At 56.1% G+C, this 57,671-nt stretch carries 38 protein-coding genes (2 of these 38 cut by a window edge); 8 read left to right on the top strand and 30 right to left on the bottom strand.

Translation table 11 applies throughout. The features are described from left to right. The 3 genes from AC6ROY_RS18800 to queF form a co-directional block, all read left to right on the top strand. A protein-coding gene (locus AC6ROY_RS18800; RefSeq protein WP_500102130.1) for a 6-pyruvoyl trahydropterin synthase family protein crosses the window boundary here: on the top strand, window positions 1-434 show its 3' portion. Its footprint begins 10 nt before the window's first position; the window shows 434 of its 444 coding nt (coding positions 11-444); its start codon lies off the left edge, out of view; it ends in the stop codon at window positions 432-434. After that, entirely contained in the window at window positions 427-1,167 is a 741-nt protein-coding gene (gene queE, locus AC6ROY_RS18805) for a 7-carboxy-7-deazaguanine synthase QueE (RefSeq protein ID WP_500102131.1), read from the top strand. The genes AC6ROY_RS18800 and queE overlap by 8 nt, the downstream gene beginning before the upstream one ends. Before the next feature lie 155 nt (window positions 1,168-1,322). Further along, on the top strand, window positions 1,323-1,820 hold the full coding sequence (gene queF, locus AC6ROY_RS18810) for a preQ(1) synthase (protein ID WP_500102132.1): 498 nt from the start codon (window positions 1,323-1,325) through the stop codon (window positions 1,818-1,820). Between the two features lie 246 nt (window positions 1,821-2,066). On the opposite strand, the gene AC6ROY_RS18815 is transcribed toward queF, so the two are convergent. The 8 genes from AC6ROY_RS18815 to AC6ROY_RS18850 form a co-directional block, all read right to left on the bottom strand. Beyond that, a complete protein-coding gene (locus AC6ROY_RS18815; RefSeq protein ID WP_500102133.1) occupies window positions 2,067-3,440 on the bottom strand; it encodes a DEAD/DEAH box helicase in 1,374 nt (457 codons plus the stop codon). Window positions 3,441-3,736: 296 nt separating this feature from the next. Continuing rightward, on the bottom strand, window positions 3,737-5,227 hold the full coding sequence (locus AC6ROY_RS18820) for a tagaturonate epimerase family protein (protein ID WP_500102134.1): 1,491 nt from the start codon (window positions 5,225-5,227) through the stop codon (window positions 3,737-3,739). A 39-nt stretch (window positions 5,228-5,266) separates the two neighbouring features. Beyond that, the gene (uxaC, locus tag AC6ROY_RS18825; protein WP_500102135.1) at window positions 5,267-6,676 is read right to left on the bottom strand and encodes a glucuronate isomerase; all 1,410 of its coding nucleotides are present in this window, start codon (window positions 6,674-6,676) and stop codon (window positions 5,267-5,269) included. Window positions 6,677-6,788: 112 nt separating this feature from the next. Continuing rightward, window positions 6,789-8,240, bottom strand: coding sequence for a glycoside hydrolase family 28 protein (locus AC6ROY_RS18830; protein ID WP_500102136.1), 1,452 nt, complete (start codon window positions 8,238-8,240; stop codon window positions 6,789-6,791). 358 nt (window positions 8,241-8,598) lie between these two features. Next, a complete protein-coding gene (locus tag AC6ROY_RS18835) occupies window positions 8,599-9,474 on the bottom strand; it encodes a carbohydrate ABC transporter permease (protein ID WP_500102137.1) in 876 nt (291 codons plus the stop codon). A gap of 135 nt (window positions 9,475-9,609) precedes the next feature. After that, window positions 9,610-10,560: an ABC transporter permease gene (locus AC6ROY_RS18840; protein WP_500102138.1), complete on the bottom strand. Its 951-nt coding sequence runs from the start codon at window positions 10,558-10,560 to the stop codon at window positions 9,610-9,612. An 87-nt stretch (window positions 10,561-10,647) separates the two neighbouring features. Then, window positions 10,648-12,171 (bottom strand): extracellular solute-binding protein, encoded by a 1,524-nt coding sequence (locus AC6ROY_RS18845; RefSeq protein ID WP_500102139.1) that lies wholly within the window; start codon window positions 12,169-12,171, stop codon window positions 10,648-10,650. Between the two features lie 395 nt (window positions 12,172-12,566). Next, entirely contained in the window at window positions 12,567-14,096 is a 1,530-nt protein-coding gene (locus tag AC6ROY_RS18850) for an extracellular solute-binding protein (protein WP_500102140.1), read from the bottom strand. A gap of 201 nt (window positions 14,097-14,297) precedes the next feature. On the opposite strand from AC6ROY_RS18850, the gene AC6ROY_RS18855 reads away from it, so the two are divergent. Both AC6ROY_RS18855 and AC6ROY_RS18860 read left to right on the top strand, forming a co-directional pair. After that, window positions 14,298-16,583, top strand: coding sequence for a helix-turn-helix domain-containing protein (locus AC6ROY_RS18855; RefSeq protein WP_500102172.1), 2,286 nt, complete (start codon window positions 14,298-14,300; stop codon window positions 16,581-16,583). A 177-nt stretch (window positions 16,584-16,760) separates the two neighbouring features. Continuing rightward, a complete protein-coding gene (locus AC6ROY_RS18860) occupies window positions 16,761-16,940 on the top strand; it encodes a hypothetical protein (RefSeq protein ID WP_500102141.1) in 180 nt (59 codons plus the stop codon). Window positions 16,941-17,253: 313 nt separating this feature from the next. On the opposite strand, the gene AC6ROY_RS18865 is transcribed toward AC6ROY_RS18860, so the two are convergent. From AC6ROY_RS18865 to AC6ROY_RS18890, 6 genes are all read right to left on the bottom strand, one after another. Next, window positions 17,254-18,420 (bottom strand): sn-glycerol-1-phosphate dehydrogenase, encoded by a 1,167-nt coding sequence (locus AC6ROY_RS18865; protein ID WP_500102142.1) that lies wholly within the window; start codon window positions 18,418-18,420, stop codon window positions 17,254-17,256. Beyond that, on the bottom strand, window positions 18,413-18,562 hold the full coding sequence (locus AC6ROY_RS18870; protein WP_500102143.1) for a hypothetical protein: 150 nt from the start codon (window positions 18,560-18,562) through the stop codon (window positions 18,413-18,415). The genes AC6ROY_RS18865 and AC6ROY_RS18870 overlap by 8 nt, the downstream gene beginning before the upstream one ends. A gap of 82 nt (window positions 18,563-18,644) precedes the next feature. Further along, on the bottom strand, window positions 18,645-20,129 hold the full coding sequence (gene araA / locus AC6ROY_RS18875) for an L-arabinose isomerase (protein ID WP_500102144.1): 1,485 nt from the start codon (window positions 20,127-20,129) through the stop codon (window positions 18,645-18,647). Window positions 20,130-20,193: 64 nt separating this feature from the next. Continuing rightward, a complete protein-coding gene (locus AC6ROY_RS18880; protein ID WP_500102145.1) occupies window positions 20,194-21,867 on the bottom strand; it encodes a ribulokinase in 1,674 nt (557 codons plus the stop codon). Window positions 21,868-21,907: 40 nt separating this feature from the next. After that, window positions 21,908-22,597 (bottom strand): L-ribulose-5-phosphate 4-epimerase, encoded by a 690-nt coding sequence (araD, locus tag AC6ROY_RS18885; protein ID WP_500102146.1) that lies wholly within the window; start codon window positions 22,595-22,597, stop codon window positions 21,908-21,910. 263 nt (window positions 22,598-22,860) lie between these two features. Beyond that, a complete protein-coding gene (locus AC6ROY_RS18890; protein WP_500102147.1) occupies window positions 22,861-24,024 on the bottom strand; it encodes a GntR family transcriptional regulator in 1,164 nt (387 codons plus the stop codon). A gap of 385 nt (window positions 24,025-24,409) precedes the next feature. Between AC6ROY_RS18890 and AC6ROY_RS18895 the strand changes: the two genes are divergently transcribed. Then, the gene (locus AC6ROY_RS18895; protein WP_500102148.1) at window positions 24,410-25,231 is read left to right on the top strand and encodes a helix-turn-helix domain-containing protein; all 822 of its coding nucleotides are present in this window, start codon (window positions 24,410-24,412) and stop codon (window positions 25,229-25,231) included. 137 nt (window positions 25,232-25,368) lie between these two features. After that, a complete protein-coding gene (arfA, locus tag AC6ROY_RS18900; protein ID WP_500102149.1) occupies window positions 25,369-26,889 on the top strand; it encodes an arabinosylfuranosidase ArfA in 1,521 nt (506 codons plus the stop codon). 204 nt (window positions 26,890-27,093) lie between these two features. On the opposite strand, the gene AC6ROY_RS18905 is transcribed toward arfA, so the two are convergent. The 12 genes from AC6ROY_RS18905 to rpoD form a co-directional block, all read right to left on the bottom strand. Further along, window positions 27,094-27,834 carry a MerR family transcriptional regulator gene (locus tag AC6ROY_RS18905; RefSeq protein ID WP_500102150.1) on the bottom strand — a complete coding sequence of 247 codons (741 nt, stop codon included), beginning with the start codon at window positions 27,832-27,834 and terminating at the stop codon, window positions 27,094-27,096. A 249-nt stretch (window positions 27,835-28,083) separates the two neighbouring features. Beyond that, on the bottom strand, window positions 28,084-29,124 hold the full coding sequence (locus AC6ROY_RS18910; protein WP_500102151.1) for an NADH:flavin oxidoreductase: 1,041 nt from the start codon (window positions 29,122-29,124) through the stop codon (window positions 28,084-28,086). A 40-nt stretch (window positions 29,125-29,164) separates the two neighbouring features. Next, entirely contained in the window at window positions 29,165-29,746 is a 582-nt protein-coding gene (locus tag AC6ROY_RS18915) for a TetR/AcrR family transcriptional regulator (protein WP_500102152.1), read from the bottom strand. A gap of 152 nt (window positions 29,747-29,898) precedes the next feature. Next, complete coding sequence (locus tag AC6ROY_RS18920) at window positions 29,899-31,983, bottom strand: beta-galactosidase (protein WP_500102153.1); 2,085 nt, start codon at window positions 31,981-31,983, stop codon at window positions 29,899-29,901. A 114-nt stretch (window positions 31,984-32,097) separates the two neighbouring features. After that, the gene (locus AC6ROY_RS18925) at window positions 32,098-33,210 is read right to left on the bottom strand and encodes a rhamnogalacturonan acetylesterase (protein ID WP_500102154.1); all 1,113 of its coding nucleotides are present in this window, start codon (window positions 33,208-33,210) and stop codon (window positions 32,098-32,100) included. A gap of 22 nt (window positions 33,211-33,232) precedes the next feature. Beyond that, a complete protein-coding gene (locus AC6ROY_RS18930) occupies window positions 33,233-34,258 on the bottom strand; it encodes a glycoside hydrolase family 88/105 protein (RefSeq protein ID WP_500102155.1) in 1,026 nt (341 codons plus the stop codon). Between the two features lie 50 nt (window positions 34,259-34,308). Beyond that, a complete protein-coding gene (locus AC6ROY_RS18935; protein ID WP_500102173.1) occupies window positions 34,309-35,136 on the bottom strand; it encodes a carbohydrate ABC transporter permease in 828 nt (275 codons plus the stop codon). A 64-nt stretch (window positions 35,137-35,200) separates the two neighbouring features. Then, entirely contained in the window at window positions 35,201-36,106 is a 906-nt protein-coding gene (locus AC6ROY_RS18940) for a carbohydrate ABC transporter permease (RefSeq protein ID WP_500102156.1), read from the bottom strand. A 182-nt stretch (window positions 36,107-36,288) separates the two neighbouring features. Beyond that, complete coding sequence (locus AC6ROY_RS18945; RefSeq protein WP_500102157.1) at window positions 36,289-37,617, bottom strand: ABC transporter substrate-binding protein; 1,329 nt, start codon at window positions 37,615-37,617, stop codon at window positions 36,289-36,291. 154 nt (window positions 37,618-37,771) lie between these two features. Further along, the gene (locus tag AC6ROY_RS18950; protein WP_500102158.1) at window positions 37,772-39,319 is read right to left on the bottom strand and encodes a response regulator transcription factor; all 1,548 of its coding nucleotides are present in this window, start codon (window positions 39,317-39,319) and stop codon (window positions 37,772-37,774) included. Beyond that, on the bottom strand, window positions 39,312-41,081 hold the full coding sequence (locus AC6ROY_RS18955; protein ID WP_500102159.1) for a cache domain-containing sensor histidine kinase: 1,770 nt from the start codon (window positions 41,079-41,081) through the stop codon (window positions 39,312-39,314). The genes AC6ROY_RS18950 and AC6ROY_RS18955 overlap by 8 nt, the downstream gene beginning before the upstream one ends. 116 nt (window positions 41,082-41,197) lie before the next feature. Then, window positions 41,198-42,316 (bottom strand): RNA polymerase sigma factor RpoD, encoded by a 1,119-nt coding sequence (gene rpoD, locus AC6ROY_RS18960; protein WP_500102160.1) that lies wholly within the window; start codon window positions 42,314-42,316, stop codon window positions 41,198-41,200. A gap of 317 nt (window positions 42,317-42,633) precedes the next feature. Between rpoD and AC6ROY_RS18965 the strand changes: the two genes are divergently transcribed. Next, on the top strand, window positions 42,634-43,491 hold the full coding sequence (locus AC6ROY_RS18965) for a sugar phosphate isomerase/epimerase family protein (RefSeq protein WP_500102161.1): 858 nt from the start codon (window positions 42,634-42,636) through the stop codon (window positions 43,489-43,491). 84 nt (window positions 43,492-43,575) lie between these two features. Here the strand turns inward: AC6ROY_RS18965 and AC6ROY_RS18970 are convergent, their stop codons facing one another. The 4 genes from AC6ROY_RS18970 to AC6ROY_RS18985 form a co-directional block, all read right to left on the bottom strand. Next, window positions 43,576-44,055, bottom strand: coding sequence for an Rrf2 family transcriptional regulator (locus tag AC6ROY_RS18970; protein ID WP_500102162.1), 480 nt, complete (start codon window positions 44,053-44,055; stop codon window positions 43,576-43,578). Window positions 44,056-44,303: 248 nt separating this feature from the next. Continuing rightward, entirely contained in the window at window positions 44,304-44,993 is a 690-nt protein-coding gene (locus AC6ROY_RS18975; RefSeq protein ID WP_500102163.1) for a S1 family peptidase, read from the bottom strand. 36 nt (window positions 44,994-45,029) lie between these two features. After that, window positions 45,030-54,572: a chitobiase/beta-hexosaminidase C-terminal domain-containing protein gene (locus AC6ROY_RS18980; protein WP_500102164.1), complete on the bottom strand. Its 9,543-nt coding sequence runs from the start codon at window positions 54,570-54,572 to the stop codon at window positions 45,030-45,032. 90 nt (window positions 54,573-54,662) lie between these two features. Next, a protein-coding gene (locus tag AC6ROY_RS18985) for an S-layer homology domain-containing protein (protein WP_500102165.1) crosses the window boundary here: on the bottom strand, window positions 54,663-57,671 show its end. 4,710 nt of this gene lie beyond the right edge of the window; only the last 3,009 of its 7,719 coding nucleotides appear in the window; its start codon lies beyond the right edge, outside the window; the stop codon is at window positions 54,663-54,665.

Consider the following 57,671-nt stretch of genomic DNA (forward strand, 5'->3'; position numbering starts at 1 on the left):
AAATCTACCCTTCCGTCCCCCATACTTATAGTTATGAGCTGAATAAGGACCTGCAATTTGCCGCAGCGCACCGCGTGCCGTCCGAGCTGGCCGGACGCTGCCAGCAGCTGCACGGCCACACGTACTTTGCCAATATCACGGTGGCGGGCGACACGCTGGACGAATGCGGCTTCCTCGTTAATTTCTCCGCACTCAAGCAGCTTATTCACGGACGGTTCGATCATACGGTGCTTAACGACGACACCGACAGCTTCAGCGAGCAGCAGCCGGACCGGTTTCCGACGACCGAGGTCGTCGCCCGGACGATCGCCGAGCTGGTGCAGCGTTATCTGGATCAGACGGTCAACCGCCCGCGTTGTCTGCAGGTGTATGTCCGTGAAACGCCGACCAGCTATTGCATTTACCGGCCCAAGGCAGGTGGCGCGGATGCTTGATCCGAAGCGCGAAACGCGGATTCCGGTGCTGGAAATATTTGGACCGACCGTCCAAGGCGAAGGCCGCGTCATCGGCCGGAAGACGATGTTTGTCCGGACAGCCGGTTGCGATTACAGCTGTGCGTGGTGCGATTCCGCCTTTACATGGGACGGCAGCGGCAAAGCTGACATCCGCTGGCTGACGGCGGCGGACATCGTCGCCGAGCTGCAGGCCATCGGCGGAGACACGTTCGCCCATGTGACCTTATCCGGCGGCAATCCGGCACTCCTCCCGCAGCTCGGCTCGCTCGTCGAGCTGCTGCATGCGCAGGGCGTCGCCGTTGCGCTGGAGACGCAGGGCAGCCGCTGGCAGGACTGGTTTCTGCACATCGACGACCTGACCTTGTCGCCGAAGCCGCCCAGCTCCGGTATGACCCCCAACTGGCCGATGCTGGATGACATCGTCGCACGGCTGCTGGACTCCGGACGGGAGCTCAGTCTCAAGGTCGTCGTTTTCGACGAAACCGATCTGCAATTTGCCGCGGAGGTGCATGAACGGTATCCGCAGGTTCCATTTTACGTGCAAGCGGGCAACGCACAGCTGCAGGAGACGGCGAGCGAGCGGCTGCTGCCTTACTTGCTGCAACGGTACCAGTGGCTGATCGACCAGGTGATGTCCCACCGCCAGCTAAAGCAGGTTCATGTGCTGCCCCAATTGCACACCTGGGTATGGGGCAACAAAAAAGGCGTCTGAGCCATATCGCAAACCATGGACAGGTCGGCAGCATGCACAGGCTATCGGCGGCAGACCGTATTTTCTGTGCAAAGCTGCAGGCCTGTTGCCTGTTGATCCCCGCAAGCGACGCCTTGCGCTGCTGCTGACAACGATGACAAGGAGCAATGACGACCATGACAGGAAGAACCGAACAAGAACTGCACGGCATTACCCAGCTCGGCAGTCAAGGAACCGATTACCGGTTTCAATATGCGCCAGACATTCTGGAAGCGTTCGACAACAAACACCCGAACCGCGACTATTTCGTCAAATTTAATTGTCCCGAATTTACCAGCCTGTGCCCGATGACCGGACAGCCGGATTTTGCCACGCTTTATATTTCCTATATTCCGGACCGGCGCATGGTCGAAAGCAAATCGCTAAAGCTGTATTTATTCAGCTTCCGCAACCACGGCGATTTTCATGAAGACTGTATGAACATTATTATGAATGATTTGATCGCCTTGATGCAGCCGCGATATATTGAGGTTTGGGGCAAATTTACGCCGCGCGGCGGCATCTCGATTGATCCATACTGCAATTGGGGCGCGCCCGGCACGAAATACGAACAAATGGCCGACTACCGGCTTATGAATCATGATCTATATCCCGAGCGTGTAGATAACCGTTAACCACTAAGCCAGTCAGTTCCAGCTTCACGCCCAGCAGAAAAAGCCGCAAAGACCAACGGTCCTTGCGGCTTTTTCGCCTTGCCTGCGCTTGCTAGGCTTTGTGCCTTGCCTGTGCTTGCTCAGGCTTGTGCTTTGCCTACGCTTGCTAGGCTCTTTGCGCTTGTCCAAGGCTGGAACGTTACTACGCGCCATCCTCAGCCTGTAAGTTGAATGTACGACGCTTGGACCAGTCGCCTGCCCGGCCGCTTACGACTTGCCTCTGGCCTTGGGCCGGTTCGCCGCAAATGAAGACCCCGCGCCGCCCGGCGTACCTGTCCGGCTTCCCTGCCTGCTGCCGGGCTTACCCGTACTGCCGGCTTTAGCGCCAACTGCCGCCTGATGACGTCCCTGACCGCCGGACGCTCCTTGTCTTGGCTTCCCCTGCCCTTGTCGCGGGGACTGTCGGCCTGCAGGCGCCGCCGCTTCAGGCGGCTTCGTTGTGACCAGCATCGGATACGGATGCTCGCGTACGACCGGGACCGTTTTGCCGATGACCTTCTCGATGTCCTTGAGATAAGCCTTTTCTTCAAAGTCGCAAAACGAAATCGCTGTACCGCTGAGTCCCGCCCGCCCGGTGCGGCCGATCCGGTGAACGTACGTTTCCGGAATATTCGGCAGATTAAAGTTAATCACATGCGCCAGCTCGTCGATGTCGATACCTCGCGCTGCAATATCCGTTGCGACAAGCACGCGGGTCGTACCGTTTTTGAAATTGCCAAGCGCGGCTTGTCTTGCGTTTTGCGATTTATTGCCGTGAATCGCCTGCGCGCTGATGCCCGCCCGCGCCAGATCACGCACAACCCGGTCAGCGCCATGCTTCGTACGCGTAAAGACAAGCACCGAGGAAATCGACTTGTCCTCCAGCAGATGAATCAGCAGCTTCTGCTTGTTGTCCTTGTCCACAAAATAAACGGACTGGGCAATTTTTTCCACCGTTGAGGACACAGGCGTAATTTCCACCTTGACCGGATCGACCAAAATCGTCTTGACCATCTGGGCAATTTCAGGCGGCATCGTCGCGGAAAACAGCAGCGTCTGTTTTTTGCTCGGGATTTTCGCTACGATCCGTTTGACATCGTGAATAAAGCCCATATCCAGCATCCGATCGGCTTCATCCAGCACGAAAATCTGCAAATGCTGCAAATCAACGAAGCCTTGATTCATCAAATCAATAAGCCGTCCCGGCGTCGCCACCAAAATGTCGACGCCCTGTTTAAGCACCGTCTCCTGCGGCTTCTGCGACACACCGCCGAAGATGACGTTGCTGCGCAGCGAGGTATGGCGGCCGTATGCCTGCAAGTTATCGTAAATTTGAATCGCCAGCTCGCGCGTCGGCGTCAAAATCAAGGAACGGATGTGGCGTTTACCCGGCTTTGCCCCCTGCTTTTGGCTGAGCAGCTGCAAAATCGGCACGGCAAACGCCGCCGTCTTGCCCGTTCCCGTCTGGGCACAGCCGAGCAAGTCGCGACCGGCCAGCACCGGCGGAATCGCCTGCTCCTGAATCGGTGTCGGCTTCGTATAGTTTTCCTGCTCCAGTGCTTTCAAAATCGGCGGTATAATGTTCAAGTCCTTAAAATTCATGTGATCTCCCTTATTCGTCCCATTCCAACCTTCACGCAGCCAAAGCCTTGCGAAAAGTCGCTGCCTCCTATCATATACGAAAGCTCGACAGAAGTACATGGGCGACCGCTGCGCTCATCCATTATTCTGCGGTTCCTCCAACCGTCCTGCGCTCCTTTCACATCTGAGCCAGGCTTCTGCTTCGGCCGTTGATCCATTGGAGCGTCATGCAAAAAGCTGCCCCCCACGCAACAGGTGCGTGAAGAACAGCTTGTAGATGGAAAGGATGAATCATAGGCTCTTGATCCAAGTAATGCTTATTTACCCAGCAGGGACAAATGCTTGCCGATATGCACGCCCAAACCCTCAGCGTATTGCTCTTCATATTCGGTCAGCGTAGCAAAGAACTCGTCGGCGAACAGCTTGCCGCCGTTTTCGTCCTTCGCTTGCAGCAAAATGCCGTACGTGATGTGCAGCAGCTGACGTGCGTTGTTTTCGTTCATGTACTCAGGCAGCTCAGCGTCGCTCGTTTCAGCCAGCGGACGAATCGCGCTGATATCTGTCGTTACATGGTAGTAAGCCGTTGCCTCTTCGAAATGATCCAGCGCATGCTGGTGCATCCGGCGGTACAGGGAAGGCGCAACCTTGGCAATGACGCGAACGGCTTCCAGCCAGTTCGTACCAGCTGTTTTAACATGGAAGCGGCCCTTCGTGTACTTGCCGACCAGTTGGAACACGCTGAACTTGTCGCTGCCGGAGTGAATGCTCAGCTTGTAGCCGAAATGGTCAGCAATCGCGGCATGAGCCTGCAGCTCGCGCTCGAATTGCGCGATGTCGCCGATGTAGTCGATTCCTTTTTGGAACTCGCCGCAGAAACGCGGCGCCATGCTGAACATTTTGATGCCGCGCAGGTACAACTCGTTTGCAACGAGGAAGTGCGCTTCCGGCGATGTCGGCGTTTCGGTTTCGTCGATCGAAATTTCGAAGTCAACTGCACCGTTCAGCTGTTCGATATATTTGCGGTAGATGCGCTCCATGAAGTTAATCGCCTCATGGTAAATCAGTACGTCGCGGACAAGCTCCTCACGCGTAAAGTTCAACGCTGCGCCTTCAATTTGCGGAGAGTTCGACAAGTACCGCGCTTCGTAGCCTTGACGAACATCTTCTGGAAGCTTCGCGAAGCGCTCTTCCAGCTCGGCTGCCGACAATGGAGCGATCGTGTTGTCAATGTTTTCGGAGCAATCCAGCGTCAGCATCGTGAAGCCGAGACGCAGCGCATATTCAATATCTTCTTCTTTTTTCAAGTGGTCGCCGTCGGCGCCGAAGCCGTCGCGGTAGCCTTCCTGGAACGCCGCGTAGCAAGCTGCATCCAGCACGTCTTCGTACGTGCGGCCCGTCAGCGCAAGCTCACGGATACTTTGCTGCGCCAGAATCGGACGCACATCTTTGCCAAGCACGGTACGGATATGTCCAGGGCTGGCGATGCCGAGACGATCACCCAGACCAAAGGTCGAAATTTGCGTACCAAACGCTTGCGGAGCCGTGTACGGCAAGTAGCGGTTCAGGACCAAACGGTTAGCGTGCGTCAGCGGGGCCAGCTTGCCGCCTTCAGTCGGCTCTCCGTCCAGCTCGCCCACAATCGGGCCGTCGCCGATTGCAAGCAGGCGTTTGCCTGCTTCAGTACGAACCATCAGCAATGTCGCGCCGTCCAGCTCTGTCAATGATTTTGGATACACCTTCACAAATGGGGAAGCCTCAACCGCTTGTCCTGCTTTAACCTGCTCGATTACGGATTGATAAGTTAACATTTAAATTCCATCCCTTCCTGTTCGGAAACTAATCGTCGCTTAAAAGTTGAAATAGCCGTCTGCGTTGTTATACGAAATGTTGCGCACCATATCGCCGAGCAGCTCCAAATCATGCGGAGCTTCGCCCTGAACGACCCATTCGCCGATCAAGTTGCACAAAATACGGCGGAAATATTCATGACGCGTGTAGGACAGGAAGCTGCGCGAATCGGTCAGCATGCCGACAAAGCGGCCGAGCAGGCCAAGATTTGCGAGTGCATTCATCTGCCACAGCATGCCTTCCTTCGTATCGAGGAACCACCAGGCAGAGCCAAGCTGGATTTTGCCCGGAATGCCTCCGCCCTGGAAGCAGCCGATCAGCGTGCCCAGCACATAGTTGTCCTTAGGATTAAGCGAGTACAAGATCGTACGCGGCAGCGAATCGTCGGAATCCAGCGCGTCAAGCAGCTTCGTAAGCGGATAAGCGAGATCGCTGTCATTGATCGAGTCAAAGCCCGTGTCAGGACCGAGCGTACGGAACATACGGGAGCTGTTGTTGCGGGCTGCGTTGATATGAAGCTGCATTGCCCAGCCAAGCTTCGCATAAGCACGGCCCAGGAACAGCAGGGTATACGTTTTGTACTGCTTTTCTTCTTCTAAGCTAACAGGCTCTCCGGCCAGCGCTTTGGCGTAAATCGCCGCCGCCTGATCTTTGGACACGTGTGCATAAGGCACATAGTCAAGAGCATGGTCAGACACGCGACCGCCCGCTTCATGGAAAAATGTAATGCGTGAATCAAGCGCCTGCAGGAACTGATCGTAGTTGTCGACTGGCAAACCGGACACTTCACCCAGCTTTTTCACCCATGGCAGATACGTTTCCCGGTTGATCTCCAGCCCTTTATCAGGACGGAACGAAGGCAGCACCTTCACATCGAAATCAGACAGCTCACGGATTTTCACATGATATTCCAACGAATCTGTCGGATCATCCGTCGTGCAGATAACCTTGACGTTGGACTTGACGATCAGATCGCGTGCGGAAAAACCTCCGGCTTCCAGTTGAGCGTTAACCTTCTCCCAGATGATTGGCGCATTTTGCTCGTTGATCAGCTCGTGTACGCCGAAGAAACGCTGCAGCTCCAGGTGCGACCAGTGGTACAGCGGATTGCCGAGCGTCTGCGGGACGGTTTTCGCGAATGCGAGGAAACGATCATAGTCGCTTACATCCGGACCGCCGGTTACAAACTCCTCAGGCACGCCATTCGAGCGCATCGCTCTCCATTTGTAATGGTCGCCATACAGCCAGGCTTCCGTCAACGTCTTGAACGATTTGTTTTCATAAATTTCTTGCGGGCTCAAGTGACAATGGTAATCAATAATCGGCATGTCCTTGGCGTAGTCATGGTACAAACGTACAGCCACTTCATTGGTTAACAAGAAGTTATCATCTAAAAATGGTTTGGACATTGTTTAGCCACCTCGTTTCGATCATGAACATAGTATACCGCAATATTGATGTGATTTCTTTTCATTTCATGCTGAAATTTCGTTTTTTTACGCATATTTTGCACGAATTTTCTTATTCACCGCTCCAAGTGGTCGCTTGTTCGACCAGCAGCGGCGTATCAGCATGCTTATGCCGACGTGTCAGCCCGTCCACAACGGCGTCCTCAACCTGCTCCAGCCGCAGCGCCGGACCTTGACGCGTCTCAATCCGTACCCGGTGCAGCTCCAGTCCTCGCACATGTTTGCACAGCATTCCTTCGCCAGCCATGACCAGCTCCTCGGCCACCATGTCCGGCTCGCCGCCCAGCTCGCTTGGGTCCGACGTCATTTCGATCGTTATATGGCTGAGCACCACATCCTCAATCGGCTGCTCCGGCAAGCCGTAAATGAATGCAGCAGCTGCGCGGGCATTAAGCGCCGTCACATCGCTGATGTGCAAGCCGCGGACAACCGGCGTTCCGTCTGTAACCGGCACCTTGTCAGGGCTTGTCATCAACGGATTGCTTTCATCCACGCCATGCTTGTAGAAGGCGTTAACCGCCAGCGGGCACAACACATCTTTCATAAAAATGTTGTTAATTCTCACATTTTCCACGCCGCCGCCGCGCGCCCGGTTTGTTTTCACCCGAATGCCGCGATCCGTGCCGATGAACACGCAGTTCGAAATCGTCACATCGCGGATGCCGCCAGCCGTCTCGCTGCCCAGAACTACGCCGCCATGCCCGTGCAGCATCGTGCAGTTCGTTACCGTGACGTGCTCCGTCGGGCGTCCGACCCGCCGTCCATCCTCGTCGATGCCGGATTTCAGACACAGGCAATCGTCGCCAACATCGAAGTGGCAATCGGAGATGTGAACGCTGGAGCATGAGTCCACATCGAATCCGTCGCCATTCGGCGTGTTGGACGGGTTGCGGAAGGTTACACCGCGCACGTTCACCTCATCGCAGTAGACGAGATGCGTGTTCCAGAACGGTGAGTTTTGCAGCGTGATGCCTTCAAGCACGACAAATCGGCAATCCAGCAGCTGCAGAAGCGGCGGCCGTAAAAATTGGGAATCCCACTCTACAATATTGCTTTTAGTCGTTTCGGTCAACTTGCGATTTCGCTCAACCAGCTCCAGGCGATGAACGGACTCCGGCAACCGCCCCTGCTTCAGTTCCCGATAGGCGTTCCACCATGCCTGACCTTGCCCGTCAATGACGCCTTCTCCCTTAATCGAAACCCGCTCCAGCTTATAACCATAGATCAGCGGCGCGTAGCCGTAGCACTCGTACCCCGACCAGCGGGTGAACGCCGGCGCGTAGTCATCGAATCGGTCGGAGAACCGCAGCGTTGCGCCTGCCTCCAGATAAAGCGTCATAAAGCTTTGCAGCTGGATCGGCCCGGTAATATAAGTACCTGCCGGTACGTAAACAGTGCCGCCCCCCGCGCTCGCGCATGCCTCAATCGCTGCTGCAATCGCAGCCGTGTTGTCAGTCACGCCGTCGCCGACTGCGCCGTGAGCCGTAATGTGATGAATTGCCATTTGATTTGTCTGTCTCCTTTCATCCGCCGTCAAGTCGAACGAGGTTGCATCGTAAACCCAAGGCGATGACAAAACCTCGGTGTCATGCAAAATCCATTCGCTATTCGGACGGGTTACCTAATTATGATAGTCGTTTGCCAATCTATTTTGCAAATCTACTTTGCAAATCTTTGGTAAGTCCATGCTCGCATGAGAGCACGCCTGTCAGCCGTCCTCCAGCAGCTTTTAGCGTAACGGCGCACAGACAGTGCCGCCTGCTTGGAGGCAGGCGGCACTGTCTGTGCGTGCAGGTTGCAGCCGCGTAGCAAGCGCAGCCTGTCCAATTGGTCCAGGCTTGCTGGCACGCGTCCATGTTTGATCAGCCTTTGATCGAGCCAAGCATCGCGCCTTTGGCAAAATGCTTCTGCAGGAACGGATACACGATAATGATCGGCAGCGTAGCAACCACGATAACCGCCATTTTAACCGATTGCTCGGGTGGAGGAACCGAATTGTCCAAGGACGTGTCATAGTCCATACCGCTTGCAAGGACAACGATTTGACGCAGCAGCACTTGAATTGGCCACATCGCGCTTTCATTCAGATACAAAATAGCGCTCATGTAAGTGTTCCAATACGTAACCGCATAGAACAGCGAGATCGTTGCAATCGCGGGCATCGACAGCGGCAGCACGATCCGGAACAAAATCCCCCAATCGTTGCAGCCGTCAATTTTAGCGGACTCCTCAAGCCCTTCCGGCACGTTCTGAAAAAAGTTTTTCAGGATGATCAAGTTAAACGCGCTGATCGCCGTCGGCAAAATCAAGGACGCGTACGTGTCAATCAATCCAAGCTCCTTCACCACAAGGAAGGTCGGAATAAGCCCGCCGCTGAACAGCATCGTAAAGACGACGAGAAACATGACAACATTCCGCCCGTCCAGATCCTTACGCGATAGCGCATATGCCATCAGCGCGGTTACGAACATACTGAAGCAGGTACCGACAAGGGTAACGCCAATCGACACACCCATTGCCTTGAAGATCGTATTGGTCGAGAAAATAAACTTGTACGCCTCCAGACTCCAGTCAGTCGGAATGAGCACGAACTTCCGAACCGCAAGCTCTGCGCTTGTCGTAAATGAACCCGCGACAACGTGAACAAACGGCAGCACCGTCACAAGACCGATAATCGCCAGCAGCACGATGTTGATTCCGTTAAACAATCGCCCGCCTAATGTTCTGTCTTCTACCATGATGGTTTGACTCCTCCCAGGCTTTCCATTCGGAAGGCCACTTCGTAAGCGTATTCTCCAGGCTTTTCGCAGAAAAGCCACTTCGTAAGCATATTCTCAGCTTTTTACTCAAAAGCAGATTCAAGCGGCTGGCAATTAGTAAACGCCGTCTTCGCCCATTTTTTTGGCGAGCCGGTTGGCGGCCATGACCAGAATCAGACCAATCAACGATTTGAAGAAACCAATCGCGGCGCTGTAGCTGAATTGACCTTGTCTCAGACCTGCCGTATATACGTACGTATCAATGATCTCGGCCACATTGCGGTTCATGGAATTCAAGAGCAAGTACACATGCTCGAACCCAAGCTCAAGAACATCGCCAATTTTCAATATCAGCAAGACAATAATAACGCTGCGAATCGCAGGCAACGTAATATGCCAAACCTGTCTCAGGCGTCCTGCGCCGTCCATACGGGCCGCTTCATACAACTGCGGGTCGATTGAAGCAATCGCCGCCAAATAAATGATTGTTCCCCAGCCCGCTTCTCTCCAGATGACTTGGAGAATGTAAGTCGGTCGGAACCATTCCGGGCTTAACAAAAAGTTTACTTCCGAAAAGCCGAAAAACTTCAGCAATTCATTGATAATACCGCCATCCATCGTCAGCATGACGAAGCTGATGGACACGATGATGACCCACGACATAAAGTGAGGCAAATACACGAGCGTCTGCACCGTTTTCTTGAACAATTCAATCCGGACTTCATTGAGCATCAGCGCAAGAATAATCGGAATCGGGAAATAAAACAGCAGGTTCATCCCGAACAAAATCAACGTATTGCCCAAAATATTCAGAAAATCAGGCTCGGTGAACAACCGTTCAAAATGCTTGAGGCCGACCCATTCGCTGCCAGTCATCCCCTTAAACGGCTTATAGTCCTGAAAGGAAATAATGAGCCCGTACATCGGGATATATTTGAAAATCAGAAAGTACAGCACTCCCGGCAACAACATGACGTAAATCCATTTGTTTTTCCACAGGCGTCTGTTCAGCTCGCTGCCCCGACGCGCCGTTGTCGATCTGGGCTGCACATGCGCTTCTTGCATCTCATATCTTCCTTTCCGGGAGGTAGTTGTTCGGGAAGGGCCGCCGCACAAGGACGGCGCCCTTTCCCGGAGTGAGACTACAACCGGTTATTTTTTGTAAACAGCGTTGAATTCTTCGATGATTTGGTTTCCTCCACGGCTTTTCCAGTTCTCAACAGCTTTCTCGAAGCCGGCTTTGTCCAGCTTGCCGTAGATGTACTGGTATGTCGCATCCTTGATCAGCTCTTGCAGCTGCACGCCTTTTTCCAAGTTCGTTTTGGATTCCAGAGCAGCGGTCGGATCGTTAACCGCATACTTTTGGTTTTCAAGCTTCAGCTCATCGGCTTTAACCCGGCCTGGCAGCGTGGACAATCCAACATAACGGCCAGTCGTGTCGTCGTCGCCGATCGCGCCGTCTGTGAACGGCTTCACTTCGCGCTCAATCAGCTCTTTGTTGTCTACTTTTTTCGCTTTATTGTTTTCGACAGTGTAGTGAACATCCTTGATGCCCCAGAAAGCAACGTTAGCTACTTCCGGCGTCATCATCTTGTCATAGAAAGCAAGGATAGATCTCAGCTTTGCCTCGTCCTTGATAGCTGACTTGGAGAACAGCACAACGTTTGCGTAGCCAGGCAGCGCCCATGCCGCATATTTGCCAGTTGGGCCTTTCACCATGCTGTGAACATCAATAACGGCCGTCGGTACGTTTTTGATGACATCCTTATGCAGCGTTTCGACATCGGTCATCGCGCCGATATACATACCCGCTGTGCCGTTCGTGAACAGCTTGACCTGATCCGTTTTGCTTGTAGCCGCGAAATCTTTATTGATCAAGCCTTCATCGCGCAGCTTCTTGAAGTAGTCCATCGTAGCGATGTATTCAGGGAAGGCGAACTCAGGCTGCAGCTTGCCGTCCTTCACGCCCCAGTTGTTAGGTACGCCCAGCCAAGCTCCGACTGTTTTGAACGCGCCATAGACGAGATCGTTACGGTCAGCGACGCCGATTGTATCGTTTTTGCCGTTGCCGTCAGGGTCCTTCTCAGCAAATGCTTTCATCATTGCATACAAATCTTCTGTCGTTTCCGGCGCCTTCAAGCCCAGCTTGTCAGCCCAGTCCTTCCGGTAAATAATGCCTTGGCGAGTCAAGTCAACGCCGCGATACAGCGAGTACAGCTTGCCGTCTACCTTGGTGTTGTTCAACACATCCGGCTTCATCTTGCTCAGATTCGGATAATCCTTCAGAAAAGGGCCGATTTCCCAGAACTGGCCGTCGCGGATCGCCGACTTCATCGTAATGAACGTCGCCTGGTTTTTCAGGTATACGACTTCCGGCAGCGCGCCTGTCGCCAATGTGGCGTTCAGCTTTTCTTCGTAGGTGTCAGCCGGGAAAAATTGATACTTGAGCTTCGTATTCGTCAGACGCTCCAGCTCTTTCTTAACCGTGTCTGTCGGCGACTCCGCTGTATTTAACGGAGACATAATTGTGAACTCAGCCGGCTTGGCGGCTTCATTCGGGCTTGCGGCGTCCCCTCCGGCCGCAGGCGCCTTATCTGCGCCGCCTCCACACGCGGCCAATGTCAAACTTGAAGCGAGCAAAACGCTCAGAGAAGCGAACATCTTTTTCTTTGTCATTGAAATCTCGACCTCCACAATTGATTTGCTGCAAGCTTTGTTACACGATTTTCTTTGGACAATGCGTCCGCTTGGCACAGGTGCTTCAATCACTTCATGCAAGCTGGAGCTGCGCATTGTGTCACGACGGCTCATCTACAGACGCTTTGGCTTAGCGTACCTCACGCTTTTAGCCGTTTGCCAAGCTTCGACATGCTGCACTGCGGCTTGATTATGTTTGCCTGCCGCCGCCTCTATAACCGTACGCTACCGTACAAATTACGGCTACAATCATTTGTTCCGCAGCGCTTGCAGCCACAGTAATCTGGGATAATGATTAGTCCCGAAGGAAGATGACACCTGGCCTCGAACATGCAAAAAAACCGCCGGGCATAAGGCCCGACGGCTGTTGTTCGTCACTTCTTGCTGCTTGCTTTAAAGTACGCCTGCGTATATTCGTCCATCACCCGCTGGCCGCCGCTTCGCTTCCACTTGTCGATTTCCTGGCGGAATCCAGCCTCGTTCAGATGACCGAGCACATAATTATACGTGGCGTCCGAAACAATTTTGTACAGCTCCATACTTTTTTCATCATAAGTTTTCGATTCGACACCGACCATCGGGTCGTGAACGACAAATTTCTCGTTATCTTTCACCAACTGCTCGGCCTGCTCGGTTAGCGAGGCGTTTTTGGTCACCTCGATGACATTCGGATTGTTCAAATCAGCAATCATCAGCACATAAAAAGCGTTGACCTCCGACGCCCGCAGCTGGGAGGTTTCCTCCGGCAGCACAACGTGGCCGTTTTCCAGCTTATAATGGACGTCCTGCACCCCATAATGCATCAGATTTGCTACGTCCTTATCCATGGTCCGGTCGAAAAAAGCCAGCATCGCCTTCAGCTCTTCTTCCGTCTTGATCGCTTTTTTGGAGAACAAATACAAGGCGCTGTAATTCGGAATCGACCAGACGCGGTAACCGCTCGGACCTTCAATCCGGTTCACCAGCGCAAATCTGGCCTTCGGATTGATCGCTCGGGCCTCGTCGGACAGACGCTGCACATCGGTCATGCTGCCGATATACACGCCCGCGTAGCCGCGGATAAACTGATCACGCTGTACCTCCTTGCTTGTCACGGCAAAATCGCGATTAATCAGCTTCTCGTCATAAAGCTTTTTCACAAAATTCATCGTATCCATGTACGCCTTCGTCTCAAACTCAGGCACAAGCTGGTTATTCGCAACCATCCAGTTATTCGGCGCGCCGAAGTAAGAGCTTAACGTTTTGAATGCGCCAAACACAAGATCATTGCGGTCGGTCAAGCCAATCGTATCGTTTTTCCCGTTGCCGTCAGGATCATCGTTCGTAAATCGGCGCAGCACCTCGTACAGCTCCTGGATCGTCCGCGGCTTGGCGAGCTGAAGCTTGTCCAGCCAATCCTCGCGAATAATAATGCCTTGCCGCGAGGACGGCCGCTCCGTGTACAGCCCGTATACCTTGCCGTCAACCGCCGACTGCTGAAGAATTTCCTTATCTAAATGCATCAGGTTCGGATACTGCTCCAGATACGGTCCGATCTCCCAAAACGAGCCGGAGCGAACAGCGCTTTTCAGCAGCAAATAATCCGTATACTTGACATAGGTTACCTTTTTCATCGAGTTGGTCGTCAGCGCAGTATTCATCTTGTCTGTATAGATGCCATCGGACACCCATTCGACTTCCAGCTTCGTTCCGGTCAGCCGCTCAATCTCGCCGATCAGCTCCTGCTTGGGCGAATGGGGAAAATGCAGCGGGGCCATAATGGATACGACCGGGCGGTCAGCTTGCGTCTGCTTGTCCGCCGGTGCAAGCTTGTCGCTGCAGCCTCCGATGATCATCGCTACCATCAGCAGGATGATAACGGTCAGGCGAGTCGCCGCCTGGGGCACCAACTTTTTTCTCGGCATGTCCACTGAACCTCCCTTGTGTAAGCCAATCATTTACGTCATAATGTCATTTAGACCATAATCCAACAAGATGATTATTGGACATCTCCGATGATTATTGCTGCCAAACACCGGGTTTACTACAATGGATTATACGGCTTTTGACCAGGATTCCTAACGTGAGGTGTACTTCCGATGCGCTCCCTTAGCTTTCTAAGCAAAATGACTTTGTTCGGGTTTCTGCTGAGCACACTTCCCGTATTATTCATCGGCGCTTTTGCTTATGTAACCTCTTCCAACGAGATTCAGAAAAACGCCAGCATGGGAAGCATGCAGCTTATTCACCAAATCAATACAAATGTAGAGCACAAACTTACAACTGTCAACCATACCCTTAATCAGGTATTAAATTCAACCGTACTCAAGAAGGCTTTGAATACCAGGCTCGATGTAACCGATTTCATGACCTATGACGACTTGCGCAAGGAAATCCGCTACATGCAGTCATTCGATACGCGGGTCGAAGATGTCGTGCTGCTGAACCAGCAGCAGAACTGGATGATCAAAAACTCCGGGCTGTACCGGCTGGACACTTACGCCTATCGCCAGCAGCTTGAAGGCTTGATGGATATTCAGGATCAAACGCCCTGGATGCTCACACCCGCCTCCTGGTTTTACAGCGAGGAAAACGCCAAAAGCCTTTCTTGCGACTATACGATCAGCCTTGTTAAAAAGCTGCCGACCACCGGCCTCGAAAAATTGGGCCTCGCGATTGCCAACATCCCGGCCTGCAGCCTGCAGGACTTCATGCCGTCCACCGAGGATGCTTCGACAGCCATTATTATTTTGGACGAAAACGGCCTGATCCTGCTTCATCCGGAGCACGCGCTGATCGGCAAAACACTGCAGGAGGTCGGGCTTGACGATCAGCAGCAAATGATAGGCGAATCGGGCCAATTCAAGACGGAGATGGCAAATAAGCCGTATTCCGCCACGTTTCTGCGCTCGCAGCTGACCGGCTGGACCTACTTGTCGTTGACCTCCATCGACAGCCTGACCGCGCAATCGGGCAAAATCGGTCTGTATACCTTTTATGTGTGCTTGCTGATGCTGCTGCTATCCATGCTGCTCGCCTGGATCGGCTCGCGGCGGATGTATTCGCCAATCCAGGTGCTGCTGAATCAGATCGGCGGGCGCATTCAGGACAAGCGCAGCCGCGGCTCCAATGAGTTCCAGCTGATCGGCGAGCAGGTCACGCATCTGTTCCAGTCCAAGTCGCAGCTGGAAAAGGAAGTGCGGCAGCATGTTCATCAGGTTCGCACCTTTTTCCTGTTCAAGCTGTTTCAGGGCAAGGTCAAGCAAAGCGAGCTGCTGGACAATCTGGAGCAGTTCGGCTACGGCGACCGCAGCGAGCGCTGGCAGACGATGATCGTCATTACCCTGCAAATTGATTCCATCGACAATACACGTTATGAGCGACGCGATCTGGATTTGCTCCTGTTTGCCATCCATAACATTATCGAGGAGCTTGTGCCTGCCGAGCAGCGGCTTGCGCCGGTCACGATCGACCAGACAGTCGTCACCCTGCTTGGCAGCAATGAAACGGACCCCGAGCAGTTCCGGAATGCGATCTATGCCATTACAGAGCATCTGCAGCAGCAGATCGGCAGCTACCTGAACCTGCAGGTGAGTATCGGCATGAGCTTGCCGATTCAATCGTTTTCGACCGTCCAGATCGCTTACCGCGAAGGCTTGGAAGCGCTCCGGCACCGGATCAAGCTCGGCGAAGGAATTATTATCCAGTATGACAACATGGATGCCGGACGCCATTACTTGAACCTGAATTATCCGAAGCAGCAAGAAAATGAAATGCTCGACGCAATCAAGCTGGCCGACAAGGACCGCTCCCGCGAGCTGCTCAGGCAGCTGCTGCACACCGTCTTTTCCGTAGAGCTGACCCCACAGGAATATCAGGTGCCGCTGGCCCGGCTGCTGAACAATTTGCTTATTGCGATGCAGGAATCCGGCATCGGCATGCATCAAATCCGTTCCAATCAGGGCTCTCTGTTCGAAGAGCTGTTCCAGCTGTCCATCGCCTCCGAGATTGAAGACTGGTTCTGGCAAGGCGTCATCCAGCCGATGGTGATTATTTTCCGCGACCGGCAGGAAGCGCAGTACCACAACATTTCCGAGAAGATGATCGACCTTGTTCAGCACTACTATGACACCGATCTGACGCTGGAGGAATGCGCTTCGCGCCTGCATTATAATGCCAACTATTTGAGCAGCATTTTCCGCAAGGAGACGAATTACTCCTTCAGCGAATATTTGATCATGTACCGGTTTAATATGGCGAAGAAATGGCTGGCGGAAACCGATATGCCGATCAAAGATATTGCCGAACGGCTGCGGTATACGAATCCGCAAAACTTCATTCGATCCTTCCGCAAGCAGGAAAGTATGACGCCCGGCCAATACCGGACGAAAAGCGCTTCGCAGACCCATTGACATGCTGCGTCATGAGAAAGGCTCATGAGCTGGCGGAGCCTGACAAGCGATTCAGCGGACAATGGCAGCGGTTTGCGGCTCATTTTCACTTTTTTTCAAAACTTAATGTCAAGTTGGCTAATACCTGCATATATATGTTTTGTTGGATATTTTTCAAAGCGAGGGAGCTGGCTTGGCATGATGGCAACGAAACAATTGGAAGTGCGCGGCGAGAAGGAGTACGCGATTCAAGTATTGGAGGAAATGGGGCTGAACCAGATTGCGAACTGGTTGAGCATTTTGCCGGAGGACCGCTGGCAGGAGCTTTTTGTCGCCCAATGGCCGATTCTCGCTAAAAAATGCGGAATTCGCGACTGACCTGTACATACATTCAGGGACAGCGGCTTAACAGGGTCAGCATTCGTCCGGCTGCATCAGGACAGCGCCCCGCGGCGTCTCTATGAGCTGTGCAAAATCTGCGTACAGGCAGGGCAAGCTGGTCAAACGCACAAAACCTCGGATTTCCCGCATACAGGGACTCCGAGGTTTTTGCTTATATCTCCTACTTCTCGCATTGCTTCTCGTCGAAGGAAGGCATCTCGCCGCTGAACTACCGCAAAAAATGCACCGGCCGCGTCTGAGCCGCGCATCGCAGGCCGGCCCGCGTCCATACGTGAAACGCTAGACTCGCCTAGCGCTCGTTAATCGCCCGCAGCAGCGTCCAGCGGTTCAGCCGGATGCGGTGCGCGTCGCGCAGGCTGCCTTCGAACAGCTCGCGCTCCACGCCCAGCTGCTCCAGCGTCGTCGGCCCGCCGACCTGCTTCAGCAGCCGCCGCAGCTCGTCCGCCGCCGGGACCAGCGCCAGCTCTCGTCCGATTTCCTCATGCCACGGCTGGTCGGCAAATAATCCCTCACTCCACAGCCGGTGGTAATAGGCGGATATTTCCGCGCAGGCGACGCCAACCTTCGCCCCGTGCAGCAGCTGGCGGCGGCCCTGGCGGATGTACGACATCTCCCACGCGTGGGACAAATGATGCTCTGCGCCGGACGCCGGATGCGACTGTCCAAGCGCCAGCATCGCCAGCCCGGATTCGATCAGCGCTTCAATCAGCACGCGCTGGCCCAGCTCCGTCCGGCCGCCGATCTCCTCCGCATGCTTGACGCAGGCCAGCAGCGCCTGCTCCGTAATGGCAGCCACTTCGTCGAGATACGGCTCCCCCGCGGTGATCCGGCCGAATTTCCAGTCGAACAGCGACGTGTATTTACCCAGCATGTCGCCGAAGCCGGCTGCCGTCATCGCAGCGGGAGCCAGCCGTAAAATCGCCAGATCGGCGAAAATCGCCTCCGGTCCAATCGCCGCAACCGTAATTTTGTCGCCACGGATCAGCAGCGGCGCTCCCTTGGACGTAAACCCGTCTACCGACGGCGCAGTCGGTACAGAAATGAACGGCACTCCGGACACGTAAGCGGCGTAGCGGGCAATATCGTGCAAGGTGCCTGCTCCGACAGCAAGCACAGCTTCGGCTTGAAGCGGCTTCAGGTCAAGCAGCACCTGCACAACCGATGCTTCGTCCGCGACGACGTCGCCCTGCGCATTCGGTAGTACCAGCGTCGTCACAACCGTTATGCCGCTTGCCAGCAGCGCCTGCTCCAGCCTTCGGCCTGCAGCCTCATAGGTCAAGGCGTCGGCGACCAGCGACAGCCGCTTGTAGCCCCGCCGCTGCGTGAAGCCGCTGACGTGATCGAGCGCCCCCGTTTCAACCACAATCGGATCGGGAAACGTGGGAAACGGTATCGCTGATCCGCTCCCGGCTGTTGTCTGCAGCCTGGCGGCCAATGCCGTCAATCTTTCACTCATGAACATCCGCTCCTTCCGTAAATAACCGGTCGATCGCAGCCCCGTGCAGCAGGCTGCGCTTCCGGCTGCTTGCCGATGCGGCTTCGCGCTGAAGCTGCGGCAGCGCAAGCGCAAGTACAAGCACAGCCCTGACCTGCATCATCCGACGCAGGATCAGGGCTGAACAGAACCGGCAGGCGAATCAGTCTTCGCGCCGGTTAAACACGTCCGTGCAGGAGCTGCAATCAGCTCCGGCCAAGCCGCCAAGCCATGTCGTTCAGACGAAGCTCGTTGCGGAAGGCGCGTGTTGTCGTATTCTCATCAATAATAACACATTCAATGCCAACCATCTCGGCAAAATCAACAAGCTGCTCGGTCGTAACCACATAAGAGAAGCCGGTGTGATGCGCGCCGCCTGCCAAAATCCATGCTTCCACGCCTTCCTTCAACGAAGGCTCAACCTTCCACAGCACGCGCGCCACCGGCAGCTTAGGCATTTCCTCCTGCGGATCAACGGCAACAACCTCATTGATCAGCAACCGGAACCGGTGGCCGAGATCCACGATCGAGGCGTTCAGCGCCTTGCCCGATTTGCCATTGAATACCATGCGCGCCGGGTCTTCCTTACCGCCGATGCCGAGCGGATGCACCTCCAGCTTCGGCTTGTCAGCCGCAATCGTCGGGCATACCTCCAGCATGTGGGAGCCAAGCACCAGCTCATTTTCCGGATCGAGATGGTACGTGTAATCTTCCATAAACGAAGTGCCGACATTGCCCGCGATAATTTTCATCAAGCGGACGAGCGCCGATGTCTTCCAGTCGCCTTCGCCGCCGAAGCCGTAGCCTTGCTCCATCAGCCGCTGAACGGCAAGTCCCGGAAGCTGCTTCAGTCCGTGCAGGTCCTCGAACGTCGTCGTGAACGCGCTGAAGCCGCCTTCCTCCAGGAATGACTTGAAGCCCAGCTCCAGACGGGCCTGGTACCGAATCGACTCCAGATCGCCCGGCGACTCCGGCAGCACATACTGCTCGCGGTATTCCGCCATCAGCTCATCCAGCGCTTCCTCGCTGACCGCATTGACGCGCTCGACGAGATCGCCGACGCCATAGCCGTTCACAGCCCAGCCGAACTTGATTTGCGCTTCCACCTTGTCGCCTTCGGTGACAGCTACCTGCCGCATGTTGTCGCCGAAGCGGGCCAGCTTGAGCACACGGCTTTCGGCAAATGCCACCGCCGTACGCATCCAGCCGCCAACGCGCGCGCGAACGGCCGCATCCTCCCAATACCCGACAACCACCTTGCGGGAAACGCCCATCCGGGCGCCAATAAAGCCGTGCTCGCGGTCGCCGTGCGCCGCCTGATTCAAGTTCATGAAGTCCATGTCGATGGAATCCCATGGAATGTCACGGTTGTATTGCGTCGCCAGATGGAGCAGCGGCTTCTGAAGCTGCGACAGTCCGGCGATCCACATTTTCGACGGCGAAAACGTATGCATCCAGGTGATGATCCCTGCGCAATTGTCGTCGGCATTGGCCTGCAAAATAAGCGAGCGGATATCCTCCGGCGTCGTCAATACGGGCTTGAACACCAGCTCGTACGAAACCGCCTCATCGGCATTTAAGCCTGCGGTAATGGTGCGGGAATGCTCATTGACCTGCTCCAGCGTCTCCGGTCCGTACAAGTGCTGGCTTCCGGTAACGAACCAAAATTGATACGGCTTAACTGTCAGCATAACGAAATTCCTCCTCTGGGATCATTAAGAATAGCTTTGCTGTAACTTATAAATGGATATAATCCTAACCAAGTGCGTCTTCCTTCAGCGCCTTCAGACGCTTCATCACGTCGTTGCCGCCGCGGCCGAAATAATCGTGCAGCTTGACATATTCCTGGTACAGCTTCTCGTAGACAGCGACATTTTCCGCAATCGGCTTAAACGTTTCCTCGCGTACCCGGCCCATCCGTTCAGCCGCTTCGACAACAGAATCAAAGCCGCCTCGCTCCTTGCCCGCCGCTACCGCGCCGAACATGGCAGCTCCAAGCCCCGGAGTTTGCTTCGATGCGGCAACCTTGATCTCGCGGTTCGTCACATCGGCATAAATTTGCATCAGAAGCCGGTTTTTCTGCGGCAAACCGCCGCAAGCATACAGCTCATCAACCGTCACGCCGTTGGAATGGAACGCATCCACAATTACCCGCGTGCCGAAGGCGGTAGCTTCCAGCAGCGTCCGGTAAATTTCCTCCGGCTTCGTCAGCAGCGTGCAGCCGACGAGCAGCCCCGTCAAGTCGGTATCGACCAGCACGGACCGGTTGCCGTTCCACCAGTCAAGCGCCAGCAGACCCGTTTGGCCCGGCTTGTAAGCCGCCGCGCGACGCTCCAGCCATTCATGAACGCTTACGCCGTCCTGCGCCGCCGCATCCTTCACATAACCCGGAACCGCTTCTTCCACGTACCATTCGAAAATATCGCCGACCGCGGACTGACCGGCCTCATAGCCGTAGTAGCCGGGGATAATGCCGTCCTCGACGACGCCGCACATGCCCTCTACCTGCTTCTCCTCGGTGCCGAGCAGCATATGGCAGATCGACGTGCCCATCGCCATCACGAGCTTGCCGGGCGTCACGACGCCGACAGCAGGCACGGCCGCATGCGCATCCACGTTGCCGACAGCTACGGCGGTGCCTGGACGCAAGCCCGTCAGCGCCGCCATTTCTTCCGTGATCTCGCCCGCCTTCGTACCGAGCGGCATGATTTCGCCGCGCAGCTTGGTCGTCGTCAAGTTCTCCAGACGCGGATCAAGCGCGCGGAAGAAATCACGACTCGGGTAGCCATCCTGCTTGTGCCAGATCGACTTGTACCCGGCGGTGCAGCTATTGCGGCGCACTTGTCCGGTCATGCGGAAAATGACCCAGTCCGTCGCTTCCAGAAACAGGTCGGCCGCTTCATACAGCTCCGGCGCCTCATTTGCGATCTGCCACGCCTTCGCCATCATCCACTCCGACGAAATTTTGCCGCCATAGCGGGGCAGCCAATGCTCTCCCCGGCTCGCGGCCGTTTCATTAATCAGATTGGCCTCGTCCTGCGCGGCGTGGTGCTTCCACAGCTTCACCCAGCTATGCGGGTTCGTCTCATAACCGGGCAGCAGGCACAGCGGTTGTCCGGCCGCATCCACAGGCAGCATCGTGCAGGCCGTGAAATCAATGCCCACCCCGACGATATCGTCAGCGCTGACGCCGGATTCGGCCAGCACGGCCGGGATCGACAAACGCAGCACCTCCACATAATCCGCCGGATGCTGCAGCGCCCAGTCCGGCTCCAGCTTCACGCCGCTGCCAGGCAGCTCCTCGTCAATTACGCCGTGCGGATATGGCGTCACATGGTCCGCCACTTCCGTGCCATCTGTCAGATCGACCAGCACGGCGCGTCCGGATTGCGTTCCGTAATCGACGCCGATTGCATATTTTTTTCCCATTGCTGCGTTCCTCCTTATGGTGAGGTCTGCGGGCTGCTGATCAGCCCTGACCGTAATAGGCGTTAGCTCCATGCTTGCGCAGGAAATGCCGGTCCAGCAGCTGCTGGTCCATCGGCTCGGCATGCGGATTCAGCGCTAGCGTCCGCGAAGCGATCTTCGCCACTTCCTCCAGCACGACGGCGTTATGCACAGCCTCATGCGCATTTTTCCCCCACGTAAACGGAGCGTGGCAATAGACAAGCACGCCCGGAATACGCAGCGGATCACGATCTGCAAACGTTTCCACGATCACATTGCCCGTTTCCAGCTCATAAGCGCCCTGAATTTCCGCGTGCGTCATCGGACGCGTACACGGAATTTCGCCGTAAAAGTAGTCGGCATGCGTCGTACCGAACGCCGGAATCCCTTTGCCGGCCTGCGCCCAGCTCGTTCCCCACGGAGAATGCGTATGCACGATGCCGCCGAGTCCCGCAAACGCGCGGTACAGCACAAGATGCGTCGGCGTATCCGAAGACGGCTTGAGATTTCCTTCCACGACACGGCCGTCCAGGTCAACAACGACCATATGCTCGGCTTTCATTTCCTCATAAGGCACGCCGCTCGGCTTGATGACAACGAGTCCTTGCTCCCGGTCGATGCCGCTGACATTCCCCCAAGTAAATGTCACCATCTTATATTTGGGCAACTCCATATTGGCTTCCCATACTTCCTGCTTCAAACGCTCCAGCAACCTGATCGGCTCCCTTCGTTCTTGGTTCCTTCCACCTCATTATACACTTGTACGTACAAGTTGAACAGAGCCAAATTTAAAAATGACAGGGTGCTCCCGCCGGTTCGGCTCCACAGCTTCCGGCCCAAACGACTCCAAAGCCAAACAGCCCGTCCGGCGCTTGCCGACAGGCTGTTGTTGATATGAGGCTATGTGACGAAACGTATGCCATTGTTCCAGATGAAACGACGACAGCGTGCAGTCCCGGTTTTCGGCACACCTTCTTACTCGCTCTCACGAAAGGCAACGGTAGACTCCCGCACAACAAGCTCCGGCACAAAGACGCGGTCCTTCCCCTCGGCGGCCGCACGGCGGCTACTCGCTTCGCGCCCCGGCTTCGACTCCGCTTCGTTCAAGCTGTTTTCAATCAGATCAATGAGCAGCGCAGCAGCCTGACGGCCCATCTCCGCCTTCGGATGCGTCAGCGTTGTCAGCTTCACTTCCGTTGCGGTAGCGAGCCACGAATCGTCGAAGCCGATAATTGAAAGCTCGTCCGGCACAGACAGCTTGGCCTGACGGGCCGCCTCCAGCAGCCTGACCGCGAGCTGATCGTTATACGCGACGAACGCGGTGGGACGGTCGTCGCCCTCCAGCATACGGAGCGCCGCCTCATACGGAAGCGTGCCGCTTTCCTCGGTCGTGTAGCTGGTAACCGAATCGGCGCGCAGCGGCAAGCCGTAGTCGCTGAAGGCGCGCAAAAATCCTTTCAGTCGGTTCGAGCCTTGCAGGTCATCGGTTTTGAAAAAGCCCGCGATCGCCCGATGCCCGAGCTGGATCAGATGCTCCGCCGCCGCATAGCCGCCAGTTTCGTCATCGACACGCAAGCAAGGACAGCTCAGCTCCGCGTAACGTTCGTTAATCATAACAAACGGAATGCCGTGCACCTGCAGCGAAACGTACAAATCGAGATTCGGATTGCCCTGCGCGCTGCGGGTCGGCTCGATAATAAGCCCGCTCAGCGGTTCGCCGAGCAGCAGCTCCAAATTTTCGCGCTCCTTGCGCTTGTCATTGTCCGTGCTGAGCAGCATCAGCCGGTAGCCTTGATCCCGGAGCACCGACTCCGCGCCGCGCACGATATGGGGGAAAATATAGTCCGAAATATACGTCGTCATCATGCCGATTGTCCGCACCGGCGCTGCGGACGCCATCGGCTGCGGACGCGCAGGCTGCTCTGCCACAAAGGTACCTTTCCCTTGCAGGCGGTATAGCCAGCCTTCCTGCTCCAGCTCGCCGAACGCCTGGCGTACCGTCTGCCGGCTCATGCCGAATCGTCCGGCGATTTCATGCTCGGAGGGCAGCTGGTCGTGGGCTTTCCACTCACCCTCGCCCAGCCTGCCCAGCAGCTCCTGTTTTAATTGCCTGTACTTGGGCATTGGTTTGTCGTTCATGCTACACCTCTGGCAAAGCGCTTCGCGCGATTCATGTGCAGCTATTATAACACAAAACACTTGTACGTACAGGTTTAATCCCTGCGGGGCTTTAAGCCACTCCAACCTAGCGACGGGAATAATCCCGTCGCTTCTTTCATTTCCAGAATCGTCCTTCACATGTCTAAAGCCAGACCGTTGATGGGCCTAGTCATTCCTCTCTGAATCTGCAATCCCACTAACAAATGCTACAATCCTGCTGCACATCCAGCCCGCTTGCAGAAGCAGGAGCGTTTCGACTATGCTGAATATGGCGGGATACTGCCAGTCGGCTCAAGTCCGGCTCCGCGTATCTGCCCCAGAGACAACGGTTCATCTGAAATAACCAACAGAGGTTGTGGCCTACATGACAGCAAACGACGATCCGTCCCGCTTCGATGCGCAAGCCCCCGGCATTGTCATTGCCGGGCACTTCCATGAGCCGGATACTTATATCACGAAACGGCCGCAAGGCCGCAACGACTACTTGATGATGTATACGCTATCAGGCGAAGGCTATGTCCAGACACCCGCCGGTAAAGCGGCTTGCGGCCCCGGCGATCTGGCGTTGATCAAGCCCGGCACACCGCATCAGTACGGAACGGTGCAGGGCGGCCGCTGGCAATTTGTGTGGGCGCATTTCTCGGCGCGGCTGCTGGAAACCGGCATGCTGCCTGACACCGGCCTGGTGCTGCACCAGGTGGAGGATGAAAATGAACGCAAGCGGCTGTACCGCGCGTTCCGCCGCGTCATCGCCGACTCAATTGAACGAAGCGCCTACTGGCAGGAGCTGTGCGAAAATGCGCTGCGCGAAGTGCTGCTGCTGCTTGCCCAATCGCTGAACAAGCAAACCGACCCCCGCGTGCGAGCTACACTGCACTATTTATCGCTGCATATGAAGCAGCCGCTCACACTGGAAGCACTCGCCCGTACGGTTGGCTTGTCGCCGTCCAGGCTGTCCCATGTATTCAAGGAACAAACCGGCTATTCCATCGTGGACACGCTGAATCGGATGCGCATCCAGCAGGCCGCGCTGCTGCTCACCCATACGGACCGGACGGCCCTGGAGGCTTCCTTTGATGTCGGATTCTACAATTACAATCATTTTGCCAACCAGTTTCGCAAAGTGTTCGGGGTCAATCCCAGCGCTTACCGCAAAGACAGAATACAACGGCAGACTGACTTGTGAGCTTGATAAAGCTATAAACGGATGAAAGAAAATTACAGCTTGCTTTTTTTCGTCCGATGAGGTGTAATGATGTTAGTTTAGTTTTTGTTGAATCATTTTAAATAATTATAAAACAATGTGAAGAGGTGGCATTATTCATGTCCGTACAAGCAAAAATGACGGTGGACAAGGATTTCAATATTGGCGCCATTGACGAACGAATTTACGGCTCGTTTATCGAGCATCTTGGACGCGCCGTTTACGGCGGCATCTATGAGCCTGAGCATCCGGAAGCTGACGAGCAGGGCTTTCGCCGCGACGTGCTGGAGCTTGTGAAGGAGCTGCGCGTGCCGATTGTCCGCTATCCGGGAGGCAACTTCGTATCCGGTTACAATTGGGAGGACAGCGTCGGACCGAAGTCCGAGCGCCCGAGCCGCCTGGAGCTGGCGTGGCGTGTGCTGGAAACCAATCAATTCGGCTTCAATGAATTTGTCGACTGGACGAAGAAAGCGAACTCCGAGGTCATGATGGCCGTTAATCTCGGCACACGGGGAATTGATGAAGCGCGCAACATTTTGGAGTACAGCAACCATCCGTCCGGCACGTATTGGAGCGACCTGCGCCGTCAGCACGGGTATGAGCAGCCGCACGGCATCAAGACCTGGTGTCTGGGCAATGAAATGGACGGCCCTTGGCAAATCGGCCACAAAACGGCGCATGAATACGGCCGCCTAGCCAACGAAACCGCCTGCGCCATGCGGCAGGTCGATCCGAGCATTGAGCTGGTCGTATGCGGCAGCTCGCACCTGCATATGCCGACCTTTGCCGAGTGGGAAGCGACCGTGCTGGAGCACACGTATGACAGCGTCGATTACTTGTCGCTTCACCAATATTACGGCAATGGGCAAAACGATACGCCGACCTTCCTCGCCCGCTCCGTGCAAATGGACGACTTCATCGGCAAGGTGGTCAGCACCTGCGATTATATCAAAGCAAAAACGCGCAGCAAAAAGAAAATCCAGCTTTCCTTTGACGAATGGAACGTCTGGTATCATTCCCACGCGGCGGACCGCAAGCTTGATCCATGGCAAATCGCCCCTCCGCAGCTGGAGGACGTGTACAATCATGAAGACGCGCTGCTCGTCGGCTGCATGCTGATCAGCCTGCTCAAGCACGCCGATCGCGTGAAAATGGCTTGCATGGCGCAGCTTGTCAACGTCATCGCTCCAATCATGACTGAAAACGGCGGCGCAGCGTGGAAGCAAACGATCTTTTATCCGTATTTGCATGCCTCGATCTACGGACGCGGCGAGGCGCTCATTCCGTTGATTCAATCGGATAAATACGATACGACCGAAATTACCGACGTCCCGTACCTCGAATCCGTAGCCGTCCATAATGAAGCGGCGAATGAAGTGACGATTTTTGCGGTGAACCGCCATCTCGAGGAGTCGCTGCAGCTTCACATTGATCTGCGCAGCTTCGGAGCGCTGTCGTTGATTGAGCATGTGGTGATGGAGCATGACGATCTGAAAGCCGCCAATACCCGTGAAAATCCGTACAACGTGCAGCCGCATACTGGCGGCAACGCAACGGTCGAAGACGGCGCCAAAGTAAACGCGGCACTGACGAAAGCATCGTGGAACGTTATTCGCCTGAAGCTGGCCGACCTTGCCTAACCAGGCAAGGCAAGGTGTAAGCCAGGGCCACTAGGTTCCCTCGGTAAAAGCAAATGAGTGAACCGACGGCATGCAAGAACTCCATAGCACGGCATAGCGCCTGTATAGTTGAGGCCAAGCCGGACGGCACAGGATGCCGTCCGGCTTTTTTCGCGCTGCGCTGCAGGCTGCACGCTGTTCGTTCCGTTGTCACGCTTGATCGCGCTAACGGGCTTGACGGTCGGCGAACACAGCCATCGCATCCCGCATAAACACGGACAGTCCTGCTCCAAATTGATCAATATTCGCTGTAAACCTCGTATCGTCCACGTACATTTGGCCGAGTCCGCGAAACGCCTCCGGCGAATAGCTGCCCTGCTTGTTCAAATACGTATACCATTCGGCAATCGCCGTCTGCACTTCATCCGATGCCGCCGGCTGCTCGCGCAGCGCCGCCAGCTTGCGGAATATCGTATTCATGGCTTCTCCCCATGCCTTCTGCTCCTGCCGCAACATCGCGGCCAGCTTCTGCTGTGAGCGGTCGACCGCGTCATTCCCCCAACGTTGACGCGCCTCCTCCTCATACGGATTCCGGCTGAAGTCGAAGCCTTTGAATTTTTCCTCATTTGTCATCTCAATCTCTCCCTTCGTATGTTGAATCGTTTTTTCCACGGTATCAATCATCTCATCAAGCCGCAGCCGCTGTTCCAACAGCAGCTTCCGGTGCAGCTCCAGCGCCTCCAGCCGATTGTAGGACGGATTGTGCAAAATGTCCCCGATTTCCTTCAGTGAAAATCCCAGCTCGCGGTAAAATAAAATTTGCTGCAGCGTCGTCAGGTTATCCTCCGAATACAGCCGGTAGCCGGACTCCGTCGTTTCATCGGGAACAAGCAGTCCGATCTCATCGTAATGATGCAGCGTGCGCACGCTGATTCCGGCCAGCTCCGCAACCTCCTTAACCTTCATAAGCGTCTCACTCCCCCTTCGACTTCACTTTACAGCCTCACGTAACGTGAGAGTCAACGCCTTAGTTTACACAAGCGACAGCTGCTCCCTGCGGAGTTTTAAGACACACCCTAGTTAATCCCGTTCCAGTAAATAACGTCATCAATCGGCAATGGCAACACGCAAAGAAGCGCCTTCTCAGGCGCTCCCTGCTTCGATATGTTATAAACGGCCAGTTGGCGGCTTCATTGGTCTAGCTCCAGCGGCGGCTTAATGCAAGGTTTTCAGCGACTCCGGCGAAAAAGGAATCAGCTCATCCGTCCGTCCATCGCGAAGCTTATCCGCCCAAGCCGGGTCCACCAGCAAAGCCCGGCCCACAGCTACGAGATCAAATTCTTCGCGCTCCAGCCGCTCGACTAACCCGTCGAGGTTCACGTTGGCGGCACCCGCTCCTTCTGCAAAAAGGCGCATAAAGTCGCCATCCAAACCAACCGAGCCAACGGTAATCGTCGGTTTACCCGTCAGCTTTTTCGTCCAGCCCGCCAGGTTCAGCTCAGACCCGTCAAACTCAGGCTCCCAGAAACGGCGAGTCGAGCAGTGGAAAATATCGACGCCGGCTTCCACGAGCGGTGCCAGAAACTGCTCCAGCAAGGCAGGCGTCGTTGCGAGCTTGGCATCATATTTCGAAGATTTCCACTGCGAGTAACGCAGTACAATCGGAAATTCAGGTCCGACGGCGCGACGGCAAGCTTCGATGACTTCAACCGCAAAGCGGGTCCGCCCCACCATGTCACCGCCGTAACGATCCGTACGCGCGTTCGTTTCCTCCCAGAAAAACTGGTCGATCAAATAACCGTGCGCGCCGTGCAGCTCAATGCCGTCAAAGCCAAGCCGCTTTGCTTCCGAGGCTGCCTGGGCAAAAGCTTCAATCAGCTGCGCAATTTCCGCCTCCGAAAAATGATTGACATTGCCGTGCGCGCCCATATGCCAGATTTGTGGAATGATTCGCCCGCCAGCTGCATGCACCTCAGCTACAACGCGGGCCCAGCCGTTTAATGCCTCTTCTCCATAGAAATGGGGCACGTTGGCCTGATTCGACGCTTCCGCGTGGTTGATCACTGTGCCTTCGGTCACGATCAGACCGACGCCATGCTCCGCCCTGCGCCGGTAATAGGCGGCCACATCCGGTCCTGGTACGCCATCGGGCGAAAAGGTTCGCGTCATCGGCGCCATCACGATCCGGTTGGACAAGGTCAGCTTGCCGGATTCAAAAGGTTGAAACAAGGATTGAACTGCTTGTTGAGTTGTCATAAATACCTCCAAAGTAGAGTGGGATTGAAAAAACACAAAATCAGGGAACAATCAGCGCAAAGGAGGTCTGCAAAACCGCTCGAATTTGCTCCTGCGGTACGCCTGATTTGCCCATCACGGTTGCACCGCGTATGGCATTGGTCAGATGAGCGGCGAGCTCCCTGGAGCCGTGCCGGTTCGTGATCAGCTGCTGTTCCTGACCGCGCGAAACGACCTGCTCCATGATCCGCTCAATCTGGGCAAACGTCAGCTCCACCTCACGCGCTACCTGCTCATCGGTATTGCCGAATTCAAGCACGGAATTGATCATCAGGCAGCCCTTGCACAGCTCCTCGTGGCCTCTGCCCAGCAGCGCATCACAAATCGCCTCCAACGTCTGCAGCGGCGAGCCTCCACTGGAAGCCAGCTCGTCCAGGACGGAGATCGTTTGTTCGCGGTACAGCGCCAATGCTTTCAAAAACAACGCGCGCTTGTCCTCGAACACACCGTATAAGCTTTGTTTTTTTACTTGTGTCGTGCGGGTCAGGTCATCGAAGGAGGTTGATTTGAACCCCTTTTCCCGAAATACTTCCATGCACTGGTGAAGCACCTGACCGGCATCAAATTCTCTTGGTCTGCTCATACAAGCATCCTAACAGTTTTTGACCTGGCAGTCAAGAACTAAGCTGCGGATGCCCTGACCCTTAGCGATGTTGCAGAAGCGGGCGGCTTGCAGCAAAAAGCCTGGCGCATCCGTTAACCGGATGACCAGGCTTCTCGCTTCCTTGCTTCAGCTTATCCCTGCGCTGCCGCGCGGCGCAGCACGCGCAATCCGTACGGAGCAAGCTGCAGCTCGGCTTCGGCTTGCTCGCCGCTGAGCACGTCCGCATATTCGCGGCCGTCCAGCTTGACCGTCCGCTCAGCCGCTGCGAAATTGAGCACAAATACATAATCGTTCGCGCCGTCCGAGCGGACCTGCGCCGTGACGCCCTGCGGCAGCTCGTTCGGCAGCGCGCGTCCTACCCCCGCCGCCTCGGCCAGCGCGCCAAGCAGCGCATCCTGAAACGGCTGCTTCGTCCGGCAGGCGACGTAATAAGCTCGCCCGGCTCCCACCTGGTTGACCGTCAGCGCCGGACGGCCTGCGTAGTAGTCCTGTCCGTATACAGCGAGCGCCGTCGCGCCTTCCAGATGAATGACCTCGCACAGCTCATGCACGTCGAATTCGCCCTGCAATCCAAGCTCATTGCCGTCGGACAGCTTTAAGGCGTTTGCATCATGATCATGCAGCCCTTCGATTTCCTCGGCCCAGACGCCAAGCGTTGAGCGCAACGGACCCGGGAAGCCGCCGAGGAAGCACAGGTCATTTTCATCCACGATGCCTGACCAATACGTCGCGACCAGCGTGCCGCCCGCCCGGACGAATGCATCAAGCCGCTCCGCCACGCCGGGGCGGACCATGTACAGCATCGGCGCGACCAGCAGCTTGTAGCGGGAGAAATCCTGCTCCATGTCGATGACATCAACCGCAATGCCGCGTTCCCAGAACGGCCGGTAATACGACAGCACGGTTTCTTCATACTTCAAGCCTTTGTTGCGCGGTCCTTGCGCATCGCTGACCGCCCAACGATTTTCCCAGTCGAAAATAACCGCGACCTCGGCAGCGACGTGTGACCCGGCTACCGCCGACAGCCGCTCCAGCGCGTCTCCAACCTCGGCCACCTCGCCGAATACCCGCGTATGCTCATGCCCGGCATGATCGACCACCGCACCATGAAACTTTTCGCTGGAGCCGCGGCTCTTGCGCCATTGAAAATATTGCACCGAATCCGAGCCATGCGCAACCGCTTGCAGCGAAGCGAGCAGATGCATGCCCGGACGTTTCCCTTTGCTGATCGGCTGCCAGTTAGTCAAGCTTGGCGTGCTTTCCATCAGCAAAAACGGCTGGCGTTTGATCGAACGCATAATATCATGCACCATGCCGATCCGGGCAGCCTGCAGGCTGTTATCCTCGGAATCATGCCAGGTCGGATAGCTGTCCCAGGAGACGATATCCAGCACGTCGGCGAATTTCCAGTAATTCAGATCCGCATACGGCAAATCCATCAAATTCGTCGTCACCGGCAGCCGGTGCCTAACGGTACGCAGCGCTGCAACCTCATGACGGCAAAAATCGACGGTCCGGTCCGTTACAAACCGCTTCCAATCAAGCGTACAGCCATGGACAAACGTCTCGCCGTGCGGGGCAGGCGACTCCAGCTGCGACCAATCGGTGAACGTATGGCTCCAGAAGCCCGTCCACCAGGCGTGATTCAGCCGCTCCAGCGTGCCGTACTTCGCCTGCAGCCATTCGCGGAACTGCTGCTGACACAAATCGCAATGACATTCCCCATTGTATTCATTGGAAATATGCCAGCCGATCACCGCGGGATGGTCGGCATACCGCTCAGCCAGCTTGCGGTTCATGATCGCCGTCTTTTCACGGTACACCGGGGACGTATAGCAGTGGTTATGCCGGAAGCCGTGCAAATTCCGCATGCGATTAGGCCCCACCCGCAGCACCTCCGGGTACTTGGCCGACATCCAGGCCGGTCTTGCGCCGCTTGGCGTTGCGAGAAATGCATAAATGCCATGGCTTGCAAACCGCTCCAGCACCTGATCAAGCCAGTCGAACGTAAAGACGCCCTCCTCCGGCTCCAGCGAAACCCAGGAAAAAATGCCAACCGACATCACATTACATTTGGCCAGCTTCATCAGCCGGATATCTTCCTCCAGCACCTCCGGGTATGCAAGCCATTGGTCCGGATTATAGTCGCCGCCGTGCAGCAGCGTTGAAAACAATGGTTTTCGCGCGGGCACTTCCTTCACGTTGTCCTTCCCCATCTCAATCAGTCCTCTCTGGCAAATGTGACAATACGTCCACAAGCAAGCAGGCCGCTGTCAGGACGGAAACTCCCGCCTGCAGCGACCTCTGGCCGGTGACTGAGCACATGCAGCTTAACGCAGCAGCATTAGCATCGGCTTGAGCCGCAGCTCACGCAGCTCGTCCACGACTAGCCCCGCAATCCGGATCGCGCCGCGCTCCTGGAAGTGGGTGTTGTCTTCGATCCCGCCAGGGAAATTCATAAATTCGCCCGGCGCGCCCCACATCAGCAGTGATTTTGTTCCCTCCGGACCCAGCTCCTCGAACAGCCGCTTGCTGCTCGCGGCCAAATCCACCAGCGATACGTTTTCCTCTTCGGCAAGCTCCTTCATCGCGGTTAAATAAGCGCCATGTGTATCGGTCAGCGTGCCATCCGGCTCAAAAAACCGCCGCTGGACAGAGGTAACCAGGATCGGAGTAGCGCCTCTTTCACGCGCACCGTCGATGTACGCTTTCAAATACGTCTTGTATGTCGTGGCAGGGTCGGTATGACGCTTCTCATCCGGCTTCTGATCGTTGTGGCCGAATTGGATGAACAGCAGGTCATCCGGCTTAATCGCTGCCCAGATGCGGTCCAGATGGCCTTCGTCAATGAAGCTTTTCGAGCTGCGCCCCGAACGCGCGAAGTTCGCTACCGCAGCATCATGCTTGAGCAAATACGGGAGCATTTGTCCCCAGCCTGCATACGGATAACCTTCCGTCGACTGATCCGTCACCGTCGAATCTCCCGCCAGAAATACGGTCCGTACCTGCGGCGCAGACACGATCTCCAGCGCATTGATCCGGGGCGCCAGACCGGAGAAGTGCAGCTCCAGCTTGCCGTCGAATACCCACGCCGAAAAGCTGTGTCTGACAAATTGCCCGGTTTCGGTGCGCAGCCGACGAACCATGAGCCTGCCGCAGCCTGCTTTAATTGTCGTTTCCGTTGGCACAATGGCATCGCCGAACAGCGCATGCACGGTGTAGATGCCTTTCGGCAAGTCCACCCGGAAGGTCGCTTCCAGCGGAATGCAGAAGTCGCGGCGCAATACGTCCGGCTCTCCGCGGTCTTTGGCTGCGATTTGCACGTTTCCGCCCGGCACAAAGCCGTATCCCTGCTGCTCGTCATACCACGTTTGCGCGCCGATCTTGACATATCCCTCTTGCGGCTCGCTTACGCCAAAATCAAACCGTTGCTCACTTGTCACCTTACATCCTCCTAGCGTCTGCTTACCAATCCCGCTTTTTCAGCAGCGACGACAGGAAGACCAGCCCCAAACCTTGGCCCCAGCCCTGAATCCGTTTGTATGGAACTCCCTTGTAGCCTTCTGCATCACGCATCACGGCCGTGCCCGCCGACACGCCGGTAATCGTTCCGTCCGCCGTAATCCGCGACAGGAAAGCAGGTATCGCTTTATTTACAAACTTATTGTACATCGTCCCCGTGCTGAGCAGCGCAGCGGCAATACCGGCAGAGCCTGATGTTTCCGTATAAGCGGTCGGATCGTTGACAATCGTATGCCACAGCCCGTCCTGTCCTTGCAAACGGACAAGCGCAGCCAATTGATCGCGCAGCGAGCCTTCGATGATCATAAATGACGGGTGTGTGACGTGAACCAGCTGAAGTGCCCGCGCCATCGTAATGGCTGCCCAGGAATTGCCGCGCGCCCAGAAGATGCCCGACATATGGTTTTGCGCCCGATGATCCCATCCGTGGTAATACAAATTTGTAACCGGGTCCTGTAAAAATTGCTCATGCCCGTGATATTGCTTGATCCCGTCTTCCAGATAATCGTCGCGCTTCAACAACGCCCCGATCCGAACCAGAAAATAGCCGGCCATAAACATCGTATCAACCCACGCCTGCTCGGGAAAATTGTAGGCCTCCGAATTGACCGTGTGCTGGAAAATACCGTCGGCGAACCGTTCCGCATCATGCTTTAAAAAGTCGGCCATTTCGGTGGCGATGTCGATATACTTATTCTCCCCTGTCACCTGGTACAGTGTCAACAGCGAATGTCCGATCGAAACGGCATTGACGGACAGCTTGGGCAAGCCATCCTCCAGTTGTTCGTCCACCCATGCTTTGAGCAGGTCGATGTAGGCTTCATTGCCTGTCGCTTCATAAGCTTCGGTTACCCCATAAAATGCGACGCCGCCCGGCCAGTCCCAGCTGAAATCCATATTAAAGGTACGGCGAACGACGCGATCAATCTGCTCACGAATTTCATTCGGATCATAAGCTAATGCCGGCATAGCTGTAGTTTCCCCTCTCACCTGATGCTCAGCTGGCAACGGCTCAAGGGTTATCCCTTGAGGCCGCTTGTGCTGATGCCTTCCACAATATATTTTTGGAAAATGAAGAACACAATGACAATCGGCAGCAGCGAGACGGTGGACATCGCAAACATGCCGCCCCAGTTATTCAAGGACTCCGCATCCAGAAACAGCTTGAGTGCGAGAGACATCGGGTAAAGCTCCGGACGATTCAAGTACAGCAGCGGGTTAATAAAGTCATCCCAGCGCCAATAGAAGGAGAAAATCGTCGATGTAATCAAAGCCGGTACGATCAATGGAAGCATAATCCGGAAGAAAATACCGTATCTGCTGCAGCCGTCCATTTTGGCCGCCTCATCCATCTCCTGCGGAATCGTGCGGATAAACTGAATAATCAGGAAGACGAAAAACGGTGTAGCGAAAAATTGCGGGACAAGCACCGGCTTGAACGATCCGAGCCAGCCAAGCTTGGCAAACATGACGTATTGGGAAATCATCGTCACGTCATGCGGCAGCATCATCGTCACCATCATGCAGCCGAACCAGAACGCTTTGCCGAAGAAGGAAATCCGTGCAAAGCCATAGCCGACAAGCGCGGAGGAAGCAACCGCCCCGATGGTGGAGACGATCGAAATAAACATCGAATTTTTAAAGAAGGTTGCAAAGGTCGTTCCGGCAAAGCCCTTCCAGCCGGTGACGTAGTTGTTAAATTCGAGACGGCTTGGAATCAGGCTGTTCGCTGTCGTGAAAATTTCGTCATTAGGCTTCAGGGAGCTGGCAACCAGCCACAGGATCGGATACAGCATGATCAGGGCAAGGCCGCCGACAAGCAGATGGTAAGCAACGCTTTTAAACATGTGTTTTGAACGGACGGACGAGCGGACTTGAACCGTTGGTTTGGCAGCTTGCTGCATAGCCATCTTATTTCTCCCCTTTCGATTCGTAATGGACCCAGAGTGTCGATGTTTTGAAAATGACCAGGGTAATAATGCCGATCAGCACCAGCATCGTCCAGGCCATCGCCGAGGCGTAGCCCATATCGAAGAACGAGAAGGCCTGACGGTACAAATACAAGGAATAAAGCAGCGTATTATCCAGCGGTCCGCCCTCGCCGCGGGAGATGATGTAAGCTGGTGTAAACGTCATAAATGCGGAAATCAGCTGCATGATCAGGTTGAAGAAAATAATCGGGCTGAGCAGCGGAAGCGTAATTTTGAAAAACTGGCGGACGCCGTTTGCGCCGTCGACGCTGGCCGCTTCATAATACGAGGCCGGAATGTTTTTCAGACCTGCCAGGAAGATCAGCATTGAGGAACCGAACTGCCATACGGACAATGCGACCAACGTCCACAGCGCCGTGTCCGGGCTGCCGATCCAGGAGCGGGTCGCTTCGATACCGACGGAGCCGAGAAATGCGTTCAGCAGCCCTTTGTCGCCGAAAATTTGCTGCCACATGATGGATACGGCTACACTTCCGCCGATCAGCGACGGCAAGTAATACGCCGAGCGGTAAGCGCCGATGCCCTTGATCGCCTTGTTCAGCAGCATAGCTACGATCAGCGCGAAAGCAAGCCGCAGCGGCACGCTGCCGAATACGTACGTGAAGGTAACTTGCAGCGACTTCATAATTTTATCGTCTTCAAACAACAGCTTGTTGTAGTTGTCCAGTCCGATCCAGCGCGGCGTCTCCATCATATTGTAATCTGTAAACGAGTAGTAAAAGGAAGAAAGCATCGGATACAACGTAAAGATGAGAAAGCCTAGCACGAACGGAGCGGTAAATACGTATCCGGTCAAGTGATCGTTGTCCCTTAATCTTAGCTTCATATGGTTCAACCCCTATGCCTGTTTGGTATAGCTTTATTATGCCGGATGTAAGCGCAATACAGAAGAAAAAAAACCGTCCATTTTGTTCAAAAAGCAGACAATCAAGGGAGGGGAATCATGCCCGGATTGCACACAAAAACCGGGGCCAAAAGCGGCCCCGGCTCGTCATCCCGGCAACGGGATTATTTTTTGTTTTTCGCAAGAATCGCGTTCGCTTCCTTACGGAATTTCACAGCGGCATCCTCGACTGAAATTTTCTTGTACATAATTTGCTCGCTCGTATCCTTCAACAGCTTCTCAACTTCAATGGAGCCGATCGGGTTAGGAGGGTCCATGTCGCTGCTGTTTTGCTCAGCCCAAGTGACATAATCAAACACCTTGACTTCGTTTGGCGTCAACAAAGGCTTCAGCGCATCCTTCACCTTGGACGAAACCGGTACGCCGCGCTCGCCCTTGATAATTTTGTTCGCTTCAATGTCGTTAATCCAGAAGTTGATGAATTTCGCCGCTTCCTCTTGCTGCTTGGAGCCGCTTGTTACTGCCCAGTACATACTTGGCTTCAGGAACAGACCTGCCTTCTGGTTCGGACCAGGCAGCGGCTGCAGTTCCAGGTCGCGCTTGGTTGCATTCGCCAAACCGAGGAACTGGTTGGACCAGCCTGTCGAAGAAATCGAGTTGCCTGGAACCATTTCGTCATCTTCCGGCGTCCCCTTCTTCTGCGCTTCCTTATCGAGCGTGAGCAGGTAGCCAGCATCATACCACTTCTGGTAACGCTTGAAGTAGTCGATGAACGGCTTGTCATCCGTGTACGCCAGCGATGCGCCGTCGGCCGCGTACATCTTCTGGCCTTGCGTCCGGAGGAAGTAAGGGAAGAACACATCATGACGGAGACCGCCCATAATTTTACCGGCCGCTTTCGCTTTTGCCGCCAGCGCATCCATATCATCCCACGTCCAGTCTTTGGCCGGAGGCGTAATACCCGCTTTCTTGAGCATCTCAAAGTCCATCGTGGACTGCAGGGCGTTGACGCCCAAATTCATCGCAAGCAATTTGTCGCCCAGCTTGCCGCCCGACAAGGCGGATGGGCTTACATCAGCAACGTTTAATACGCCGCTTTTCGTGAATGGCGTCAGGTCAGCAAGCTGATTGCGGCCGCCGTATTGGGTCAAGTAAGAAATATCCATCTGAATAAGATCAGGAAGCTGATTGCCGGCCGCTTGCGGAGCAAGCTTCTTCCAGTAATCGTCGAATGTTGCATATTCCGATTCGATCTTGACATTCGGGTTCGCTTTCTGATATAGCTCGATAACCTTCAACGTATAGTCATGACGAGCCTGTCCGCCCCACCAGGCGATCCGCAGCTTGACCGGCTCACCCGGCTTCGTTGCAGCTGGCGTCTGGGAGCCTGCCGCAGGCGTTGTGCCTTCCGGCTTCGCTGCCCCGCCGCCGCCGCAAGCGGCTGCTGTAAACAGGAAAGACAAAGACATAATCACTGATAACGCTTTCTTCATATTTAGTTCCTCCCCTTTTCTAACACTGAGCTTTTCGTTAACGCTTACATGATCATTATCACCGATTTTGCGACTGATTTTAATCCAATTATCCGTCCTGTTTGTTCAATTTTCAGTGCTAAATCGTTCACTGCCTCATGTGGAACGTTGCGAATCAAGACTTTGTGTACTCGGAAGGCGTACAGCCGACAACTTTTTTGAACACCTGGCTGAAATATTGCGGATTGTCGCCGAAGCCTAGCTGCTCCGCCAGCTCGAAAATCTTCATATCCGACCGCTGGTCCAGCAGCTCCGTTGCTTTCTTGATCCGCGCCTTCATGACGAAGTTGGAAAATTTCTCATCCGTCTCCTTCTTGAACAGTTTGCCCAAATAGTCGGCATTCATGTATAACATTTCATGGGCGACCCAGTTCAACGACAGCTCGGGGTTCGCAAGCTGGTCCCCGACGATGTTGATCACCTTCTGCACGATCGCGGAATGCTTGCTTTTCGTTTGCTCATACTGCCGGATCGCAATCGCATGCGCCTCCTCCTGCAGAAAGCTTTGCATCATCGGCAGCGTATCCATCGCAGCAAGCTGCACCAGCTTGCCCATATTGGCATGCACGCGTTCGGCATCCGCATCCCGGTTCATCGCCATAAACAGCTGGATCACGTACGACTTGATCACATGAATTTCAGCGCGCTGCTCCATCGCCTTGGCGAAAAACTGTTCGATCTCCAGACGGGCGTCCTCCCATCGGCCCGATTTGACCAGCAGCAGCAGCGGCTCCTCATCGTACACAAAGTCGCGGCCGGCGCCGGCATCGGCTTCCGCAAGATCGCGCTTTGTAATCAAGCTGCCTTCTCCTAGGTAGAAGCGGTGCTGCAAGCATTCCAGCGTTTCCTTATACAGCTGCCGCGCGGCCGTCATCTCGCCCGCCTCGCTAAGCGCAATCGTCAAGTCAATTTTGTAATAGCCGAGAAAGGTTTCGCGAATCCGGTTCATGCGCTCATGCAGGTCCTGCACAGGGAGTACATCCTCCACCGCAATGATGACATGATCGCCGATTGTTGAGCTGAGCAGCGTCTTGGTCAAAATATCGCCGGCGATATTTTTCACCGCAAACAGGTGCTCGAATTCAAACACGCCCTCCAGCTGAAATAAAATAAGCCGAATCCGGCTTGTCGCGGCATCAAGCTCGAACAACTTGCTGTAATAGGCCCAGTCGCGGGCTCCATACGTTTTATTCGTCACAAACTCCTTCAAAAACTGCTCCTTGACGTGCGGCAGCACCTTGGCCAAGCCCTCCCGCATCTGGCTCACAAAATCCTCGCGCTCAGCAGATTGCCGCAGCTCGTCCGAAACCTCAAGCAGCGCTTCGACAATTTTGTTTTCATTGCACGGCTTCAGCAGGTAATGCTTGACGCCGTATTGCATCGCGGTGCGGGCATACTCGAACTCATGGAAGCCGGACAGCAAAATCAGCTTTATTTGCGGGTATAACGCATTGACCTTGGCCGCAAGCTGCAAGCCGTCCATCGCCGGCATCCGAATGTCGCTAATGACGATATCCGGCCGGTGCTCCTCGATCAGCTCCAGCGCCTCCAGTCCGTTGCGCGCCATTCCAACCAGCTCCGTACCTGCCGAGCCCCAGTCCACGACAGCAGATATTCCCTCCAAAATAATTCGTTCATCATCAACCAGCAGCACCTTATACATGGGAACACCCTCTCTCGTATGGTAATCGCACCGTCACGATCGTCCCAGCCCCCGGCTCGCTGTCCAGCGTCAAGCCGTAGGACTCGCCGAAGGAGAGCACAATCCGCTCCTCAATATTTCGCAAGCCGATTCCGCTGCCGCGGCGCATCTCGCCCCGCCTGACCTTCTCCAGCAGCTCGGCGTCCATGCCCGGACCGTCATCCTCTACGGTCAGCACTAGGCCGTCCTGCTCCTGGCGGGCCGTCAGACGCAGCCGGCAAGGCTCGATTTTGGGCTCAAGCCCGTAGTTGATCGCATTTTCAATGAGCGGCTGCAGCGACAGCTTCGGAATGCAGCAATCCTGCAGCTCGTCCGGCACATCCAGCAGGAAATCCAGCCGCTCCTCGAACCGGTATTTTTGAATCGTCACGTAGTGGCGCACAATTTCCAGCTCCTCCCGCAGTGGAATCAACGTATCCTTCATGCTGATCGAGCTGCGCAGCAGAAAGCCCAGCGACTCCACCATCCGTGAAATCGTCGGCTGCTTGTTGATTTTGGCCAGCCAGTTGATCGACTCCAGCGTATTGTACATGAAGTGCGGGTTGATCTGCGCCTGCAGCGCCTTAAACTGCGTCTCCTTAATCGTCAGCTGCTTCGCATAATTTTCCGTAATCAGCTCATTGATTTTCTGCACCATAATCCGGAACGAGCGGTTCAGATGACCGACCTCATCCATCGGATGCGCGCGGCCCGCTTCGGCGCTGTCCGTTTCGATTTGCTTGAAGTTGCCCAGTTGGACCAGCTTCATTCGTCCGATCAACGACTCGATGGGCCGGGTAATCGAACGTGCGAAGCTGATGGCGATCACCATCACCACCAGCAGGCAGCCGATGAACACAACCAGCAGCGCACTTTTCATCCACGTAATTTGCCGAAAAATATGCTCGAAGGGGATCAGGCTTGTATACGTCCAGCCGGTATACGGCGACGCCACATGCGTATAAAAATACGACTCGCCATTCATCTCCTTGATCAAATAGCTGTCCGTGCTTGCGACCTGCTGCTCCAGACCCGGCGTCATTGGCAAACGATCCAGCGGATAAATCAGCGTATCCCCCGCCGAAATCATAATTTCACCGTTGCGCAGCTCGGTTCCTGTCAGCACCTCATCGACGATCCGGTCGAACCGTACGCGAATCACAAGTGTGCCCAGCTGGCTCAGCTCCAGATTGCGGAAGGAACGGATTTGTCTGGCCGCAATGAGCGTATCCTCCTTCGTCAGCGGGTAGTTCCAGGTGTTGTCTCCGTTCGCCTGCTCCGTTGACAGCATCAGCCGCCGGGTTTCCTCCTCCGAAACCGGACGGCTCGTCCCGGCTCGGGTCGCATGGCCGACATTGTCGATAATTTCGATCGCGTAAATGTTTTTCTCATAACCCGCATATTGCACAAGTCGGTCATTCAGATCGGATCGGATGCGCAGCAGCTCATAATTGGACTTGTCGGGCGTAATCGCCTGCAAGTAGCCTTGAATCTCTGCATCCGTTGCCAGGCTGAAGGACAGCCGCTCAATGCGCCTCAGCTCCTCCTCTATGCCGTTGGACGACAGATTCAGCACCTGCGAGGATTTGGCGTACAGCTGCCCGTCATAGATCGAATAAACGTACTGCAGCGCATAATAAGTAATCAGAAAACAAAACGTCATAATCAGGGAGATCAAGGCAAATACCTTATGCTTGATTCGCAAATTGCCAAACGCCTGCTTGATGGAAAAATAAGAACGCATGCTGCTCCCCCTTGCTTGTGTAGGCGATTACACTTGACGGCTAGCTAAGAACGCTGGCTGATATTAAAAAGAGCCTGACCGTCCGGCCAGACTCTTCGCTCCGTTTGTCGCGCAGTTTAATCGAGAAAATCCTTCAGCCGCTTGCTGCGGCTCGGATGGCGCAGCTTCCGAAGCGCCTTCGCTTCAATCTGGCGAATCCGCTCGCGGGTAACGCCGAACACCTTGCCCACTTCCTCCAGCGTCCGAGTCCGGCCGTCATCCAGACCGAAGCGCAGCCGCAGCACATTTTCCTCACGCTCGGTCAACGTGTCCAGCACGTCCTCCAGCTGCTCCTTCAGCAGCTCAAACGCCGCCGCATCAGCCGGAGCCGGGGCATCCGAATCCTCGATAAAATCACCCAGGTTGGAGTCGTTTTCCTCCCCGATCGGCGTTTCCAGCGACACCGGCTCCTGGGCAATTTTCATGATCTCGCGAACCTTCTCTACGCTGAGCTCCATTTCCTTCGCTACTTCCTCCGGCGTCGGCTCGCGGCCGATCTCCTGCAGCAGCTGCCGGGACACCCGAATCAGCTTATTAATCGTTTCCACCATATGTACCGGAATCCGGATCGTACGGGCCTGGTCCGCGATTGCGCGCGTAATGGCCTGACGAATCCACCAGGTTGCATAGGTGCTGAACTTGAAGCCCTTCGTATAGTCGAATTTCTCGACGGCCTTGATCAGCCCCATGTTGCCCTCCTGAATCAAGTCGAGGAATAACATGCCGCGGCCGACGTAGCGTCTGGCGATGCTCACGACAAGCCGCAGATTCGCCTCAGCCAGCCTGCGCTTCGCTGCTTCGTCTCCAGCCTCGATCCGCTGGGCAAGACTGATTTCCTCTTCCGTCGACAGCAGTTGAACGCGGCCAATCTCCTTCAAATACATCCGGACCGGATCATTCGTCTTCAAACCGGGCGGAAGCGACAAATCATCATCGACCTGAAACTCCTCGGAAGGCTGCTCAGGACGCGCAGACCCGAAATCATCATCGGATTCATCATGAATATCAATGCCCTGCTCGGATAGATGCTCGAAAAAGTCATTGATCTGGTCCGAGTCCTGCTCAAATGGCGACAGCTTATCCATAATTTCTTTATACGTGAGGGACAAACTTTTCTTGCCCTGCTCAATCAGCTGTTCCTTGGCTTGCTCCAGCGTGATGTCGGTATCCAGCTTGATCTGTTGTTCGTTCTCCATCCGATCTGCCCCCGTTTACAAGAGAATGGCCTGTTAAGCCGGTTGACTTCGAATTGTGAATATGCTATGATTTAATTATATATCAACAATCTATTCATCTATATGCCTTTACTATCCGCCATTATAACATGCTCTTGGCAGAAACGCAACTTAAATTGTTTTACCCCCATTTGATACGATCCAAACCGGAAGCTGCAGCAGCATCCGGTTTTTTTACATGCCCATTTGCGCGTAACCGTTTTCGATTGAGCGTCGCACCCGGCTGCCGGACATGGTATAGTTAAACCCGAAGCATGAGCTACATAGTTAAGGGAGAGATGAACGTGGGATTTGGCACATTAGCGCATACGGTCGGCAAACGGCCGCTGCACGAGCTGGTTGAGCGGCTCGCTTCGTACAAGGTTGATTTTGTCCAGCTGGCGCTGCTCAAGGCGATCGCCGACATCGACGTGTCGCCCGGCAAGCTGAGCCCTGGCCTGGCCAATCATATTGCCGAACAATTCGCCAAAGCGGGCATCCGCATCGGCGTGCTCGGCTGCTACATCAATCCGGTGCATCCCGACCCGCAGCAGCGGCGCGCCGAAATTGATCGCTTCAAGGAGCATCTGCGTTACGCCCGTGATTTCGGCACCTCCATCGTCGCCTCGGAAACCGGCGATTTGACGACCTTTGCCGAGCAGGAGCCGGAGCGCTACGAGGAGTATGGCTGGAGCATTTTCCGCCAAACCGTCGAAGAGCTGGCTGAGGAAGCCGAGAAATGGGGCGTCCAGATCGGCCTGGAGCCGGTATGCACCCATACACTCACCAATCCGGTCAAAATGAAGCGTATTCTTGACGAAGTGCCTTCATCCAGCCTCGGGGTCGTCTTTGACCCGGTCAACTTGCTGGATCAGCATAATTTCCACCGTCGGGACGAGGTGGTGGACGAGCTGCTGGAGCTGGCTGGCGACCGGGTTGTGCTCGCGCATTTGAAGGACGGCATTTACCGTCCGGACGGACGGCCAACTTCTGTTCAAATCGGTCAAGGCCAATTTGACGTCGAGCGGTTCTTCACCAAGCTGCACGCCCGCAAGCCGTACATTGACATCTCGCTGGAGGATACGCGCGAGCAGGACCTGCCGGAAGTGCTCAGCTATGTACGCGGCCTGCAAAATACGGTGCGCAGCCGCCACTAGTCCGGTAGTCCGCAGCCAGTTGAGGGAAGGCTTGGACTTACCGGCTTGAAAAAGGAAAGGGACCTGATGGAGCGTTATGCTCAGTCAGGTCCTTTTTTCGGCTATGCGTGACTGCTCCTGCTCCTGCGCCTGCTCCGCGCTGATGTGCTCGCCCACATCCTCCACAATATCCTGCAGCGTCAGGCTGCCCAATACCTTCTCCATCGCCTGCTGCGCACTGGAGAAGATCGGCACGATCGCCGCCTGAATGTTCCGGCCGATGGAGCAATCAGGGTTCGGCGAATCATGCAGCGCAAACAAGCCTCCCTCGCCGACTACATTCACCGCCCGGTATACGTCGAGCAGTGAAATGTCCGACAACGGGCGAGCCAGCTTCGTCCCTGCTACGCCTGGACGTACACGGACAAGCCCGGCCTTGCTGAGCATCCCGATCAACCGACGGATCACAACAGGATTCGTGTTGACGCTGCCAGCAATCTGCTCCGACGTGTTCACATCCGCTTTGTCAAACTCCAGCAAAGTCAAAATATGAATCGCTACGGCAAATCGACTGCTGATTCCCATCTGAGCCACTCCTTTATTTCAGATTCGCCTTTACGTATTATGGTCTAATGGTAGTGACGAAGCAGCTGCTTGTCAATGTCAATCTGCGTTTTCCACAGGCACTCGTACGTGCAAAAAAGCTGCCCCCGCTGCGCGCAAGCACGCTATGGAGACAGCTTTTCCTCGTCCAGTTCTCTTCCATCCTGCGGATGTGCGCCTTCACGCCAATACCGGAACCGCTGCAGCTAACGGTGCAACGACCGTGCAGACTACTCGGCTTTGGCCGGAAGCAGCTGGCGGACGTCCTTCATCGGAATGATCAGATGAATATTGTTCATCGTCCGCAGCGAGCCGGATATGATGCCCGCTACCCGGCCGTACCGGTCCAGCACAGGCCCGCCGGACATGCCGCTGGCGACCTGCGCCGAAATCAGCATCCGGTCCCGGCTGTTGACCTCCGCCTTGGGGTTGTTGACGATCCCCTCGGTAATAATCGGGGTATTCGCCATCGGATAGCCGAGCGCAAAAACTTGCTCGCCGTAGTTTACCGCCGTCTCGCGCATCGGCAGCGCAGCGTAGCCGCCGCCTGCACGGTCCGGGCTCCCGGCTCGCGCCGGAAACTGCAGCAGAGCGGCATCCGTCTGCTCGTCGGAAGCAAGCACACGAATCGCGCCGACAACGGCGCCGTCGCGGAAGGTCGCCTCAATGCGCTCCGCATCCTTTACCACATGGTACGCCGTCGCGGCCAGCCCCTCCGGGGACAGCATGACGCCCGTCCCCGTTGCTTTTACCGTATCATCCTCGCGGAAAATCCGGATATAAAAGATAGCCTGCTCGCTGCGCGCATACGTGTCCTCCGCATTATATGCGGTCGGCGTATCCGCATTGGCCTGCATCCATACCGCCATTCCCGACATCAGTGAAATCAGGAGGCAAAACGTGATGATTTTTCGTTTCATGTTGATACGCTGACCGCCTTTCTGCACGGCTGCCCTTTACTTGGCCGCCGCCATAATATCTGCGTAAGCCCAATGATCCGCAGGCACATCGTTAAATGCGCCAGGCAGCTCAGCCTGCTTTTTCGTACCCATAATCCGGTTGATCACAACAACCGCCTGAGCCCGTGAAATTTCCAGATCCGGCTGGAACGTGCCATCCGGGAAGCCGTCCACATACCCGGCTTTCGTAAATGCGTTGACATACCATTCCGACCAGTGTCCGGCGACGTCCGTCAGCACCGTTTCGCCCGGCGACTTGACGTCCAGCTTGAGCAGCCGCGTCATCATCGCCACGAACTCGGCGCGGGTCAAACCGCGTTCTCCGCCGAACGTGCCGTCTTCATAGCCGTCGATAATGCCTGCCGATGCAAAAAACGCGACATTGGCTTTATCGGAAGCGTTGACGCCGGTCAGCAGATTTTCCACACTGACCTTCTCCCGGTCGAGCAGCGGCGTCAATGCATCCAGCAGCTCGTAGCGGGTAATCGCCGCATCCGGCTTGAATTCATCCTGGGCGTAGCCGGCGATGTATTTGATCTCGCCTGCATTTGGCTTCACCGCATATTTGGCGTTTTCGACCTCGTATTTGATTGTGACTACGCGGGCGTCCTTGTCGGTAATCGCCTTGATCGTCATATTGCCGGTAATAATAATGCTGCCTTCCTTGAACACCTTGCTTTTTGTGGTAGGCGTGCTGCCGTCAGTCGTATAATAAATGATCTGACCTTCCGGCGCCTTCAATTGCAAAATGCTGTTTTTGGCTACCTTGGCCGGTTGAGCGGCGTCTACCGCTGCCTTGCCGTCGCCAACCGCCGCTTCGATCACCACCGGTGATGGCATAAAGCCTCCGAAGCCTCCGCGGATTACCTGCTTCGTCCACAAGCTTGACATGGCCTCGCTGTTTTCCTTCTCATCGACAACCGATACCGCCTTGATCATCGCGCTGTCCTTCAGCAAAATCGGAGCTGTGTACAGCTGCGATCTGGCGTTTGGCAGACTGCCGTCCAGCGTATAATAGATGCTGGCTTGCGGCTCATCGGTTGCCAGCGTGACCACTGCCTCATTCGTAAACAGCTGGTCGCCGGACACAACCTTCGGCGCTAGCGCAGCCTCGGCATATTTCACTGCCGGCACATTCAGCGCAATGCTGCGGCTGAGTGCGCCTGCCGCAACCGTCAAGCCTTTGCCTCCTGCCGATTTCAACGCTCCGGTCAACTGACCGTTCTGACCGCTGCTCAGCGCCAAGTCCTGTCCCGGTGTCCAGTTGAGCGCTGCATCGCTGGTCAAGCTGAAGCTTGCAGCCACATCGCTCATCCGGTCTGCCGCGTCCAGAACAACGGCTGCTGTGCTCAGCTTGGCCGCGTCGCTGCCCGCAAATGCCGTCAGCCCCGGATAGAAGCCTTGCGCCGCATACCAGATGCTGCCGCTTACCGCATCAGGCAGCGTACCGGTTGTCAAGCTGCCCGCGAGCACGCCCGACGCATTAGCCGCAGCGCCGGTCACACGTTGACCTGCCGCGTCGTGATAAGCGGTGTCGTTTTTCAACGCTTGCTTGTTAAATACGGTATTCGTCACCGTCGCCGCCGAATCCTTCTGACCGGCAATGCCGCCGAAGAACGTCTGACCGCGAGTCAAGCGATCGTTTACCGCTGCGATCACCTCGCCATAGCTCAGTGAGCTGGCGATGGAGCCGGCCGCCGCATAACCGGCGATGCCGCCCGCGCGGGCCAGCGTTGTGCCAACCGCCGACACCCGTCCTGCCGCATACGTATCGGTTACTTCTCCACGGCTCACGCCGACGATCCCGCCTGCATGGGCTTGCCCTGCCGTCACCTCAACGTCCGCATAAGAGAACGACTGGGTAATTTTCCCTGCCGCCGTTTGATTACCGGCAATTCCGCCTGCAGCCGCATCTTGTCCCGGTGCGTTGACGCTCACCTTGCCGCCGGAATGCGACTTCGCAATCGTGCCTTCATTCGAAGCGGCGATTCCTCCTGCGAAGCCTGCGGTCGCCGTAATATCGGCATAGACAGAGGAACCCTGTACGCTGCCGGTATTCAATCCGGTCAACCCGCCGACTTGCGAGGCGCCCTTCACCGTCAGACGGTTCGCTTGGGACGACTCGATGACGCCGCTGCTTGTTCCGGCCAGTCCGCCGACATAGGAAGCTCCCTCTACGGTAAGCGCATCGGCTTTGATCGCCGTCAGCGTCCCCAGGTTATCCCCGACTGCGCCGCCAACATAGTCACGTCCTTGAATGCGGCCGCTCAGCTCGATGTAGCGAATGACGCCGCTGCTTGTTCCGGCCAGTCCGCCGACATTGGAAGCTCCTTCTACAGTAAGCGCATCGGCTTTGATCGCCGTCAGCGTCCCCAGGTTATCCCCGACTGCGCCGCCAACATAGTCGCCGCCTTGAATGCGGCCGCTCAACTCGATGTCACGGATCACGCCGCCGGCGTGATTGATGCCTGCGACGATCCCGGTCCGGCTGCCTGCAGCCACCTGAGCCTGATCGAACTTGATTCGGGAAACTTGTCCCGCATTTTCAACAATAAAGCCTTGAACGTCCGTGCCTGCCGCCAGCTTGAAGCCGGTCAGCTTGAACCCTTGTCCATCCAGCTCGCCGCGGAAATTCGTAAATGGCAGCCAGTTCAGCCCTTTCAGGTCAATATCGGCGCCGAACAAAATTTTGGCGATTGCCGGCTTCTCCGTCGCCGTCCGGTTGAACAATTGATAATAAGCAAGTCCGGTATCATTATACAGCCAGACGATTCCTGCAAGCTGCTTGTTATCCATGATCAGCCAGTCAGAGCTGAGCGGCTGATTCAGCGCCGGCGCCTCCAGCTCGAAGTTCCAGCTGGTGAAGCCGGTAAACAGAGCGGAGTTATCCGCCTGCACATTGCCTGTTGCGCTGCCGAGGCTGTAGCCGATCGGGTCCAGCGCAGCCGTGTACGACGATGACAGCACTTTACCGTCACGGAAATTATAGCCGACCAGCGCGCCCTTGTAGACGTTGCCGCCGTTAACCTGCACGTTCAACGTGCCGGTTTTGGCAAACACGCCATCCAGCGTGCCGTCATTGTATCCGGCAAAGCCGCCCGTATAGGAACGCGTCGCATGGTTGACGCCTGTCGTCGTCAAGCTGTCCTGCGCTGCATACGCATGCTTAATGACCGCACGGCGTTCCACCGCTCCCGCGAAGCCGCCGCTGCCCGTATCATAGCCCGTGCCTGCGACCGAACCTGTCGCGTACGCATCCGAAATCGTATACCGGTCCACCGATCCGGCAAAGCCGCCGACATAAGCGCCGGTGATGCCCTTCGCTTCAACCGAGCCGGTGGCGAACACCCGCTGCATCGTGCTGCCTGGGCTATCCGCATCGCCGAGTAAGCCGGCAAAGCCGCCTGCATAAATCGTGGTATCCTGGTTGTCGTCCGCTACCTTAACCGGAATCGCTGCGTACGCATTCGATACCTTGGTGTTGTCCGCGCGTCCGACCAGTCCGCCTGCATGGACGGCCGGAACCGTGCCTTGCTTGCTGACCGTGCGCTGTACCTCGATCGTTTGCCCGGCAGGCGCCGGAGCGGAGGTGAAATGAATTTCACCGCCTGTAGAACGGCCGACGACACCTCCAACATCCACAACAACGCTGGTATCGGCCTTGATGCTTTGCACCGGCTGCGAGCTGACGATGATACCGCTGCTCACACCGGCGATCCCGCCTGCGGCCGCCTTCTTGCCGCCGTGCAATTCGAGATTGACATCCGTTTTCGCATGATAGACAGAAGCATTCGCCAGCTTGCCGACGATGCCGCCGAGCTGCAGATCCGCACCGTTGTCCGTCCCTTGGGCAACGAGCGGCTTGCCATGCACCACAGCTTGGTAAATGCCCGGGTACAATGGCGCGCGACGACCGAAGTCAAACGCTTGATTCAGATTGGCCGCTGTCATCACACCGGCGATTCCGCCCAGTGAGCTTTCGCCCGACTTGGCGGCAAAGGTCAGATTGGATACCGTCTCCACCTGATCCAGAATCGAATCTTCGCCGTAGCCGATGATCCCTCCGGCCGTTACTTTACCGCCAGCCGCCTGAATGGCAACATCAGCAGTTGCGTCGTGTAACGCCGTACGTGTCAGCTTACCGGCGACGCCGCCGATGACCGCTTCCGGACTGCTGTCCGGCGTGCCGATCAGCAGCTTGTTCACCTTCACCTGCTGCAGGTCAAATGAGTTTGTCCCGCTGCCTGTTTTACTGCCGATTACCCCGCCGACGGTTCCGTTGCCGGTCAGCTGCTGACCACCCTGCGAAGCGGTGACCGTAATGCCGCTTAACGTGCTGCCTGCACCGGATTGCCCGACCAGACCGCCTACAATCGAGTCCGCGCCTTGCGCCGACAAGGTACCGGCCGCAAAGGTCAGCGTCACGCCGGAAATTTTGCCGGAGCGCTGCTCGCCGACCAGACCGCCCAATACGCTGCGGGCGCCTGATGCGGTCAGATTGTAGTCCACCTCGCGCTGAATGCCGCTCATATCGCCGGACTGCTTGCCGAGCAAGCCGCCGAGCGTCGCATGCTCAGCCGAGCTGCTCAGCGTCACACCGGCCAGCTTGAGGCTGAATGCGCCAGGATCAAGCGTACCCGTATGATCCCCGATCAAGCCGCCTGCTGTAGCGTCGGTGCCGACCGCCTCCAGCCTGCTGCCGCTCTCCAGCGTAATGTCCACCTGCCGGTACGAGCCTGCAGCTGTATTTGTACCGAACAAGCTGCCGACCGTGCCGCCGCTGATCGTCTGATCCGGCAGCAGCTTGATGCTCACTTGCGTAACCTGGCCTTTGTTCATCCCGGCCAATACGCCGGTGTGGCCCGTCCCTGCGATGGAGAGCGGCTCCATCACCATCTTCGTTACTTTGGCTTTATCGCCGATGACGCCAAACAATCCGGAGTAGGTGTGATCCGGTTGTACCGTCAAACCGTCGATCAAATATTGTCCGCCGTCCAGCGTTCCCTGGAATGGCGTTTCTTCGCTTTTGCCGATCGGCACCCATTGCTTGGACTGAATATGAATCGGATTCAGCAGACGAATCGTCCGCCCCTCGAAGTCAAAGCGGTCCACGCCGGTTACCGTACCGTTAACGAGCGCCGCCAGTCCGGCCAGCTCGGCTTCGGTTTTGATGTCGTAGGTGAAGGCGCCCTTGTCGCGCATGTACCACGCAATGTTTGCATTCACATCGTTGCCGCTGCCGCCGTCGCCGCCGGTATTGGCGCTGCGCTGCAGCTCCGGATACTTGTAGTCGGCATTAACAGAGCCGTATTTCCACGTTGTCGCGAAGTCCCAGCCCGACAAGCCCGGGAAGCTCGCCCGATCCATCAAGGTTGACGCCAGCAGCGTGCTGAGGCGCGCATGCACCTGGAGCCAGCGGTGATTGCCGTCGGCAAAGTCAGGCAAGTCCTTATTGATGGACTGCGCTTCATCCTTGATGTAATAAGCCTTGTACAACAATTCCTTGTTGTCGTTGTCATAACGTCCGGCGAAACCGCCGGCATATGCGCCGTTCGTCGCCAGCACCTGTGCCGCCGAATAAACGGTGGATACTTGCCCGTTCACAATACGTCCGAGGAAGCCGCCTGCGAAGGAGCCTTCTCCATTTGCTGTGACCGTGTGGCCTGCATACGAATTCGAAATGGTACCTGACGCATGATCGCCGACAAGTCCGCCGACATTCGTATAGCTGCCAGTGGCCGTTACTTTGGATACCGAGTGCGACTTGTCAATCGCTCCCGTATTTCGTCCGGCCAGACCGCCCAAGAAAATCGACGAGCCGGATGTGCCGTGAGCGTTGCCGTTCAGATCCATATCCACATAAGAAGCGATGACTTTACCTTGGTTGTCGCCAACCAGGCCGCCCGCCAGCGTGCCCTCTCCTTCAATCGTCAGATTGGAGTTCGAGTACGTATAATACAACGTTCCCGTCGGTGCGTTCACACCGGCCAAGCCGCCGATGATGCCGTTGGCCGCTTTGGAAGACACCGGAATTTTATCGGAAATGCTGTTGTTCGCAATCAGGCTGCGGTTTTCGCCAACCATTCCGCCTGTGATCGAGCTTGGCGAATTGACCTGCACCGAGCCGACGTACCGGCTGTTCTGAATCGAGCTGACGCCGGTTGCCGGCTGCGCCGCCGGATCGGTGTCCTGCTTGTCGTTTAATCCGACAAAACCGCCCGTTTTCCCTTCAGCCGCCGGCGGGTTCAGCTTGATGTTCAACCCGTCCACATAGTTGTTCGACAGGAAGGCTGCAGCCGAGCTGCGGTTGTAGCCAGCCATCCCGCCGACGATGGATTGCGGACCATTGACCGTCACATTAATCGCCTTGGCCGTTACTCTATCCATGACCGTCTGGTCCTGGTAGGCGGCCAAGCCGCCCACATAGGCCGCCGACGATGTCGATGTGGTCGTGATCAGCAAATTCTCCAGGTTCAACGCCGTCGAATCGCCCAGCAGCTTGCCCTGCTCGATCCGTCCGGCCAAGCCGCCGACGCCATTTTGCGCCGCATTTACGGTCAGCAGGACGTAATTCGGCGTAACCGCCTCAACGCGCGGATTGACAACCTCGGTCTGCTTCGCCGAGCCGACAACGCCGCCGATCCACGAACGCGCACCGGTCGAAGCAATCAGCGCCGCATCCTCTGCATGCACATGCGGTCGGATCAGCTTGGCTGCTGCCGGGCCGCCTGCGGCGACCTCCGAACGACCGGCGATTCCGCCCGCCTCCGTATCAGCCCCGCTGGTTGTGATGACAACCTTGGACGCGCTGCTTTCCATCAATATCCCGCTGTTCGTCCCGGCGATCCCGCCGAGACGGCTGCTGCCGCCGCTGGAGGCCAGCGTGAGGCTGTCCGCCGAAACACGCGGCGTATCGCCCAGGTTATGGCCGATGATGCCGCCGATCGAAGCTTCTGTACCCGAAGCCGTCAGCGTCACATCTTTGGCGGTCAGGGCAAATGCGGTCGCCCCTGCGCCATCCGCCGTCGGAATGCTGCCGATGGCGACATCCTGAACACCGACAATACTTCCGACCTTCGCTTGCGCGCCTTGAATGCTAAAGGCAGCCTGCTCAACCGCTGCGTACGCCTTAGCCGAACGGTTCAGCCCGATCGCTCCGCCCAGTTGGCTGTTGCCAGCCAGCAGGTCGATGCTGATGCCTTTGGCTGTCACCGGCGCGCCAGCCTGACCGATCTGAGCGTCAGCTGTCAGCAGCCCGGCCAGCGCGCCAAGCGTATACCCGCTGCGGCCCGCCTGGTTGATCAGGCCGATGTTGGTAACGCGGCTGTCTGTCAGCGTGAAAGCATTTGTGCTTGCGCCGACGATCCCGCCTGCTGTAATCTTGTCGTCGTTTTGCACCGCATCCCGCGCCGCCGTCTCCAGCCTGACGCTATAGCCGGTCGTGAAGGCGGCATCGCCTACCGTCGCTTTTGTAATCACGCCCTGCGCCTTACCCGCAACGCCGCCGGATACGCCGCCGGCCGTCTGCAGCAGCAGCGTCGTAAATTTGACTGTGGCCGTATCAATCGTACCGTTGAGGAAACCCGCAACGCCGCCCGCGTTGCCGTCGGTCGTCAGCTTATTGAATTCCGCCGCCGTTTTCCCGACATTCGCCTGCTTGATCGTACCGCCGTCCACATACCCGACAATACCGCCGGTATACGACTCATTGCCGCCTCCGGTCGATGTAATCGTTCCCTGGAATACCGGTTGATCAATCGCTGCGCTGTTATCGCTATGATTGACATAATAACCGACGATGCCCCCGGTGCTTACCGTACTGCCCAGTCCGGATGACAGAGCCGTCACCGTAATATCCTTGCTGTAGGAAGCCGCTACAATCGCTTTATCTACGCCCTCTTCGGGCACGATACCGATCAGACCGCCGGTATACAGCTTGCTGATGCCTTGAACCTGGATGTTGGCCGTATTGAGCACCTTCTTGCTGTCTTCACCCGTCGGTCTGGCATACGCCTTGTTGGCGACGATACCGCCGGTGTATACGCCAGTTCCGCCGATGACCGTAATATCTCCACTGTTGACATAAGCCTGATTGACGGTGCTGTTCAGCAGCACCCGCTTGGCTGCATAGCCGATCAATCCGCCGGTGTACGCTTCGTTCGGCTTGTAGGCAATGTCTCCGACTTGAATGGCGGCCGTATTTTTGGCAATGCCCGTAAACGCAATCTCCTTGTCCGTGCGTCCGATCAACCCGCCGGTAAACACCTGGTCGACCCCGGTCGCGGTAACAGGCGCGCTGTTTGTATAGCCTTTGCCCCAAGTCAAGGCGCTGTTGACGTAACCGGCCAGCACACCGGTATGAACCCGCTTGCCGCCTTTATTCGTCACCGCTGCCGTATTGGTAAACGCAATCGCAACCGTCGGCTTCAGCTGCTGCTCGACATCAATCGAACCGATCAGCGCTGCCGCATACGAGCTTTCCGCTGTCGGCGACTCTACCGTAACCGTCCCGGTATTCGAGGTCGCATCGGAGAAATCAACGTCCGAGCCCGCACGGCCCGCAATCCCGGCTGCGTAGGCGGACTTGGCGTTTTTAATCGAAATTGCGCCGGTATTGGAGATCGGCGTATCCTCGTCGCCCATGCTGAGCCGTCCGGCCGCATGGCCGATAATGCCCGCCGCATGAAGCGTACCGCCGCCCTCTGCGGCAATAGCCGCCTGGTTGCTTACTTTTTTGATCACAAGACCATTGCTTTCACCGTAGCCGACGATACCGCCGCTTTCGATGTTCGGTCCCTTGGCTGTGACCGGCGCCAGGTTCGTGGACGCGGAGATGCTGCCCTCGCCCGCACCGACAATACCGCCTGCATAAATATGCTTGACGATAAAGCTCGATTTAACCGGAATATGGTTCGTAATATTATTAACGATACTGTTGTTGACCATTTTGCCGACAGCTGCGCCGACATAAGCCTCTTTGGTATCCGGCACAGGCACAAGCTCCCATACCGTTCCATACGTCTGGGAGGTGACCGGCTGCATAACGTACACGATATCCGTGACGTTTGCGGAGCCGACTTCAATTTTACCCGTATTCATAAATTTAAAGCCGCTCACGACGCCCCGGTCCATGTAGCCGACCAGACCCGCGTAATTCAGATTGCCTGACAGCTTCATCCCGTTGATCTCGAAGCTGCCGTTGTTTTTCGCAATCAATGTGCCGCGGAACGGATGCTGCTCGGTTCCGATCGGCACCCATTCGTAAGCCGACAAATCGAGGTTTTGATCCACCTCAAGAATTTTATTCCGCAATCCGTCTACCGTACCGCCGTTGACAAGCTTGGCGGCGCCCGCCAGCTTCTGAGGGTTATCAATGGTGAACGTGATGTAATCCGGATTGTACCACGATACATCCGCATGGTTGCCATCCGTCCACTTCTCGGTATCGGCGTTGACGACAAACACGCCCGCCCAGATCATCACGGCTACCAGAACCGCAGCCAGCGCAATCCCGGAGATCGCTTTGTGCTTCCTTACCATCTGCACACCGCCTTCTTGAATTTCAAACCTGACAAGACAAGGTCCCGCACCAGACTTAAGTTCTGGCGCGGGCCGCTATTGTCGCTCTCCTTACTCGCTGCCTTCGCCGGCAATCCAGCCATTCAATCGAATCGCAATCGCCGCCGCCTGTGCTCTCGTCAAGACGCCGAGCGGGTTAATTGTGTTGCCTTCGCCTTGAATAATACCGTATTTGATGCTCAGCGCCGTCTGCTGACGCGCCCATGCCGGAATTTGCTGCTTGTCCTCATATCCGTCGAGCATCTTCTCCACCTCGGCCTCGGACAGCTCATCGCCACGCCCGAGCACCTGCATCACACGTCCGACCATCGTCATCGCTTCGACACGGCTCAGCGTCGCTTGCGGCGCGTAGCTGCCGTCTTCCAGACCGTTGACAATGCCCAGCTTGGCGGCAATCGAAACGCTGCGGTTGAACCAGTCATTTCCGCCAACATCCGTAAAGGCCGAGTCAGCCGTCCGGTTCATCAGACCTGCTACACGGAGCAGCACAGTCGGATACTCGGCTCTTGTAATCTCGCTCTGCGGATCGAATTGCCCGTCCGCCTTGCCTTGCATAAACAGCTTGGCCGCTGCCGCTTCAATGGACGACTTGCCCCAGAACTCAGCGTCTACATCGGCAAAATCGGCCGTGTGATGCAGGAAGACTACACTTCCGTCGCCCGTCAGCTGAGCATCGACAGCCGTCTGTCCCTGCTCGGTGACAAGCTTCCAAGGAACCGTCGTCCACTCCCCATCCGCTCCGCGCAACAGGACCGCGCTGATCTCGCTGGCCTGGATGGAGGCCGGAACCGGAATTTTCGTGTGCATATAAGTCGTGCGCGCCGCTTGCGGCAAATTGGTCACAACCTCCACGCCTTGGCCGTCCGCCAGCAGCGTTCCGTTCACTTCGGCCGCCAATGCTTTCATCGCCCGTACCGTCGGAGCTCCATTCGGACGAACCTTCACTTCCAAAGCGCCCTGCAAGCCCTGCAGCATATCCGGCGTAATGACCACATTCGCCTGCGGCAGCTTGAGCTGAATGCTCCGCTGCTTGCTGACCGCTTCCAGCGCCACTTCCTTGTCGAAGCGGAACGTATATTCCGTAAGCGTCGTATCCTCGGACGTCACCACGATGTCGCCTTTGGCTAATGCCTCCGAGCCATCCTTGACGTTAACCTGCACGCTCAGCGCGTCGCCCTTGCGATCAGCGCTCACCTTCTGGCCGTTCAGCACAACGTTCGCGCTGCCTGCAGCCGGCGCTCCGCCGCCTCCGCCCATCGGTCCAACGGCGATACCGCCCGTGGCCGCTACATTGGCGCTAACGACAGCCGAGGAGCCAACTGCTTCCTTGCTTGCAGATACTCGTTTGGCGATAACAAGCGTATCGCCTGCATACGCCGGTACAACGCCATCCGGCGGCAGGAAGCTCCAGCTGTCAAGCGACGCTTTGAACGCAGGAACCTCCGCACCCGCGCCCCGCGCAAATACTTTGTACACGAGCTGGTACCCTTCATCGGCCCCGATCTCGCCGACCTTGACGCGCGTTACCCCGGTTGCAGCGCCAACCTGCTCCGTTGTGGCGGCGTACCGCTCCATCGTCTTCTGCTCCGGCGCTTTGACGGCTGCGACAAACATCGTGTCAAGCTTGACCGCTTCCTCAGCGGCTTCTGCCTCCGCAGCGCTATCGGCTGCAGCGATGTCATAGGTAGCCCCGATCAGGCTGGCCCCATTATTTTTACCTGCGGTAATGCTCAGCACTTTTTTCGCTTTCTGCGTGGCCGCATCGACCACCTGCACCTCTTGAATCGTCACCGCTTCGCCGCTGTTGACCGTATAGGCAACGCGCTGCGACTGCTCAGGCGTCATCGGCACGTCCGTAAATACCGGCTTGCCCTGAGCTTTTCCTTGCTGCAGTCTCAGCTTCGGCTCCACCGTGACCGTCTGTCCAGGCACAAGCGGCTCGACCTTCAGCACAACGGCTGTCGGCACCTTGAAGCTGTTGTTGGTCACCGCAACCTCGGCGCGATTTTCATTGCCTGCCCCGTCGCGAGCGACAAACAGCAGCTGCGCCTCCGGATGATCGACGACAACCGGCACCGTTCCGGCAAACTTGCCGTTTTCCGCTACCGGAATAGCGACGCCCTTTCCTTTGGTAATTTCATTGACATATACGGTTAAGACCGCATCCTTGGATGTCGTGCCCGCTACCGTAACCGCCCCGTTGACTGTCCGCTGTCCGTTCACCGGCTCATCCAGATACAAAATCGGAGCGCTCGTATCGACATTCAAATACATAAACGTTACTTTTTGATCCTTGGTACGCTTGTTTTTCGCCCGCAGCTCAATTCCATACGATCCGTCTGTTGTAAAGCGGTCGAATGTCAGGCTGCCGCTGCTCGTCAAGCCGCTGTTGACCAGCGCTGCTTTCCCAAGCGATTGTTCATTGTAAAACGCCTCAACCTCAATATCCGGCTGATCGGCCACCAGTTGGATCGTCTGCGTCGTCTGGTTCGTCAGCACCTCCAGATAATCCGGATACTTGCCTGCTTCCAGACCGAGCTTCGGCTCTACCGGAATCGGCAGCAGTGTGTCGACACTGTCCACGCGATCGGAGAAGTGAAGATTTTCATGCTTGTCCTGTTCCTTGGACGGCTTCGTCGCCGCCGACACGCCAATCACATAATGCTCGCCGACCTGCAGGCCGAGGTACGATTTCTTCTCATTTGCAGCAAGCTCCGAGCCTTGCAGATTGTCGGTATTAACGGCCGCCGAATTCGTAAACTCCGTCCAGCCGCCAACAAGAATGCCCTCGTACTTGCCTGTGGCGCTATTCCAGTAAGGAGCGAGCTCCTGCTCCGTAAACAGCTGCTCGGCAAAGTTCGGATAGGCCTCCCGCTTGCCGTTCACCTCTTGAAGCGCTGCGATGGAGTAGCTATGCTCGGCGCTTTGCAGCTCCGGCTTCTTGGCCGCCGGCTTGAAGGAAAGCGCGAAGTAGCCGTTGCCCGCGGGCTCAATTTGTACATCCGTCACCTCGCCAGGCGCAAGCGGATCCGTGATCCGGTACGTCGAGGTCGAGGTTTT

The sequence above is a fragment of the Paenibacillus sp. sg306046 genome (genome assembly GCF_059821225.1).

Bases quoted from the DNA above. Each gene is read 5' to 3' on its own strand.
- uxaC (WP_500102135.1), bottom strand. From the start codon at position 6,676: ATGTCCAAACCATTTTTAGATGATAACTTCTTGTTAACCAATGAAGTG.
- AC6ROY_RS18930 (WP_500102155.1), bottom strand. From the start codon at position 34,258: ATGCCGGCATTAGCTTATGATCCGAATGAAATTCGTGAGCAGATTGAT.
- AC6ROY_RS18940 (WP_500102156.1), bottom strand. From the start codon at position 36,106: ATGAAGCTAAGATTAAGGGACAACGATCACTTGACCGGATACGTATTT.
- AC6ROY_RS18955 (WP_500102159.1), bottom strand. From the start codon at position 41,081: ATGCGTTCTTATTTTTCCATCAAGCAGGCGTTTGGCAATTTGCGAATC.
- AC6ROY_RS18850 (WP_500102140.1), bottom strand. From the start codon at position 14,096: ATGCCGAGAAAAAAGTTGGTGCCCCAGGCGGCGACTCGCCTGACCGTT.
- queF (WP_500102132.1), top strand. From the start codon at position 1,323: ATGACAGGAAGAACCGAACAAGAACTGCACGGCATTACCCAGCTCGGC.
- AC6ROY_RS18890 (WP_500102147.1), bottom strand. From the start codon at position 24,024: ATGAACGACAAACCAATGCCCAAGTACAGGCAATTAAAACAGGAGCTG.
- AC6ROY_RS18815 (WP_500102133.1), bottom strand. From the start codon at position 3,440: ATGAATTTTAAGGACTTGAACATTATACCGCCGATTTTGAAAGCACTG.
- AC6ROY_RS18915 (WP_500102152.1), bottom strand. From the start codon at position 29,746: ATGAGCAGACCAAGAGAATTTGATGCCGGTCAGGTGCTTCACCAGTGC.
- AC6ROY_RS18905 (WP_500102150.1), bottom strand. From the start codon at position 27,834: ATGAAGGTTAAGGAGGTTGCGGAGCTGGCCGGAATCAGCGTGCGCACG.
- AC6ROY_RS18965 (WP_500102161.1), top strand. From the start codon at position 42,634: ATGAACGTGGGATTTGGCACATTAGCGCATACGGTCGGCAAACGGCCG.
- AC6ROY_RS18975 (WP_500102163.1), bottom strand. From the start codon at position 44,993: ATGAAACGAAAAATCATCACGTTTTGCCTCCTGATTTCACTGATGTCG.
- AC6ROY_RS18980 (WP_500102164.1), bottom strand. From the start codon at position 54,572: ATGGTAAGGAAGCACAAAGCGATCTCCGGGATTGCGCTGGCTGCGGTT.
- AC6ROY_RS18880 (WP_500102145.1), bottom strand. From the start codon at position 21,867: ATGGGAAAAAAATATGCAATCGGCGTCGATTACGGAACGCAATCCGGA.
- AC6ROY_RS18945 (WP_500102157.1), bottom strand. From the start codon at position 37,617: ATGAAGAAAGCGTTATCAGTGATTATGTCTTTGTCTTTCCTGTTTACA.
- AC6ROY_RS18845 (WP_500102139.1), bottom strand. From the start codon at position 12,171: ATGACAAAGAAAAAGATGTTCGCTTCTCTGAGCGTTTTGCTCGCTTCA.
- rpoD (WP_500102160.1), bottom strand. From the start codon at position 42,316: ATGGAGAACGAACAACAGATCAAGCTGGATACCGACATCACGCTGGAG.
- arfA (WP_500102149.1), top strand. From the start codon at position 25,369: ATGTCCGTACAAGCAAAAATGACGGTGGACAAGGATTTCAATATTGGC.
- AC6ROY_RS18970 (WP_500102162.1), bottom strand. From the start codon at position 44,055: ATGGGAATCAGCAGTCGATTTGCCGTAGCGATTCATATTTTGACTTTG.
- AC6ROY_RS18920 (WP_500102153.1), bottom strand. From the start codon at position 31,983: ATGGGGAAGGACAACGTGAAGGAAGTGCCCGCGCGAAAACCATTGTTT.
- AC6ROY_RS18870 (WP_500102143.1), bottom strand. From the start codon at position 18,562: ATGATGCAGGTCAGGGCTGTGCTTGTACTTGCGCTTGCGCTGCCGCAG.
- araA (WP_500102144.1), bottom strand. From the start codon at position 20,129: ATGCTGACAGTTAAGCCGTATCAATTTTGGTTCGTTACCGGAAGCCAG.
- AC6ROY_RS18835 (WP_500102137.1), bottom strand. From the start codon at position 9,474: ATGGTAGAAGACAGAACATTAGGCGGGCGATTGTTTAACGGAATCAAC.
- AC6ROY_RS18855 (WP_500102172.1), top strand. From the start codon at position 14,298: ATGACTTTGTTCGGGTTTCTGCTGAGCACACTTCCCGTATTATTCATC.
- AC6ROY_RS18950 (WP_500102158.1), bottom strand. From the start codon at position 39,319: ATGTATAAGGTGCTGCTGGTTGATGATGAACGAATTATTTTGGAGGGA.
- AC6ROY_RS18860 (WP_500102141.1), top strand. From the start codon at position 16,761: ATGATGGCAACGAAACAATTGGAAGTGCGCGGCGAGAAGGAGTACGCG.
- AC6ROY_RS18820 (WP_500102134.1), bottom strand. From the start codon at position 5,227: ATGTTAACTTATCAATCCGTAATCGAGCAGGTTAAAGCAGGACAAGCG.
- AC6ROY_RS18865 (WP_500102142.1), bottom strand. From the start codon at position 18,420: ATGAGTGAAAGATTGACGGCATTGGCCGCCAGGCTGCAGACAACAGCC.
- AC6ROY_RS18895 (WP_500102148.1), top strand. From the start codon at position 24,410: ATGACAGCAAACGACGATCCGTCCCGCTTCGATGCGCAAGCCCCCGGC.
- queE (WP_500102131.1), top strand. From the start codon at position 427: ATGCTTGATCCGAAGCGCGAAACGCGGATTCCGGTGCTGGAAATATTT.
- AC6ROY_RS18840 (WP_500102138.1), bottom strand. From the start codon at position 10,560: ATGCAAGAAGCGCATGTGCAGCCCAGATCGACAACGGCGCGTCGGGGC.
- AC6ROY_RS18935 (WP_500102173.1), bottom strand. From the start codon at position 35,136: ATGTTTAAAAGCGTTGCTTACCATCTGCTTGTCGGCGGCCTTGCCCTG.
- AC6ROY_RS18910 (WP_500102151.1), bottom strand. From the start codon at position 29,124: ATGACAACTCAACAAGCAGTTCAATCCTTGTTTCAACCTTTTGAATCC.
- AC6ROY_RS18830 (WP_500102136.1), bottom strand. From the start codon at position 8,240: ATGGCAATTCATCACATTACGGCTCACGGCGCAGTCGGCGACGGCGTG.